Annotated in this window: 54 protein-coding genes (2 of these 54 cut by a window edge); 23 read left to right on the top strand and 31 right to left on the bottom strand. The window is 57.1% G+C overall.

Annotated features, from left to right (window positions below):
• The 5 genes in view from BLU64_RS13060 to BLU64_RS13040 are tightly spaced (at most 2 nt apart) and all read right to left on the bottom strand, a layout consistent with a single transcriptional unit that may run on beyond the window.
• Positions 1 to 864 carry the 5' portion of a class I adenylate-forming enzyme family protein gene (locus BLU64_RS13060; protein ID WP_051625446.1) on the bottom strand. The gene continues 693 nt to the left of window position 1, outside the view, so 864 of the gene's 1557 nt are visible here — the first part of the coding sequence; its start codon is at positions 862 to 864; its stop codon lies beyond the left edge, outside the window.
• Positions 861 to 1826 carry a beta-ketoacyl-[acyl-carrier-protein] synthase family protein gene (locus BLU64_RS13055; RefSeq protein WP_026741858.1) on the bottom strand — a complete coding sequence of 322 codons (966 nt, stop codon included), beginning with the start codon at positions 1824 to 1826 and terminating at the stop codon, positions 861 to 863. Before BLU64_RS13055 ends, BLU64_RS13060 begins: the two co-directional genes overlap by 4 nt.
• Positions 1823 to 2668, bottom strand: coding sequence for a hypothetical protein (locus tag BLU64_RS13050; RefSeq protein WP_074728959.1), 846 nt, complete (start codon positions 2666 to 2668; stop codon positions 1823 to 1825). The genes BLU64_RS13055 and BLU64_RS13050 overlap by 4 nt, the downstream gene beginning before the upstream one ends.
• A gap of 2 nt (positions 2669 to 2670) precedes the next feature.
• A complete protein-coding gene (locus BLU64_RS13045; RefSeq protein WP_074728957.1) occupies positions 2671 to 3999 on the bottom strand; it encodes a type III PLP-dependent enzyme domain-containing protein in 1329 nt (442 codons plus the stop codon).
• On the bottom strand, positions 3986 to 4285 hold the full coding sequence (locus BLU64_RS13040; RefSeq protein WP_036152478.1) for a hypothetical protein: 300 nt from the start codon (positions 4283 to 4285) through the stop codon (positions 3986 to 3988). Before BLU64_RS13040 ends, BLU64_RS13045 begins: the two co-directional genes overlap by 14 nt.
• Positions 4286 to 4542: 257 nt before the next feature.
• Here BLU64_RS13040 and BLU64_RS13035 point away from each other — a divergent pair, with 257 nt between their 5' ends.
• From BLU64_RS13035 to BLU64_RS13015, 5 genes are read left to right on the top strand one after another with little or no spacing between them, the layout of a single operon-like run.
• A complete protein-coding gene (locus tag BLU64_RS13035; protein ID WP_026741861.1) occupies positions 4543 to 5493 on the top strand; it encodes a beta-ketoacyl-[acyl-carrier-protein] synthase family protein in 951 nt (316 codons plus the stop codon).
• A complete protein-coding gene (locus BLU64_RS13030) occupies positions 5471 to 5725 on the top strand; it encodes an acyl carrier protein (RefSeq protein ID WP_074728955.1) in 255 nt (84 codons plus the stop codon). Before BLU64_RS13035 ends, BLU64_RS13030 begins: the two co-directional genes overlap by 23 nt.
• Positions 5722 to 6411, top strand: a complete 690-nt coding sequence (locus BLU64_RS13025; protein ID WP_051625447.1) for an acyl-CoA dehydrogenase family protein — start codon at positions 5722 to 5724, stop codon at positions 6409 to 6411. Before BLU64_RS13030 ends, BLU64_RS13025 begins: the two co-directional genes overlap by 4 nt.
• Positions 6393 to 7745, top strand: a complete 1353-nt coding sequence (locus BLU64_RS13020) for an MATE family efflux transporter (RefSeq protein ID WP_036152479.1) — start codon at positions 6393 to 6395, stop codon at positions 7743 to 7745. The genes BLU64_RS13025 and BLU64_RS13020 overlap by 19 nt, the downstream gene beginning before the upstream one ends.
• Positions 7735 to 8703: an alpha/beta fold hydrolase gene (locus tag BLU64_RS13015; RefSeq protein WP_026741864.1), complete on the top strand. Its 969-nt coding sequence runs from the start codon at positions 7735 to 7737 to the stop codon at positions 8701 to 8703. Before BLU64_RS13020 ends, BLU64_RS13015 begins: the two co-directional genes overlap by 11 nt.
• 129 nt (positions 8704 to 8832) lie before the next feature.
• Here the strand turns inward: BLU64_RS13015 and BLU64_RS13010 are convergent, their stop codons facing one another.
• The 12 genes from BLU64_RS13010 to BLU64_RS12955 all read right to left on the bottom strand — a co-directional run bounded on the left by BLU64_RS13010 (position 8833) and on the right by BLU64_RS12955 (position 22559).
• Positions 8833 to 10143 carry a sensor histidine kinase gene (locus tag BLU64_RS13010; protein ID WP_074728953.1) on the bottom strand — a complete coding sequence of 437 codons (1311 nt, stop codon included), beginning with the start codon at positions 10141 to 10143 and terminating at the stop codon, positions 8833 to 8835.
• Between the two features lie 5 nt (positions 10144 to 10148).
• On the bottom strand, positions 10149 to 11567 hold the full coding sequence (locus tag BLU64_RS13005) for a sigma-54-dependent transcriptional regulator (protein WP_074728951.1): 1419 nt from the start codon (positions 11565 to 11567) through the stop codon (positions 10149 to 10151).
• 25 nt (positions 11568 to 11592) lie between these two features.
• Complete coding sequence (locus BLU64_RS13000; RefSeq protein WP_074728949.1) at positions 11593 to 14025, bottom strand: ADOP family duplicated permease; 2433 nt, start codon at positions 14023 to 14025, stop codon at positions 11593 to 11595.
• 10 nt (positions 14026 to 14035) lie between these two features.
• The gene (locus BLU64_RS12995) at positions 14036 to 14743 is read right to left on the bottom strand and encodes an ABC transporter ATP-binding protein (protein ID WP_026741867.1); all 708 of its coding nucleotides are present in this window, start codon (positions 14741 to 14743) and stop codon (positions 14036 to 14038) included.
• A gap of 13 nt (positions 14744 to 14756) precedes the next feature.
• Entirely contained in the window at positions 14757 to 16010 is a 1254-nt protein-coding gene (locus tag BLU64_RS12990) for an efflux RND transporter periplasmic adaptor subunit (RefSeq protein ID WP_074728947.1), read from the bottom strand.
• A gap of 430 nt (positions 16011 to 16440) precedes the next feature.
• Positions 16441 to 17403, bottom strand: a complete 963-nt coding sequence (nrdF, locus tag BLU64_RS12985) for a class 1b ribonucleoside-diphosphate reductase subunit beta (RefSeq protein ID WP_074728946.1) — start codon at positions 17401 to 17403, stop codon at positions 16441 to 16443.
• A gap of 22 nt (positions 17404 to 17425) precedes the next feature.
• On the bottom strand, positions 17426 to 19555 hold the full coding sequence (gene nrdE / locus BLU64_RS12980) for a class 1b ribonucleoside-diphosphate reductase subunit alpha (protein ID WP_099049231.1): 2130 nt from the start codon (positions 19553 to 19555) through the stop codon (positions 17426 to 17428).
• Positions 19555 to 19962: a class Ib ribonucleoside-diphosphate reductase assembly flavoprotein NrdI gene (gene nrdI / locus BLU64_RS12975; protein WP_026741217.1), complete on the bottom strand. Its 408-nt coding sequence runs from the start codon at positions 19960 to 19962 to the stop codon at positions 19555 to 19557. Before nrdI ends, nrdE begins: the two co-directional genes overlap by 1 nt.
• Before the next feature lie 9 nt (positions 19963 to 19971).
• Positions 19972 to 20205, bottom strand: a complete 234-nt coding sequence (nrdH, locus tag BLU64_RS12970) for a glutaredoxin-like protein NrdH (RefSeq protein WP_026741216.1) — start codon at positions 20203 to 20205, stop codon at positions 19972 to 19974.
• 210 nt (positions 20206 to 20415) lie between these two features.
• Complete coding sequence (gene speD / locus BLU64_RS12965; RefSeq protein ID WP_026741872.1) at positions 20416 to 21210, bottom strand: adenosylmethionine decarboxylase; 795 nt, start codon at positions 21208 to 21210, stop codon at positions 20416 to 20418.
• Positions 21211 to 21239: 29 nt separating this feature from the next.
• On the bottom strand, positions 21240 to 22103 hold the full coding sequence (gene speE / locus BLU64_RS12960; RefSeq protein WP_026741873.1) for a polyamine aminopropyltransferase: 864 nt from the start codon (positions 22101 to 22103) through the stop codon (positions 21240 to 21242).
• 108 nt (positions 22104 to 22211) lie between these two features.
• On the bottom strand, positions 22212 to 22559 hold the full coding sequence (locus BLU64_RS12955) for a YacC family pilotin-like protein (protein ID WP_026741874.1): 348 nt from the start codon (positions 22557 to 22559) through the stop codon (positions 22212 to 22214).
• A 255-nt stretch (positions 22560 to 22814) separates the two neighbouring features.
• Here BLU64_RS12955 and BLU64_RS12950 point away from each other — a divergent pair, with 255 nt between their 5' ends.
• Together BLU64_RS12950 and BLU64_RS12945 are read left to right on the top strand one after the other, a co-directional pair.
• Positions 22815 to 24413, top strand: a complete 1599-nt coding sequence (locus BLU64_RS12950) for an ABC transporter permease (protein ID WP_074728944.1) — start codon at positions 22815 to 22817, stop codon at positions 24411 to 24413.
• A gap of 7 nt (positions 24414 to 24420) precedes the next feature.
• Entirely contained in the window at positions 24421 to 25485 is a 1065-nt protein-coding gene (locus BLU64_RS12945) for an ABC transporter ATP-binding protein (RefSeq protein ID WP_051625451.1), read from the top strand.
• On the opposite strand, the gene BLU64_RS12940 is transcribed toward BLU64_RS12945, so the two are convergent.
• Together BLU64_RS12940 and BLU64_RS12935 are read right to left on the bottom strand one after the other, a co-directional pair.
• Positions 25466 to 25858, bottom strand: coding sequence for a DUF6515 family protein (locus BLU64_RS12940; RefSeq protein ID WP_026741876.1), 393 nt, complete (start codon positions 25856 to 25858; stop codon positions 25466 to 25468). The two genes, BLU64_RS12945 and BLU64_RS12940, sit on opposite strands and share 20 nt — an antisense overlap.
• 48 nt (positions 25859 to 25906) lie before the next feature.
• Positions 25907 to 26245, bottom strand: a complete 339-nt coding sequence (locus tag BLU64_RS12935) for a hypothetical protein (RefSeq protein WP_026741877.1) — start codon at positions 26243 to 26245, stop codon at positions 25907 to 25909.
• A 333-nt stretch (positions 26246 to 26578) separates the two neighbouring features.
• Between BLU64_RS12935 and hpt the strand changes: the two genes are divergently transcribed.
• A complete protein-coding gene (gene hpt, locus BLU64_RS12930; protein ID WP_026741878.1) occupies positions 26579 to 27109 on the top strand; it encodes a hypoxanthine phosphoribosyltransferase in 531 nt (176 codons plus the stop codon).
• 77 nt (positions 27110 to 27186) lie between these two features.
• Here the strand turns inward: hpt and can are convergent, their stop codons facing one another.
• Complete coding sequence (gene can / locus BLU64_RS12925; RefSeq protein ID WP_074728942.1) at positions 27187 to 27846, bottom strand: carbonate dehydratase; 660 nt, start codon at positions 27844 to 27846, stop codon at positions 27187 to 27189.
• 112 nt (positions 27847 to 27958) lie between these two features.
• Here can and BLU64_RS12920 point away from each other — a divergent pair, with 112 nt between their 5' ends.
• Genes BLU64_RS12920 through BLU64_RS12910 form a run of 3 tightly spaced genes read left to right on the top strand, consistent with a single transcriptional unit; the run spans position 27959 to position 30954 of the window.
• Positions 27959 to 28897 (top strand): ABC transporter ATP-binding protein, encoded by a 939-nt coding sequence (locus tag BLU64_RS12920; RefSeq protein ID WP_026741880.1) that lies wholly within the window; start codon positions 27959 to 27961, stop codon positions 28895 to 28897.
• Positions 28894 to 29664 (top strand): ABC transporter permease, encoded by a 771-nt coding sequence (locus BLU64_RS12915; protein WP_026741881.1) that lies wholly within the window; start codon positions 28894 to 28896, stop codon positions 29662 to 29664. Before BLU64_RS12920 ends, BLU64_RS12915 begins: the two co-directional genes overlap by 4 nt.
• Before the next feature lie 57 nt (positions 29665 to 29721).
• Entirely contained in the window at positions 29722 to 30954 is a 1233-nt protein-coding gene (locus tag BLU64_RS12910) for a polysaccharide deacetylase family protein (RefSeq protein WP_074728940.1), read from the top strand.
• Between the two features lie 48 nt (positions 30955 to 31002).
• Here the strand turns inward: BLU64_RS12910 and panD are convergent, their stop codons facing one another.
• The 9 genes from panD to thpR all read right to left on the bottom strand — a co-directional run bounded on the left by panD (position 31003) and on the right by thpR (position 38005).
• Positions 31003 to 31383: an aspartate 1-decarboxylase gene (gene panD, locus BLU64_RS12905; RefSeq protein ID WP_074728938.1), complete on the bottom strand. Its 381-nt coding sequence runs from the start codon at positions 31381 to 31383 to the stop codon at positions 31003 to 31005.
• Positions 31384 to 31403: 20 nt separating this feature from the next.
• Positions 31404 to 32258 carry a pantoate--beta-alanine ligase gene (gene panC / locus BLU64_RS12900; RefSeq protein WP_026741884.1) on the bottom strand — a complete coding sequence of 285 codons (855 nt, stop codon included), beginning with the start codon at positions 32256 to 32258 and terminating at the stop codon, positions 31404 to 31406.
• A gap of 15 nt (positions 32259 to 32273) precedes the next feature.
• Entirely contained in the window at positions 32274 to 33068 is a 795-nt protein-coding gene (gene panB / locus BLU64_RS12895; RefSeq protein WP_026741885.1) for a 3-methyl-2-oxobutanoate hydroxymethyltransferase, read from the bottom strand.
• A gap of 91 nt (positions 33069 to 33159) precedes the next feature.
• Positions 33160 to 33654, bottom strand: coding sequence for a 2-amino-4-hydroxy-6-hydroxymethyldihydropteridine diphosphokinase (folK, locus tag BLU64_RS12890; protein ID WP_026741886.1), 495 nt, complete (start codon positions 33652 to 33654; stop codon positions 33160 to 33162).
• Entirely contained in the window at positions 33654 to 35060 is a 1407-nt protein-coding gene (gene pcnB / locus BLU64_RS12885) for a polynucleotide adenylyltransferase PcnB (protein WP_217630046.1), read from the bottom strand. The genes folK and pcnB overlap by 1 nt, the downstream gene beginning before the upstream one ends.
• Before the next feature lie 68 nt (positions 35061 to 35128).
• The gene (gene gluQRS, locus BLU64_RS12880; RefSeq protein ID WP_026741888.1) at positions 35129 to 36046 is read right to left on the bottom strand and encodes a tRNA glutamyl-Q(34) synthetase GluQRS; all 918 of its coding nucleotides are present in this window, start codon (positions 36044 to 36046) and stop codon (positions 35129 to 35131) included.
• Between the two features lie 77 nt (positions 36047 to 36123).
• A complete protein-coding gene (dksA, locus tag BLU64_RS12875; RefSeq protein WP_026741198.1) occupies positions 36124 to 36579 on the bottom strand; it encodes an RNA polymerase-binding protein DksA in 456 nt (151 codons plus the stop codon).
• Positions 36580 to 36740: 161 nt separating this feature from the next.
• A complete protein-coding gene (gene sfsA / locus BLU64_RS12870) occupies positions 36741 to 37463 on the bottom strand; it encodes a DNA/RNA nuclease SfsA (RefSeq protein ID WP_026741889.1) in 723 nt (240 codons plus the stop codon).
• Between the two features lie 5 nt (positions 37464 to 37468).
• Positions 37469 to 38005 carry an RNA 2',3'-cyclic phosphodiesterase gene (gene thpR / locus BLU64_RS12865; protein WP_026741890.1) on the bottom strand — a complete coding sequence of 179 codons (537 nt, stop codon included), beginning with the start codon at positions 38003 to 38005 and terminating at the stop codon, positions 37469 to 37471.
• A gap of 74 nt (positions 38006 to 38079) precedes the next feature.
• Here thpR and hrpB point away from each other — a divergent pair, with 74 nt between their 5' ends.
• The 5 genes from hrpB (at position 38080) to fhuB (ending at position 47287) form a co-directional block, all read left to right on the top strand.
• Positions 38080 to 40524: an ATP-dependent helicase HrpB gene (gene hrpB, locus BLU64_RS12860; RefSeq protein ID WP_026741891.1), complete on the top strand. Its 2445-nt coding sequence runs from the start codon at positions 38080 to 38082 to the stop codon at positions 40522 to 40524.
• A 101-nt stretch (positions 40525 to 40625) separates the two neighbouring features.
• Positions 40626 to 43109: a bifunctional glycosyl transferase/transpeptidase gene (gene mrcB, locus BLU64_RS12855; RefSeq protein ID WP_074728934.1), complete on the top strand. Its 2484-nt coding sequence runs from the start codon at positions 40626 to 40628 to the stop codon at positions 43107 to 43109.
• 481 nt (positions 43110 to 43590) lie between these two features.
• Entirely contained in the window at positions 43591 to 44391 is an 801-nt protein-coding gene (gene fhuC / locus BLU64_RS12845; protein WP_026741894.1) for a Fe3+-hydroxamate ABC transporter ATP-binding protein FhuC, read from the top strand.
• Positions 44385 to 45302 (top strand): Fe(3+)-hydroxamate ABC transporter substrate-binding protein FhuD, encoded by a 918-nt coding sequence (gene fhuD, locus BLU64_RS12840; protein ID WP_410418151.1) that lies wholly within the window; start codon positions 44385 to 44387, stop codon positions 45300 to 45302. The genes fhuC and fhuD overlap by 7 nt, the downstream gene beginning before the upstream one ends.
• The gene (fhuB, locus tag BLU64_RS12835; RefSeq protein WP_410418152.1) at positions 45299 to 47287 is read left to right on the top strand and encodes a Fe(3+)-hydroxamate ABC transporter permease FhuB; all 1989 of its coding nucleotides are present in this window, start codon (positions 45299 to 45301) and stop codon (positions 47285 to 47287) included. The genes fhuD and fhuB overlap by 4 nt, the downstream gene beginning before the upstream one ends.
• Before the next feature lie 37 nt (positions 47288 to 47324).
• Here fhuB and hemL read toward each other — a convergent pair whose 3' ends face one another.
• On the bottom strand, positions 47325 to 48605 hold the full coding sequence (hemL, locus tag BLU64_RS12830) for a glutamate-1-semialdehyde 2,1-aminomutase (protein WP_026741897.1): 1281 nt from the start codon (positions 48603 to 48605) through the stop codon (positions 47325 to 47327).
• A gap of 308 nt (positions 48606 to 48913) precedes the next feature.
• Between hemL and erpA the strand changes: the two genes are divergently transcribed.
• Complete coding sequence (gene erpA / locus BLU64_RS12825) at positions 48914 to 49258, top strand: iron-sulfur cluster insertion protein ErpA (protein ID WP_026741189.1); 345 nt, start codon at positions 48914 to 48916, stop codon at positions 49256 to 49258.
• 127 nt (positions 49259 to 49385) lie between these two features.
• On the opposite strand, the gene mtnN is transcribed toward erpA, so the two are convergent.
• Positions 49386 to 50087 carry a 5'-methylthioadenosine/S-adenosylhomocysteine nucleosidase gene (gene mtnN / locus BLU64_RS12820; protein ID WP_074728932.1) on the bottom strand — a complete coding sequence of 234 codons (702 nt, stop codon included), beginning with the start codon at positions 50085 to 50087 and terminating at the stop codon, positions 49386 to 49388.
• Between the two features lie 159 nt (positions 50088 to 50246).
• On the opposite strand from mtnN, the gene dgt reads away from it, so the two are divergent.
• From dgt to BLU64_RS12790, 6 genes are all read left to right on the top strand, one after another.
• Entirely contained in the window at positions 50247 to 51761 is a 1515-nt protein-coding gene (gene dgt / locus BLU64_RS12815) for a dGTPase (protein WP_074728931.1), read from the top strand.
• A gap of 169 nt (positions 51762 to 51930) precedes the next feature.
• Positions 51931 to 53382 (top strand): serine endoprotease DegP, encoded by a 1452-nt coding sequence (gene degP / locus BLU64_RS12810; RefSeq protein ID WP_026741900.1) that lies wholly within the window; start codon positions 51931 to 51933, stop codon positions 53380 to 53382.
• A gap of 327 nt (positions 53383 to 53709) precedes the next feature.
• Positions 53710 to 54720 (top strand): sulfate ABC transporter substrate-binding protein, encoded by a 1011-nt coding sequence (locus BLU64_RS12805; RefSeq protein ID WP_026741901.1) that lies wholly within the window; start codon positions 53710 to 53712, stop codon positions 54718 to 54720.
• Between the two features lie 97 nt (positions 54721 to 54817).
• A complete protein-coding gene (gene cysT / locus BLU64_RS12800) occupies positions 54818 to 55630 on the top strand; it encodes a sulfate ABC transporter permease subunit CysT (protein WP_026741902.1) in 813 nt (270 codons plus the stop codon).
• Positions 55631 to 55639: 9 nt separating this feature from the next.
• On the top strand, positions 55640 to 56521 hold the full coding sequence (gene cysW, locus BLU64_RS12795; RefSeq protein WP_099049232.1) for a sulfate ABC transporter permease subunit CysW: 882 nt from the start codon (positions 55640 to 55642) through the stop codon (positions 56519 to 56521).
• On the top strand, positions 56511 to 56871 hold the start of the coding sequence (locus BLU64_RS12790) for a sulfate/molybdate ABC transporter ATP-binding protein (protein WP_026741904.1). 632 nt of this gene lie beyond the right edge of the window; the window shows 361 of its 993 coding nt (coding positions 1-361); it begins with the start codon at positions 56511 to 56513; the stop codon falls past the right edge of the window. The genes cysW and BLU64_RS12790 overlap by 11 nt, the downstream gene beginning before the upstream one ends.

The following is a 56871-nucleotide window of genomic DNA, read 5'->3' as shown; positions in this document are numbered from 1 at the left end:
CGTCAGCGTGGCGATATCGTTCGCATGTAGCGCCGCCGACGTGCTGGTCACCGTTTTGACCGAGGTGAAGTCGAAACGCCGCCCCAAACGCGCGATCAGGCTGACCATTGTCGGCACCAGCGGAAAGACGGTCGCGCCTTGTTGGACTAAACGGTTGAGCGCGAACAGCGGTCGGCTGAAGTTTTTTTCGATGATGACCGTCGCGCCGGTCAGTGCCGCCATCGTGATTTGATGCAGGCCATAGTCGAAGCTGAGCGGCAAGGCGCAGTAAATGCGATCGCGCGCGTCCAGCTGCAAATAGTGAGCGACGGACTGCGAGGCGGCGATCATGTTGCGCTGGGTGAGCATGACGCCCTTGGGATGCCCCGTGGAGCCGGAGGTATAAATCAGGCTGGCCAGATCGAGGCTTAACGGTGGCGGCAGCGTGCACGCGTACGCGGCGCGGGCGATCTCCGCGAACGCGGCGTCCCCCGCGACCAGCCGCTGTGGGCGCCCCTTCATCAGGGGTGCCGCGCGGAGGGCTTCTTCCTCACGCTCCGCATCGACGATCATCAGGCTGGCCGCGCAGTCGTCGGCGATCCATGCCAGTTTTTCCGCTTTGGTTTCGGGATGGAGCGGCACATAGACGGCGCCGCAGCGCTGCGTCGCCCAAAAGCAGGCGACCAGATCGATGCTGTTGCTCATCAGCACGATCACCCGATCGCCGCGGGAAAGCGCGTGATGCTGCATCCAGCCCGCGATCTGTTCCGCCCGCTGATGTAATGCGGCGAAGGTTATGGCGGCGCGTTCGTCGATGAGCGCCACGTTGTCTGGATCCTGCTGACGGCGATCGTCCAGATATTGAATAAGAGCCTGAACATTCATCTCGGTGATCGATCCTCTTTACGATGAAATACCCGTGCGCCAAAGCTGCCGGCGACGCCTGCCGCCACCGCCAGAAAGTAGCCCGAGCGAGGGACGGAAGGGGAGAAACAGCATTCGTGCAGGTTGATAAAACCATCGCCGCAAAAACAGTGGCCCAGTCGGTAGAGATGGGTGCGGAAAACCCGAGAGCGCGGCACATTCAGCTGGTCGGCGATGCGATCGAAGGTGATCGGGCTCATGTGATAGGGCAGGATGGCGTCCAGCCGATCGGCGCCGATCCCGGCGTCGGCCAGCGCCCGATGGATCGCGCGCATCATCGTCGGCATAAAATCATGGTCGTAACGATTTTCGAGCGATGCACTGCTTTGATAAGTTCGGCTGCCGATGCCGCCGATCATCGCCTGCCCGACGCCTTGCACCGTACAGCCCGGCTGCGTGTCATCATCCGTCAACAGGAGTGCGGTACAGCCCTCGCCAAAGATCCCGTTTTGATTGGCGTATTGAACCGTTTGATGGAAACACTTTTCTCCCGTCAACAGGACCGCATACTGCGGGCCGTCTTCCGCCTCGCCCGGTAACAAGTGCGTCAGCAGCGAAAGCGCGTTAAACGACGAGGCGCAGGAGTTTTGCGTCGCGGACAGCACTTCCGTCTGTGCGGGCAGGAGAGTGGCCGCCATTTTTCTCAGACCGTCGGCGCCAAAGGGAAACGTAGCGTTCAGCGAGTGCGCATAGGCCAGATAGCGTATCCGACTGCGCTTGTCGGGATGCCGGGAGAGCAGCTTTTCAAGACAGCCTTTCAACAACTGCGGCAACGGCTCCTCGGGGAATAGACAGGCCGACTCCAGCTTTAGAAAGCGGGAGAAGATCTTGTGGTTGCGCTCACCCCACTGATAACGCGCCTGAAGCGCATTCAAGGGCGTGAGATCCGGGTTGATGACGGTCGCGACATCAATGATGTTCATGCCGTTTCCCTCCTAGCCAGGTAAATCATGGGGGGCGTTTCGCCATCGGCGGTGGAGAGCAGCGCCGTCGGCCCATCGAGGCTCGCTTGCAGGTACTCCGCCAAGGCATAAAACGGGGCCGCGCTCAGGCGCGACGGGTCGGGCGTGAGGGTTGAGATCACCGCCTCCGGCGGAAATCCGAGCGGCGGCGTGCCAATCACCACAACCGGTTCTTGTGGGGCGTTGGCCGGGGCCGCGCACTTTGGCTTCTCCGTGTTCGCCCCTGCATAGGGCGATAGCGCCACGCGTCCCTCGCCGGGCTGTCGGTCGAGCCACAGCGCCGCGCCGCTGGCTCTGACGGTTTCCTGACTGAAGCAGGCGGTGGGATGGAGCAGCAGCGGCTGGTCGAGACTCACCAGCAGGGCTTTCCCCTGATGGGGAGGAAGGTAACGGTCGATGAGCGACAGCGCCTGAAACGGCGCGGTTAACCCGCAATCGCTGACGGCAAAGGCGTAGGCGTGGCGAGCCTCTATACGATGCAGAATAGCGTTGGTGACCGATCCGCCCATCACACAATCCGGGGTCCAGTGGGCGACGACGACCACATCGACCGCTCTCAGGTCGTGGTACGTCGCCAACTGCGCGATCAAGTGCGACGCTATTTGCTCAAAGCTCACTCTGACCGGAGCCTGCAACCAGGTCTGCGCTTCCGTCATTGCGCCGTGCGCTTTCCCATTTGAGGCGTAGAAGCCTTTCAGCCAGTCGGTCACGATGTCGGGCGCATCGGCAACCGCATCGCGCCTAAGGTGAACGCGATCGGCATGAAAACACTGAATGCCGTGTCGATCGAAATACAAAGGCATGGCTACGCTCGCTGCTTCGCGCGTATCGGGGACAGCGAGACGGGTTCGGCCTGCTGCTGACGCAGCAGATGAGCCATGTCGTCAGGTCGTCGGATCATGACGGCGCGATCGCCATCGACCAACACTTCGGCGGGGTAGCCAAAACTCAGAAAATAGACGGGAGACGCGGTGGGACCGTACGCGCCCGAATTGAACAAACCGATAAGATCCCCCGCTGCAAGCGTAGGCAACAGCATATTTTCGCCGATGATGTCGGTGGGCGTGCACAAAGGGCCGGTCAGATCATAATGCTGTTGCGGTGCGCCCGGTGATTCCGCCCCGAGCCGCTCCGTGCGAAAGTTCCTTCGGATGACCGCGCCCAAACCGGCGGCGGCGCCATGACAGTTCGAGCCGCCGTCGCAGATGGCAAAGTGTTTGCCCCGCGACGATTTGACGTAGCGGACGCGGGTCATAAACACGCCGCTGCGGGCGACGATGAATCGCCCTAACTCCATGATCAGCCGGGCGCGCGGATGACGTTGCTGAAACTGCCTGATGGGGTCCTGCAACAATCGGCCCAGCAAGGCGAGGTCCAGCGGCGTCTCTTTGTCGTGATAGGCGATCCCCAGCCCGCCGCCGATATCGACAAACTCCAGTTCATTGCCGGTTGCCAGCTGGAATTTTTCGGCGGTGCGCAGGATGTTGAGGGTGTTGCGGGCGATCGCTTCCGCGTCCAGAATCCGCGTGCCCAAATAGATATGAATGCCGCAAAAATGCAGGTGAGAGTAGGCGTCTCGCTGCGCTATCAGGCTGAGTGCCTGCGACTCATCCATACCGAACTGCCGCGGTTTGCCCGTCATGACGAGACGCGCTTTGGCGGGAACGAAGTCCGGGTTGATGCGCAGTGCAAAACGCGGGCGCTTGTCCTGTTCAGCGGCAATCCGATCGAGCATCGCCAGTTCATCTGCGGACTCCACGACCACCGCGTGAATGCCGAGTTCGACGCTCCGCCGGAGGTCCTCATACGATTTCGCCGGTCCGACGAAGATAATGTCGTCGGGCTGAACGCCCGCCATCAGGGCGGTTTCCAGTTCAGGAAGCGAACAAACTTCACAACCTACCTGCTGTTGATGCAGTAGGCGCACTATTGACAGGTTGGGGTTGGCTTTGAGCGAAAAGAACACATGAAGCTCGGGCGGCAGGGCGGCTTTGAGTTGTTGCAGGTCGTCCTTTATTTGACCGGCGCTATAAATATAACAGGGCGTGCCTACGGCATCGGCGAGGTTATTATATTCGACCCCTTCAATATTAATTTTATTAATGTATTTACTGTCGTATTTAGAGTGGCGCATGTTGAATGCTCTCTGCCAGGTAATGGCTCAATGCATTAATGTTTAAAAAATTACCAAAAAATTCATTATCCATTCGCTCAAAAAGATCGATATTCTTTCCCGTGATTTTCTCAATGCGGTCATTGAGTCCGGCAATAAGCTCAACTAATTTGACGGAATCTAGGACGCCTGAAAAACCATATAATTCTTGTCCGGACAGGACCAGGTTAATTCGGTGCTCATCCAGACCCAGACTCTCAAGCTCACTGGTTATGATGGTTATTAATTCATTAATGATGTCAGCCATCGCTTCTCCCTGAAGAATAAAAGTATTCTATATTTTAATACTGCTATTTAGGCAGAAGACTACGCCGTCACTTTTGTGTGAATTTGACTGAAATTGTCATTGAATGAAAGGGGTGAAATTATTTTCGGGCAATCTCAGTCAAAATTTTTCTATAAAAGATGATACTTTCGCCATCACTAATCTAATAGTCTTTCCCGCGAAGAAGACTATTTTTGCAGAGCTGTTTATCGGCTGGAATTAAACAAGGATGATGATGGATGACGCTCTACATAAAGGATATTCAATGTAGCAATATGCGTTATCAGCAATGCTGCAATCTGGGTGATCTTGGCGAGACTCATCAACTTAAAGCTAAGGATATCATCATGTTAAATCGGGTCTTCTCGCTCGATGGTGTGGTGATGAATAGGCTTTGCCATCAGCAAATGCATTTAGAAACGATGGTTTCATTATTGGAGAAATATCCAGATCTGCGTCACCGTGGCGGAATGATTATTTATACCAAAACACAAACCCATAATACCTTTTTCGATGATAACTGGCTGAGTGAAATTGCCGTTGAATGCGGTCTCTCGCACTGGCGGTATTTTACGCTCAGCATGAATCATTGTGCATCAGGCCTGAGCGCCGTTAATCTGGCATGTCATATGGACGATAATGGTTATCAATTTCCTGTTATTATTTTGAGCGGGGAAAAAAGCTTCAGTGCGTCGTTTAATCGCATGCCGGTGGGATTGCTGGGCGAAATGTCGACAGCCTGCTTATTAAGTCAGGAAGAGGGCGATTGGGAAATTAGAGATACAAAAATAGAACATATCCATCGCTTTTATAAAAACCAAGACGAGATGACGCAACAGGAGCGGAGTGAGTTACGCACCCTATTTTTTGAGGAGTTAAATCGTTTTTTAGCGCGTTTTTCCGACGCGAATAAGGAACCCGATATTGTTATCCCTTATAACCTGAATATTCCTTTGTTAAAAAGAGTGGCGCAAGCGCGAGGATGGACGTCGGTTATCGACCTTTCTCAGATCCCCCGCATCGGTCATCTGTGGTGCTCAGATATATTTCACCATCTTTCTCTCATAAAAAATGAACCTTCCCATCAAACGGTGATGGCCTTTTCCGCCGGAATGGGAATCACTTTATCCGCTATTAGTCTCGTCAAATCTCATCAAGGTCATATAAATGGAAACTTTAAGCGTTATTAAGCAAGCCCTTCAGGACGTTCTCGAAACGCCATCGCTGGCGGTGACGGAAGCGACGCGTTTCGAAGACGATCTGGATTTGGATTCCGTTAACTTCGTCCAATTCCTGTTGACGCTAGAGGACAGCATCGAGGGGCTGATGTTCGACCCCGATCACATCAGTCAGCACTCTTTTTCCAGCGTAGGCTCGCTGGTCGAGTGGCTGGACGCCTGGCAGGGCGCGCAGTCGGTATGATGGCGTTAAGCGCGGAAAAACTTACCCAGGCTGCATCCTATGGCCGTCGCCTTGACCCTGTTGATGCGTTGTTCCATTTCACCGGGCTGGTGACGGGAACGCCCGGGGGATTGACCTGTCACGGAATAGGGCTTCTGCCCGGAGACGCATCTGCACGTCTCTATGATCCTGATGGGGCAGATATTCCGCTCAATGATTGCACGGAACTGCCCGCCGACCGCGTTTTGTCGTTTATGCATCTCCGCAAGGTCGCCGTCACAGGGTCTCGCCCTGCGCCTCACTGGCTTTCTCTGATGACCGCCGCGCTGCGGCTGGGCGTGGTCGCCCGCATGCTGGATATCTCCTACGCGCATTTGAATCAACGTATCAGCTTTGGTCAGAAAACGACGCGGCATCCGCTGATCAAGGCCAGCTTCGCCAGCATCTACGGAGAGATCACTCAGCTACAGGAACAATTGAATGTACGTGTGGAGCAGGCGGACTTTGAGGATCTGGAGCAAGAGCATCTCGCGATCACCCAGCTCGGCGGGCAGGCCGAAAAATTGATGGGGGGACACGGTTACCTGCTCGGCAACACCCATACCCTCAGTCATTTTTCCATGATGGTGTACTGCGTGTTCGGCAAAACCGGCTCGGCGCACTCCACGGTCAATCAGGTGAATGAAGCATGGCAAAGCCTTGGTTAATCCGCGCTGCGGCTTATGCGCCCGGTGGAGAGATCCGTCAGATCCTTACTTTGGCGTGGCCGATGATCCTGACGGCCGTGGTGGTCTCCTTGTCGCAGAATGGACCGATCTGGATCCTGGGTACGCAGAGCGGAGGGCAGCGGGCGCTGTATACGTTGTCCATGCTTCAGCCTTTCTACTTCATCTTCATTGCGTTGTTGGAAGGGCTGACGATCACGAATCAGATTTTCAGCGCTCGCTCGGTATCGCACTGGGCGCCTGGCCGGGTGCTGCACAGCAGCGCGATTTTTTCGGTCGTCGGCGGCCTGCTGCTTGTCGTGCTGGCGACGGGGAGCCGCTTAGGCGACGCCGGGTTGCAGGTGATTTATCCGAACGATGAGCCGGCGCTGTTCTCCCATTTTCTTCCCGCTTATCTGCTTTCGGTGATCCCCCTATTGGTGCTGGAGCTGTGTAACGCCGGCCTGAGGGGGCAGGGGAAAACCGCTGTCAGTATGCTGTGCGTCTGTCTCTTTATCGTCATCAATCTGACCGTCTGTTTTGTCAGCCTGCATTGTTACCAGAACGGCTTCATGGCGGTCATCTACGCCAACCTGATTGCCGCCCTTGCCGTATTACCGTTTTCGGCGTGGTGGTTGTTTAACACGGTGACGGGAAAAACGGACCCGCAGCCGCAGGCGTTCTTGCCCAGGCTGCTGGCGATGACTGCCGACGCCGGCGTGCCCATTTTCCTGACCATGCTGTTCGCGTTTGCCAGTTCCGCCGTGCTGTTTCCGCTGCTCAGTCAGCTTGGCGCGGCCTATGCCAGCGGGTTCCTCATTGTGGTGAAGCTACGCGCCTTTTTTATTATTCCGGCGGTAGCGCTGGGGTCGGCCATCGCGATTGGGATCAATCAACGGCTATCCACCGACTCCCCGCAGCAGCTCAATCGGTGGCTGGGTCAGGGGCTGGGGGGCATTGCGCTGACGTATATCGGTCTGACGGCGGCTGCGTATCTCGCCCAAACCGGCATGGTGAATATGATGTCCGTTGACAGCGAGGTGCGCGTAAGCGCCCATGCGATCATGCGTTGGCTGCTGCCGACGTTTTTCATCACTTCGCTGATTGCCAGTATCCAGACGATGCTTGAACAGCTCGGCAGGGGAAAGCGGGTGTTGCTGATTACGTTCATCATGGAAAGCCTGATGGCGGCTATTGTGCTGTATGTAGCGACGCAACCTGGGGCGCTGGTGGGGTTGATGAAGAGTATCTTGATTTTTAATGTCTTGTATTTATTGGTTTTTACGTATGAGTACGGGAAGTTGTGCCACGGGATAGGTCAGCAACATGCTCTATGATTTTTTTCTGCCTGCGCTGAAGATAACGGCGATGTTGCACCGTCGTTATCATGTTTTTCTGGTCCGTCGTCGGCGGCGGCCCGCGCTGTTGCTCAAAAATCCGATCGTTCCTGAAAACCACTACGCGCCGACCTGCCGCCGACTACGCTGGCTGGACTTGCAGCTGCTGCGCTGGCTTGCGCCCGGCAAAGCGGCCGCTTACGCCCTGGACCTGTTCGAGCATCCCCACCGGATGCCCTGCAAGAAAACCGATGCGCGGTGGCTGAGTTCGCTGCGACGGGAGGTGGTGATCTGGGCCGGGCGGCGCGTCGTTGTGTACAGTTCCGGGGCGTCTTCTCCGGCCCGACGGGTTTTACTGATCCACGGTTGGGAAGCGCGGGCCGTCATGTTGCGTCCGCTTATCGAGTCGCTCACGCAGGCCGGATATGAAGTGATTGCCCCGGATTTGCCCGCTCACGGGGAGTCCGAGGGGGAGCGCTGTGCTTTCAGCGATCTGGTGAACGTCATACGTCTGCTGGGCGATCGATACGGCGTCTTTTGCGCGGCGTTAGGCCATTCGTTTGGCGGTACGGCGTTGCTGCATGCCGCCACGCAGCGGTTGCACTGCCGACGGCTTGTCATCCTTAGTAGCCCGGAGTCTCTGCCCTGTGTGTTTGACGCTTACATCGCTTTTCATCGGGTGCCGGCGGCGCTTACCGAGCGGATAAAAAAGGTGTATCTCGAACGCTATGGCCATCATCCGGACACCATTTCCTATGCGAGCTGGCCCCAGATCGCCGTTCCCACGCTGGTGTGCCACGACCAGGATGACCGCAATATCGCGTTGACGCAGGCCTTTCATTTGCTGAGCGCGACAGCGGCAGGTCAACTTTATATGACTCAGCGCCGCGGACATCGCGGGATTGTCCGGGATCGGCAGTTAATTCAACGCGTGGCCGAGTTTATTCAGACTTCGTGAGCGCATCAGAAAACAGCATTGAGCGTTTTGAACCAAGACGCAGGCGGTAGTGATGGCTTCATCGTCTCATCGCCAGCTCGATAGGTTGTTGCGTAGCAGGGGAGATCGCCACACCTGTGTCTTAAAGACTTACTCCGTCGGGAATTTGATGGTGACCTTACAGCCCGGTCGATCTTCCCGATTTGTCAGGCTGAAATAACCGCCGTGGGATTCCACAATCTGGCGCGAGAGCATCAACCCAATGCCGCTGCCATTCTTCTTCACGCTATAAAACGGCACGAAAATATTTTCCGTGTTGCCGATGCCACAGCCTTCATCAAGGATCTTGAGGCAGAACTCGTTGTCAATGACTCTCCAGCTCAGATAAATGGCGCCTTCGGGAGAGGACATCGCCTCATCGGCGTTTTTCAGGATGTTGATCAACATCTGTTCTATCTGAACGGCATCGATACTAACGACGACATCTTCACTGAAAATGATGTGCGTTTGGCGATGTTCGAATAAGGTGAGAATTTTTCTGATGAGTGAATCGATATTATGCGGCGCTTTCTGGGGAAGGGGGAGCGATGTGAGCTTCCGGTAGCTGTCCACAAAGCTTTTCAGATTCAAGGCCCGCTCATTAATGATATCCAGGCCATCGCGTAAATCCTGATTTTCCTCCTTGCCGTCGTCAGGCACGGCCGACAATAACATCTGGCTCAGCGAGGCGATGGGCGTCAGCGTATTGTTGATTTCATGGCTCATGACGCGCAGCAGGTTACGCCATGCGCGATACTCTTCCTCACGAAGAAGCTGGCTCACATCCGTGATGAACAATAGTTGCTGCTTCTTCCCATCTTCGAAATATTTTTCCAGGATGATTTTGTAGCGGCCTCGGCGCTTAGGAAACTGGTACTCGACCACGCTATTGGCCGGCAGTTCGAAGAGCGAGCGGAATGACAGCTCGTTCAGCGCGAGGCCCTTGAGCGCTTTTGCCGGCTGGCCGAGCAAGGAGACGGCAGTTTCGTTCACAAACGCGATTTCCTGATCGCTGTTCAGCGCCACGATGGCCACGTCGATATTGTTGAGTACCTTCCTTACCAGGTACTGCTGCTGTTTGACGTGCAGACGCTGCTTTTGCATCGAGGAAGCGAGCTTGTTGATCATATCAATCAGGCCATTCAGCTCACTGTCGGTTTTCTGGCGCTTTCCTCTCAGGCTGAAGTCGTTATGCGTGATGGCCTCGATCAGATTGGTCAGCGTCGTCAGCTGAAAATTCAGCACCTGCCGGGTCATTAGCGAACAATAGCCGATGAGCGTCAGACAAATCAGCGCCACCAGGGCGATCAGGTATCCGGAGTAATCGTTCCAGATCATCAGCACGATAATCGTCAGCGACGAAGGAAGCGAGGCGATGATCAGCAGCCGTTGCTGTAATGACTCCAGTGAGTGCCGGAACATAGAATTCAGCCAGTTCTTTTAAGACGACGATAAAAGGCGCTGCGGCTCAGCCCCAAGGACTCGGCCGCTTCGGAAGCATTGCCGTTGTAAACCGCGAGGCGTTTTTGCAGGGTCTCCTGCTCGATATCCTCCAGCGTCAGTAAGTCGCCCTGCTGAGCGCCCGGCGTTTCAGCCTGCGCGCTTTCCCCCGCTTTTGGCGACGCTCTTTCCGGGTCGGCAGGCAGCGCCAGCCGGAGGAGATGCGGGTCCAGCACGTGATTATTGCTGAGTAACACCGTGCGCTCCAGCGTGTGATTCAGCTCTCGAATATTGCCCGGCCAGGCGTAGTTTTGCAGGCTTTGCATCGCCTCGTCGGTGATACTGAAGGTGGGTTTGCGGTAGCGCTCCGTGAGGGTTTTCAACTCCCGTTTGACCAGGTCGGGGATATCCTCTTTCCGTTCACGCAACGCCGGAATGCGCACTTCGAACGTGTTGAGACGATAGTAGAGATCTTTGCGGAACTCGCCGGCCTCGATCATCGTCGCAAGATCGGCATTGGTCGCCGAGATCACCCGAACATCGGCCGACTGGGTTTTACTTGCGCCGACTTTCTCGAACTGGCGCTCTTCCAACATCCGCAGCAGTTTCGCCTGCTGGTTGATGGGCACATTGCCGACTTCATCGAGGAACAAGGTGCCGCCATCCGCCAGTTCGAAGCGGCCGATACGCTGCGTTTTGGCATCGGTAAACGCGCCTTTGACGTGACCGAACATTTCGCTTTCGAACAGGCTGTCAGGAATACAGCCCATATTGACGGAGACGAAGCTGGCGTCGCTGCGGGTAGAGTGCTGATGAATGTAGTTGGCCAGCATGCTTTTGCCCGTTCCGTTTTCACCGGTGAGCAGGATGCTGGCGTTGCTCGGGATGACCTGCTGCAAAATCGCCATCACCTGCTTCATCGCCGGAGACTGCGCCACCAGTTCACCTTGTAAACAGGGGTGGAGCTGCTGTTGCAGCAGGACGTTTTGTTGTTGCAAGGAGCGCTGCTTTTTCAGGACTTCCACGAGTTGCAGCTGCACGTTCAGCGCCTGAATCAAACGCTCGTTGTCCCAGGGTTTTTGTATGAAATCGGCGGCCCCTTTCTTCATCGCTTCCACGGCGATATCGATCGACCCCCAGCCGGTCATAACGATAATCGGCATATCCGGCTCAAGCCGTTTGATCTCCGCGATAAGCTCCAGGCCCTCGTTGCCTGAGGTGGTATCACGTTGATAATTAAGGTCAAGTAACGCGATATCGGGCTTGCCTTCCCGGACTTGCATGAGCGCCTCATCCATCTGGGTGGCGGTGATGACATCGAACTGATGCAGCTTCAGCATCAGTTTTAATGTCTTGATGATGCTGATGTCATCATCCGCCACCAGTACCTTGTAACTCGACTTCATGAGGCCCTCACTCTTTCCTGCTTCGTTATTGATGTCTCAGCGCATCGATAGGCTGTATCTGGATAGCCCGTCTTGCCGGCACCAGCGTAGCTACGGTGACGACGGCGGCAATCAACAAGGCCATAGCGACAAACAGCGCCGTCAATGCTATGCCCTGACTGCCGAAGATGCGCAATATCATCGGCGTGACGACGCCGATCACCGGCAGGCTAATCACGAGTCCTATCGCCAGTTGCCACCATCCCTGGATTAAAATTAACGAGATGATATTGGCAGGCGTTGCGCCCAACGCGCGCCGTGTCCCTAATTCGGCATAGCGTTGATGTATCGTCTTCGCCATTACCCCATAGATACCGCTGCCGGCAAGCAATACCGCCATAATGCCAAACAGGTTGAATAATATAGATATGTAACTCAAGCCGACAGTATTTCTTCCCACCACTTCCTGTAGCGTTTTCTCCTGATAGGCCGGAAGCTGGCTATCAATTCGGCTGAGGCTGGACTGGATTGTATGGCTGAGGTCTTCGTGATTCATCCCTTTGACGATAATCGACATCTGATCTTGCGGCGCTTGCAGCATCGAACGGTAGGCCGTGGGCATGCCTTTGCTGTGTCCGAAAGGCCGGCCCTGAATGATATGGGGAATGACGCCAACCAGGGTATACCAGTCTCGATCGTCGCCCTCGACCCAGCGAATTTTCTTGCCGATCGGCATCGACTCCCCAGGCAGGTAGCGATCGATGAACGAACGGGTAACGACAACGACTTTCTGCGAGCGGTTGTCATCATGCAGATTCAGTAAACGACCGAGCTGGGCGTTGACGCCGAGGGCTTCCAGCGTGCCGGGATAGGCAATCACATCGTTTACGCGCGGATACTGATTGCGGTTAGAACGCAGATAGCTGGCTCCTTCGATTTCGACATTGCTCGTCGGTGTGAATTCACCGGGCAAGCGGCTGATTAGCCCGGCCTGTTCTACCGCCGGTTGGGCGTTCAGTTCAGCGACGATGCGGTTGTCGAAATTATAGCTGTCCAGCGCGGTGGGATAGGTTCTGTCCGGCAGGCTGACTTTGGCCGACCAGACGTTCTGTTGTTGCACGCCGTAGTCGATTTTAGACGCCTGCGCGACTACCAGTGAAAGCAGCGCGCCGATACACAGCACCGCGCAGGAGAGGGCGACTTCAAAAATCACCAGGGCGCGACTGATACGACTACTGCTGCGGCTTTGCGCCCCGCGGGTGCCATCGCGCAGTACGTCGTTAACGTTGCTGTGGACCATTTTCCAGGCGGGCAGCGCGCCGGTCATCAGGCTGGCCAGCGCAACCAGAGCAAGCGTTTTCATCACCGTGGCGGCATCGATGCCGAGGTGCCACCAAAAGGGCGGTTGGTCCGGAACCACTCTGACGATCAGTGTATTGGTGAGAGACAGTCCCCAGCCGGCCAGCAATAGCCCAATCACGCCTCCCATGCAGCAGATGATCGCGCTTTCCCACATCATTTGCAGGACCACGCGCAGGGGAGGCGCGCCATGCGCGATGCGAATTGCGGTTTCTTTGCTGCGCTCAATGGCGCGGACCAACAGCATATTGCCGACATTACAGCAGGCCAGAAGCAGGACGAGTCCCACCGCCAGCAGCATGATCAGGAAGATAGGTTTTGAATCTTCCCCCATGAAACTGTCCATGAAGGTGATGACGAAGGCTGAGCGGCCGCGATTGATCTCCGGGAACTGCTGGGCTCTCGCGTCCATGATATTTTTCAGTTCGGCGTCGACGTCTTCCGCTGAAAAACCGGGTTTAATCTTGCCGAAGGTCTGAATCGACGGCGCATTCTCAACGGTAATGTGCCGTGGATTCAGCGTCGAAGGCAGCCAAATCTGGTTATTCATCGGGAAGGCGAACCCTTCGGGCATGACGCCGATGATCCGGGTACTGATGCCGTTCACCATGAAGGATCGGTTCAGGATGTCCTGACGTCCGCCAAAATAGTTCTGCCACATCTCATGGCTGATGACGGCGACGGGATTGGCGCCTTCCCCGGTGTCCTGCTGATTATAAATGCGCCCCAGTTCGGGCTGCACGCCCGTGAAGCTAAAGAGATCGGGCTCTGAGCGAATGGCGATATAGCGCGACGCTTGTCCATCCAGGCTGATGTTGGCGACGTCGCCATAATAGTAGCCGAGCTGCTCCAGACGCTGGCTTTTCGCCTTCAGATCCATAAAGTCCATGTAGCTGATAGGGGAGTCGCCTAACCGGACGCCATTAATGCTTGGGCTGACGACGACCATCCGTTCCGCATCGTGAAAAGGCAGCGGTTTGAGCACTAGCCCGTTGATGACCGAATACATGTATATGCACATACCCAGACCGATCGCCATAATCAGCATGGTAAACACGGAAAAACCGGGGCGCTTCAGCAGGAGACGGCATGCATAGCGCAAATCAAAAATCATCGACATCGGTTTCTCCTTAAACCACGCGTGCGAGGTGCTTCAGCTGGTGGTCGTCAATCACCATACCGTCAAAAATTTCTATTTGTCGCAAGGCGCGGGCCGCTGAACGAGGGTCATGGGTCACGATGCAAATGGTGGAACCGGTTTGATGAAGCTGATCGAACAACGACATCACGGCGTCGGCATTGCGTGAATCCAGGTTGCCGGTAGGTTCATCCGCCAACAGCAGGGAAGGGTTGCCGACAATGGCGCGCGCGACCGCGACGCGCTGCTGCTGTCCGCCCGAAAGCTGGGAAGGGTAGTGTCTGCCCCGGTGTTTCATGTCCACCTTTTCCAGCGCGGCATCCGCCATGGCTTTCATTTGCTTGTTGCTGATGCCCTTGCGGTAGGTGAGCGGCAGCATGACGTTTTCATCAACGGTAAGATCGCTGATCAGGTTAAAGGACTGGAAGACGAAGCCTATCTCAAGATTACGAATTTCCGCCTGCTGTTTAGCGTTCAGGGTATTGACGTTATGACCGTTGATCACATATTCGCCCTCTGTTGCCTTGTCCAGTAATCCGAGGATAGACAGGAGCGTGGATTTTCCACATCCCGAGGGGCCGGAAATAGAAACGTAATCCCCTTGGTTGATAGTGAAACTCACATCACTCAGAGCATGGGTTTCCATTTCCTCAGTAAAAAACACTTTTTTGATGTTTTTAAGCTCGACAACTGCTGACATACAAGAATCCTTTTTAGCGAGTGATGCTGATTTGGTCGACGTGTTCCCAGGGTTGATAGCTCGATAAGATAATGTGATCCGTGGCTACCAGCCCTGATGAGATCGCAATTTCATTGGCCGATCCCATCCCAAAATTCACGGGTACTTTTACCGCACTTTTACCGTCCGCCGCGAGCTTATATACGATCCCAGGGGTATTGCTCTGGGCGTACATAGGCCGCGGCGCGTAAATGACATTTTTCAGGTTCGCTACCTGCACGCGACCTTCGATGCTCAAATCCGGTCGAGCTTCATTCGGCAGCGGTTCCGTGAACTCGACGTCAACCTGCACCGTGCCATTGATGACGGCGGGATCGATTCGGGAAACTCTGCCGTGGATCTGATTGGTGTGAGTATTGATCAGCACGGATTGGTCGATCGCAACGTCTCGGATCTGGCGCTCAGGCACTTTTAATTCGGCAATGAGCTGATCCTTACGCGCGACGCGAGCGAGGCTAAATCCATTGGTGATGTGTTGTCCCACTTCAATATTGGTGACCTGAATAATACCGGCTTCGCTCGCTTTTACCGTCAAAGAGCGTATCTGCGTTTCCGCTCTGGCCAACATATTTTTCAGTTTACTGAGTCGCGCGTCGTCCGCTTCTCTATTTTCCTTCTGCACGATCGCCAGCTTTTCAAGCTGCTCTTTGGTGTACATCAGGCTTTGCTTGGTTTGCTCGGTGGCGAGCTTTGAGCGGTGCAGGACCAGAAGGGGAACTGAGCCGTCGTTACGCTTATTCAGCATTTCCGCGACATCATATTCGAGTTTGGCGTGACGGTACTCCTGTTCGGCTTTGACGATGGCGATCTTGGCGGCCAGATAAGCGCTTTCCTGTTGGCCTCGCAGCGCCTTATTTTCGGCCTCTTTCGCCCCCAGCTCCCAACGCAGTTCTTCCGTGGTTTGAATCAGCTCCGGATTGACTAATACGGCGATGATGTCTCCTGGCTCTACGGCAGCGCCGGGTTTAACCTTCACGGATTCGACGATGCCGTCGATATTGGAGGCTATCCAGGTCGCATTGCGCGGAGCAAGAATGCCATTGCCCTGAACCTCGATGACCATGTCGCCCTGTTTAACCTGACCAATTAAAATATTGGAGGCCCTGACTTCGAAGCCTCCTGGGTCAAAGCTGATCAATAAATACCCGGCAATGAGCACGAACAACGCGCTCCCTGCGATTAAAAAGGGTTTGAGACGCCCCTTCTTTATTGTTCTTTTAATATCCATCTCGACATACTCGTTCCATTAAACTCGGGCTGATAAAGCATGTTTTATGCCAACTGTTAACCATATGATTAGTCTATTCTTTTATTTTATTGTTTTTTAATAATTCTCACTTTTGGGATTAAGGTAGCGCTTCAAGTTAAAAATGGGACAGTGAGATAGGTGATTGAAAAATGGGATTAAGTTTATGAGTGGTTAAAAAGTCGCCGTCAAGCGGACCATCGACATCCCCTCGTTGTTTGCTTCTGGCCTGATCAAGGGGGATCGCGATGTCGTCAGGCGCGCAATATTCAGCGTCGTCCGTTTCAGAAGGGGGCGTCAGGAAACGATCGGTGTGGGTAGTCGCTCTGCCGTCGCTGAGTTCGGCGCGCGGCGAGCGAGCACGAAGATGCCTTCACCCCATCGCGGAATGAAGGCGTCATGGCTTGGGCGACTAAAAATCCCAGTCTTCGTCTTCCGTTTCGACGGCTTTGCCGATGACATACGACGATCCGGAGCCGGAGAAGAAGTCGTGGTTCTCGTCGGCGTTCGGCGACAACGCGGCCAATATCGCCGGATTGACGTCCGTCATACTGGCGGGGAACAGTGCCTCATAGCCGAGATTCATCAGCGATTTATTGGCGTTGTAGTGCAGGAACTTCTTCACGTCTTCCGTCAGACCCACCTCGTCATACAACGCTGCGGTATAGTCCACCTCGTTGTCGTAAAGGTCCTGCAACAGCTCGTAGGTGAAGGTTTTGATCTGCGCCTGACGGGTGGCATCCACCCGCTTGAGTCCCTGCTGGAACTTGTAGCCGATGTAATAGCCGTGGACCGCTTCATCGCGAATGATCAAACGGATAAGATCCGCCGTGTTGGTCAGACGTGCGCGGCTGGCCCAATACATGGGGAGATAGAAGCCGGAGTAGAACAGGAACGACTCCAGAAACACGCTGGCGACTTTCTTCATCAGCGGATCGTCATGCTCATAATGCTTGAGGATCAGGGCGGCTTTATTTTGCAGCGCTTCGTTCTGTTCGCTCCACAGATAGGCGTCGTCCACTTCGCGGGTTTGGCACAGCGTGGAGAAAATCGCGCTGTATGAACGGGCGTGTACGGCTTCCATGAAGCAGACGTTAGACAGCACCGCCTCTTCATGCGGCGTAATCGCATCCTGCATCAGCGACGGCGCGCCGCGCGTGTTTTGCAGGGTGTCCAGCAACGTCAGGCCGGTAAACACTCGAATGGTCAGCTGTCGCTCCTGAGCGGTGAATTGCGCCCAGGAAGGAATGTCGTTCGACAGCGGAATTTTTTCCGGCAGCCAGAAGTTGGCGGTCAGGCGATTCCAGACCTCCAGATCTTTGTCATCCTGCGGCCGGTTCCAGTTAATGGCCCGTAGCGGGGGGAGTTTGCTCATAGCGTTAGTTCCGTCAATAAAATCACAATGCGCAGGATACGCAGCCTTCAATCTCTGTGCCTTCCAGCGCCATCTGACGCACCCGGATGTAGTAGAGAGTTTTAATCCCCTGTTTCCAGGCATAAATCTGCGCCTTGTTGATGTCGCGGGTAGTGGCGGTATCCGGGAAGAACAGCGTTAACGACAGCCCTTGATCCACATGCTGGGTGGCTACCGCATAGGTATCGATAATTTTCTGCGGGCCGATGTCGTAGGCGTCCTGATACAGCGCCAGGTTTTCATTGGTCATGAACGGCGCCGGATAGTACACCCGCCCGATTTTGCCTTCTTTACGGATTTCAATGCGCGACACGATGGGATGAATGCTGGCCGTGGCGTGATTGATGTAAGAGATGGAGCCGGTGGGCGGGATCGCCTGCAGGTTCTGGTTATACAGACCTTTCGCGATCACGCTGTCCCGCAGCTGCTGCCAGTCGTCACGGTTCGGCAGGTGAATGCCGTTGTCAGCGAACAGCGCGCGAACTTTCGCCGTGGCGGGCTGCCAGTCCTGCTGGAGGTATTTGTCAAAGAACGCGCCGCTGGCGTAAGTGGACAGTTCGAAGCCCTTGAAGGTTTCGCCCCGTTCGATAGCCAGTTGGTTAGAGGCGCGCAGCGCATGGTAGGCCACGGTGTAGAAGTACATATTGGTGAAGTCCAACGCCTCTTCCGAGCCGTAATACATGCCTTCCCGCGCCAGATAGCCGTGCAGGTTCATTTGCCCGAGGCCAATGGCGTGGGACTCCGCGTTGCCTTTCGCAATCGAAGGCACCGCGTTAAGCTGGCTCATATCCGAGACGGCGGTCAGCCCGCGCACGGCGAACTCCACCGCGCGGCCGATGTCCTTGCCATCCATCACATTCGCGATGTTGAGCGAGCCAAGGTTGCAGGAGATGTCCTTCCCGATCTTCCGGTAGGTGAGATCTTCCTCATATTCGCTCGCCTGGTTGACCTGCAAAATTTCCGAACACAGGTTGCTCATGTTGATGCGACCGTGGATCGGGTTGGCTCGGTTGACCGTGTCTTCGAACATCATGTACGGATAGCCGGATTCGAATTGGATCTCGGCCAGCGTCTGGAAGAATTGACGCGCGCTGATGGTCCACTTGCGGATCGCCGGGTTATCGATCATCTCCTGATATTTTTCGCTGATGGCGATTTCCGACAGAGGCTGACCGTAAACCTGCTGAACGTCATAGGGTGAAAACAGGTGCATGTCTTTGTTTTCACGCGCCAGATGCAGCGTGATATCCGGGATCACCACGCCGAGCGACAGGGTTTTGATTCGAATTTTCTCGTCCGCGTTTTCACGCTTGGTATCAAGGAACTGTAAAATATCGGGGTGGTGAGCGCTCAGATAGACCGCGCCCGCGCCCTGACGCGCACCGAGCTGATTGGCGTAGGAAAACGCGTCCTCCAGCATTTTCATCACGGGGATGATGCCCGATGACTGATTCTCAATCCGTTTGATGGGGGCGCCGGTTTCGCGGATATTGCTGAGCGTGAACGCCACGCCGCCGCCGCGCTTGGACAGTTGCAACGCGGAGTTGACGGCCCGGCCGATGGACTCCATGTTATCTTCGATGCGCAGCAGGAAGCAGGAGACCAGCTCGCCGCGCTGCTGCTTGCCGCAGTTGAGGAAGGTCGGCGTGGCGGGCTGGAAACGCCCGGTCATCATCTCATCGACCAACGCGCGCGCCAGCGTCTCATCGCCGCGCGCCAGCGTCAGCGCAACCATACAGACCCGGTCCTCAAACCCTTCCAGATAACGTTTGCCATCAAAACTTTTCAGCGCATAGCTGGTGTAAAACTTGAACGCGCCGACGAAGGTTTTGAAACGAAATTGATGGCCGTAAGCCTGTTGGAACAGCGCTTTGATAAACGCGGCGTCGTACTGGGCCAGCACGTTGGCCTCGTAGTAATTCTCCTCCTGGAGATAGGCCAGCTTGTCTTCCAGCGTGGCGAAGCGCTGTGTTTTGGGCGCGACATGCTGCGCGAGATACTGAGTGATGGCCTGCTGATCCTGTTCCAGCTGAATCCGGCCGTCGGCATCGTAAATGTTAAGCATGGCGTTAAGCGCATGGTAGTCGAGCCCGCTGTCGAGGGGCCGTGTCATCACTGATTCTGCTGTAGCCAAAGGTTGACTCCTTTACGCACGTTTTCCACATCTTCAGGCGTACCGGATAGCTCGAAACGGTACAGGCAGGGGACCTGGCACTTGCGCGCGATGATGTCGCCCGCGATACCGTAGGCTTCACCGAAGTTACGGTTGCCTGCGGCGATGACGCCCCGAAGAAGATGCCGATGGGAAGGGTTGTTAAGAAAGTGGATCACCTGACGGGGCACCGCGCCAATCACGGTGCCGCCGCCATAGCTGGGAACCACCAAAATATAGGGTTGCGTGACCTCTTCCATCACCGCGCTCGGCCGGATAGGGATGCGGATGGCAGGGAGTCCCACTCGGTCGATGAAACGGCTTGTGTTCTCCGACTGACTGGAGAAATAGATCAACAACGGATTCATGAGTGGGCCTCAGACGGCAATCGCACGCAGCGCGTGAATTTTGTCGGGACGAAAGCCGCTCCAGTGTTCCTGCCCGGTCACGACTACCGGCGCCTGCTGGTAACCCAGCGACCGCACATAGGCCAGCGCCTGAGCGTCCTGAGTCAAATCGATTTTATTATAGCCAATCTGGTGCTTGTCGAGCGCTCGACAGGTGGCATCGCACTGCGGGCAGTTGGATTTGCTGTAAACAGTAATGCTCATGATTCGTATTCACCTCTGGGCGCAAAAAAAGGGGGGCGATATGCCCGATCGAGAAGCGATGGCGGTCTGCCGCCGTGGCACACGTCGTGTCGTCTTCTGATAGATAATACTAGATATAGTGGTGAAAAATATCAACCACGCAATATATGGGATTTATAGGGAGGTTAAGCACAAGAAAAGCCTAAGGGCGCGCGCCCTTAGGCTTGGCGGTCACATGGCGGGGATGTTTCTGCCGTAATAAATTTCCTGCATTTCGTGATACAGCAGATCGGTAATCCGCTGATGCTCTTCTGAACTCAGTGCATCCGGGCTGGCGTTGAACAGGTAATGCTTCAGATCGAAATCTTTCAGCATCATTTTGGTGTGGAAAATATTTTCCTGGTAAACGTTCACATCCATCAGGTGATACAGCGACTTCATATCATCCGACATAAAGTTTTGTATGGAATTGATTTTATGGTCGATGAAGTGTTTAACGCCGTTCACATCACGAGTAAACCCGCGCACGCGGTAGTCGATAGTCACAATATCTGATTCCAGCTGGTGGATCAGATAGTTAAGCGCCTTAAGCGGGGAAATGACGCCGCAGGTGGACACTTCGATATCGGCACGGAACGTACACAACCCGCCTTCCGGGTGGCTTTCCGGATAGGTATGCACGCAGATATGGCTCTTGTCCAAATGGGCGACGACCGAATTCGGCAACGGGCCGGGATGTTCGGACGTATCCACGTCGCGCGGATCGACGGGTTCTTCGCTGACCAGAATGGTCACGCTCGCACCCTGCGGCTCATAATCCTGACGGGCTATATTCAGGACGTTGGCGCCAATAATAGAACAGGTTTCGGTCAGGATTTCTGTCAAACGGTTCGCATTATATTGCTCGTCGATATAGGCAATATATCCATCGCGATCGGCTGGCGTTTTGGCATAACAGATATCGTAGATACAAAAACTCAGGCTCTTGGTCAGGTTGTTAAAGCCATGTAGTTTCAGCTTTTGCAATTTAATTCACCCCCTTATGGATGCGATGATCAGCGCGCGGCCGACAGAGCATTCAGTAGATACTGCGGCAGGGCAAAGCTGCCGACGTGGATGGCCGGATTATAGTAGCGGCAATCAATACCCGTTGCGGCAAAGCGTTCTTGCAGACTTTCCGGGCTAAGTTGGCGTAAAGCCGGGTTGTTGCTCGCCCAGGCGAAGGTCATGATCCCGCCGTAATAGGTTGGGATCGCAGCCTGATAGAAGCTGACGTCGCTAAAGTAGTGGCTCAGCTTGTTGTGGCTGGTGACCGCTTCATCCTGCTGGAGGAAACAAACGCCGTTTTGCGCCACAAAAATACCGCCGTCGTTCAGGCAGCGTGCGCAACCCTCGTAGAAGTCGGAGGTAAACAGGCTTTCTCCGGGACCAATCGGGTCGGTGCAGTCGGAGATAATGACGTCGAATTTTTCCTGACAAGCTTTGACGAAGTTTACGCCGTCGTCGATGACCAGACGGAAACGGGGATCGTCATAGGCGCCCGCGCTGTGATTCGGCAGGTACTGCTCGCAGAACTCCACCACGCCGGCGTCGATTTCAACCATCGTGATCTGTTCTACGCCGCGATGACGACAGACTTCGCGCAGCATGCCGCCGTCGCCGCCGCCGATAATCAAGACGCGTTTGGCATTGCCATGCGCCAACAGGGGCACGTGAGTCAGCATCTCGTGATAGATAAACTCGTCACGTTCGGTGGTCTGCACCACGCCATCGAGCGCCATCACTCGTCCCAGTGCGGCGTTTTCGAAAATAATCAGGTCCTGATGGTCGGTCTTTTCGTGATAGAGCACATTGTCTACAGCAAAATACTGACCGAAGTTGGCATGGAGTGTTTCATACCAAATTTCTTTCTGGGACATGTTAGTGCTTCCTCCGCGATAACAGCCATGAAAATTGGCGCGCTATGATAGCTAACTCTTATTAGGCTTGCACGGTCAAATTTCACGCAGTGCGGGGGATTTAGACAATTACTGAGTATTCGCCAGCAGACTGAGCGAATTTCGGGCCAGTGACTGGCATTTTTTGGGCGTGGGGATGGCGATGCCGCTTAAATCGCGATAGCTGGATTCGCCTAGGGTGATCATGTCGTAAGTGTTGTAGTTGCTCAAATCCCAGCGGTTCTGCTGTGCAAATCCCACCAGCGCGCGGCGAATTTGCTCGTTGGGCAGATCCTGGTAGCCACAGTTATTTTTCAGATACACGAAGATAGCCGTCAGATCGGCGAGATCTTCGGCTTCGAATTCGTTCAGTGCTTGACTGGCGGAGGAGACGCTTAACAGACTCAGCAAGAGTAGCGCCAGCGCGGATTTTTTCATGGTTTGACCTGTTTCATACTGCCGTTGGTGAGACGTTACCACAGTTATTATCGCGGATTCCAAGTTTTATTAAGCGGTTAAGATGCCCCTCGCCTGCCACGATCAACGCCAGCGCGCAGGCTTTGACCGACCATCAGGGCTAAGTATCGACCAATAGCCGGATTAGTGCCTTTTTCTTGCAGATTGATTTTATGACGACCGAGTTATGCTCTGTTATTAATCGTGTTATCTGAAACTTTTTCTATGCTTTTACCTATGAATCTCAGTATCTGGCGCGTCAGTAGCGGGTGGTTGGCGGGGATGCTGCTGTTTCCTGTATGGGCAGTGGCTGTGCTGGCCGTGGTTGAACCCGGCATGGGCATGGCTTCCCTGTGGGCGATGTTGCCGCGCTATGGGGGAAATACCCTGACGATCATGGCGGAGAGCGCGGCAATCAGTTTATTGCTGGCGCTTCCGTTCGCCCTGATCATGGCCCGATATCGTTTCCGGGGACAGCGTTGGCTACACTTGGCGCTCCTGCTGCCTCTGGCCATGCCCGCCTATCTGCTGGCGGCCGTGTACGGCGAACTGCTGGAGTTCGGCGGTCCGGTCCGGCAAACCTTCTATGCGCTCTCGTTCGCCAGCCTGTCCGGATGGGGGAGAGACTGGAGCCTATCGCTGCGGCAGGTCAGCTGTAGCGCGTGCCTTGCGCTGTCTTTGTTCCCTTATCTTTATCTGCTGTTGCGCGCTACGTTAATGAGTCTGCCGGAGAGCGTGATGCAATCCGGGCGGCTGTACTGTCCCTCTGCGCTACGGCTGTTTTTTCGCGTGCGATTTCCCCTCATTCGTCCGACGCTATGGCTGGGGCTTGCTGTGGTGGCACTGGAGTCCGTGTCGGACTACGGCGCGGCGAGCTATTTTTCTGTGCCGACGCTGACGACCGCCAGCCTGGATTTCTGGCGCGACAAGGCCCAATTCGGGACTGCGGCGCGCATGGCGCTGCTCCTGTTGCCGCTGATCGTGCTGCTCGGGGCGATCGCGCGTCACGGTCGCCTCTGGCAGGTGCGTTACCAGCGTCCCGCATCGCCTTACCCGATTGAACGACCTGAGGCGCCGGTCTGGCTCCGCCGCGTCACGCTGTGGGCCGGATGCGGACTGATGCTGCTGGCGTTCGGCGTACCGCTTCTTTGGCTGGCCCGCCACTGGCTGACGACGACGGTCACGCTTTGGACGCTGCCGCTGCTGCTGGCGATAATCAACAGTGTACTGGCGGCGTCGTGCGCGACGCTGATTTCGCTGGGACTGGCGATGATGTATCTGTTCGACAAGCGGACCGCCGACAATCCCGCGTTTCGGCATCCACTGCGCTGGCTGGGTTTCAATCGTGTGTTGCCGGGCAGTCTGGCTGGGATGGGCGTGCTGGTAGCGCTCATGCTGATTGATTCGCGCGGCATGCCGCTCGCAATGGGCGTCTTGTCCGGCTCGGTATTGATGTTGATCCTGGTCTATAGTGTGCGGGGCGCCAGCCTCATCATCGCCCCTCTGCACCAGCAGCTGCGCCAACTTCCGGCGGGAATGAACGCCATGAGTCGAACGCTGGGCTATTCAACGGCGCAAAACGTGTGGCTGAACGTGTTTCCATCCGTCCGCGGCACGCTGCTCGTGGGGGCGCTGCTGGTCTGGAGCGAGGGTCTGCGAGAGCTGAATGCTTCGCTGCTGTTGCAGCGCGTCAACGTCGACACTCTGTCGACCTATGTGTTCGGCTTTGTTGAATCCGATCAGCTGGCATGGGCCGCCGCGCCGGCGTTTCTGCTGGTCTTGCTCGGCGTGCCGCCGTTATTCGGACTTCATCGTTTGCTACAGAGGGAAGGATAAATTCCGCATGACCCAACCTGATATCTTGTCGGTGCGCGAACTGCACTGCGGTTACCCATCTCATCCCGTCCTGGACGGCGTCACCTTTTCCATTCATGAAAGCGAACTGGTCTGCCTGCTCGCGGAAAGCGGGGAGGGCAAGAGCACCTTACTCAAGGCGATTACCGGGCTGATCGCACCGACGCAGGGCCAAGTTGTACTGGCGGGAACGCCCGTCAACGGCCAGCCTCCATATTCCCAGTCCGTTGGGATGGTGTTTCAGGATGACGCGCTGTTCCCGCATCTGACCGTGATGGAGAACGTCCGCTTCGGGATGCAGCATATCCCCGGTAACGAGTCGCGCCGCGTGCTGGAGGAGTCTCTGGCGCTGATGGGCGTCACGGACGTGGCGCAGCGTTACCCGCACGAATTGTCGAAAGAGCAGTGTCTGCGGGGCGCGCTGGCCCGTACGCTGGCCTGTCGCCCCTCGCTTTTGCTGCTTGATTCGCCGTTCACCGGCATAGACAGCCAGCATCGCTACCCGTTGCTGACGCAGCTGCGCCGATTACTGAAGCAGCGCCATATCGCGGCGCTGTACGTGACCACCGAAAGAGAAGACGCCTTTGCTTTCGCCGACCATCTGATGCTGATGCGCAAAGGCCATTTGGTCCAGCAAGGCGTTTCCGCGGACTTATATTACCGACCGGTGAATCGTTACACCGCGGACTTCATGGGCTACGGCAATTATCTGCCGGTGAAGATTACCGGCGACAAGGACTGGAAGAGCTTTCTGGGCCAGCACCATTCGGCGCGATCGCTGGGGCTGGAGCCGGGGATGATGCGAGACTGGCTGGTGCGTCCGCAGGAAATCGCACTGGCGTTAGATCCTGAAGGCACGGCGGTGATAGAGGATCGTTTGTTTCTGGGGACGAATAACCTATATCAGGTGAGAATTGGGGATGATGTGCTGCAGGTGCAGACCAATAACTGGTTTGAGCCAGACCAGCCGGTCCGGCTCAGTATTCGTACAGAGCAACCGGTCTTTTTCCCTCCGCAGGAGGGAAAAACCGTGATTACAGGCCCGGCGGCCTAGGGACTTCGATGTAATCGCCTTCAATGGTGTGCCGGTAGTAGCGTCCGTTTTTAACGTAGAAACGTTCGCCGTTGACGTCCAGCACCGTCATCGTATTCGTGGTCTCGACATTTTCCGGGTTGTTGACCACGACATACCCCTCCTGATCCGGACGATAAAATATCCCGTTCAGTACGTAGTAGGTCAGCCCGGCTACCAGCACGGTTTCGACTCCAGGCGGTAGATGGTCGTAGTGAAAGCCGGGGCCGGGGCCGGGGCCAGGGCCATGATCGTGACCATGTCCATGCCCATGCCACATATCCGGGCCGCCAGGCGCGGCAAAGGCCGAAGGCATGAGGCTCAGCACGGCGAAAGCTGTCACTAATCTTTTCATACGAAATTCCTGTGTTGCCATGAGACGATTAAGTAAACCTTAGCAGGTTCACTTATCCGCAGCGCCTTTTTGGGGTGCGGGCGGCACTTCACGTACGCTGACGCTGACTTCATAGGTTTTGCCGATGCCGGCAGGCACGTTGGAAACCAGTTTGTTCACCCCCGCGACCGGATCGTTGGTCTGTAGAGAGGCCTGATACAACGCTGGCGGCATCGGAGGGAACGGCGGATGGTGCGGCATACGGTCATGGTCTTTTTCGCCGTGGCCATGCCCCTCCATCTGCGGCGCGCCCTGTTCCGGATGCGCAAAGGCGCTGGGCAGGGTCGCGAAAAGAGAGCAAGCGGCGATGGCGGCAGCGATGCCATAACGTTGGGTCAATGTTTTCATAAATGCACCTCTTCAGTAGGAATAGCCCTATATAAGAGCATTCATCGTCCAAGGGGCAACCGGCTTTACCCAGCTTTATCCAGGCATAACACAATCCTGATTATTTTGTTCAAACGTTGCGGTCAACGCGTTTTTTTTAGCGATATTCCTACGATCAAACAGGAAATACGCCGCACGCATTTAGGCTCAAGCATGAAAGCGCCTGTTAGTGGAAAGGGGCTTTTGCTATACTCCGCGGCCATATCTTCTGGTGCGCACAGGTCGCGTATTCAGCATCGGGGTATGGCCTGCGAGGCGATACAGAACACTTCCTTTCAATGAGTTTTCAATATGATGAAACACACCGTCGACGTCATGATCTCCGAACAGGACATCAAAGCGCGTGTAGCCGAACTCGGTCGCCAAATCAGCGCGCATTACCAGAACAGCCAGAGCGACATGGTGCTAGTGGGATTATTGCGAGGCTCGTTCATCTTCATGGCAGACCTGTGCCGGACGTTGGAAGTGTCTCACGAAGTCGATTTCATGACGGCATCAAGCTACGGCAACAGCATGAATTCGACCCGTGACGTGAAGATTCTGAAGGATTTGGACGAGGACATTCGTGGCAAAGACGTGCTGATCGTGGAAGACATCATCGACTCCGGCAACACGCTCAGCCGTGTGCGGGAAATACTGCAACTGCGCGAACCGCAGTCCCTTGCCATCTGCACGTTATTGGATAAACCGTCACGCCGTGAAGTCGACGTGCCCGTCGAGTGGGTCGGGTTCTCCATTGAGGACGAATTCGTGGTGGGTTATGGCATCGACTACGCGCAGCATTATCGTCACCTGCCGTATATTGGCAAGGTTGTGCCGGAGTAAGCTTCCTGGGCTTGCCTGTTGGAGAGAATGAAAAAGCCGCGCTCAACAATCGCCGTTGGCGCGGCTTTTGATTTCGATTAGTCTGGCCGGGAAGATGACAGCAGTGAGGACATCGTCCGGCGATAGCGCTGTTCCAGCGATTCGCGGCTGGTGGCGGTCACTTCCAGATCGCTCAGCCGACCGTCCTGAATGCCGTAAACCCAGCCGTGGATCATTACCTTCTGGCCCCGTTTCCAGGCGGACTGCATGATCGTGGAGTGGCCGAGGTTATATACCTGCTCTACCACGTTGAGTTCACACAGTTTGTTGAAGCGCTCTTCGGGAGGCAATTCTCCCAGCAGAGAGCTATGCTTGTACCACAGATCGCGGATATGCAGCAGCCAGTTATTAATCAGCCCCAGCTCGGGGTTTTCCACCGCGGCCTGCACGCCGCCGCAGCCATAGTGACCGCAGATGATGATGTGTTCGACTTCTAACACTTCGACCGCATATTGCACGACCGACAGGCAGTTTAGATCGGTATGGATCACCAGGTTGGCGACGTTACGGTGAACAAATAGCTCTCCCGGCTCCAGGCTGGTCAGGCTCTCAGCGGGAACCCGACTGTCCGAACATCCAATCCATAGAAAACGCGGGCGCTGCGCCTGAGCTAATCGTTCAAAATAACCCGGATCTTCCTTCACCATCTTTTCGGACCAATTCTGGTTATTAGCGATGAGCGTTTCGATTGTTTTCATGAAAGTAAATGACCTGTAACAACAAATGGCAGTGGAGTTAATATAGAGCAATCACTGGGTTTTTAACATTGAAAACTGACGTACACACTGACAATAAGGCATCCATTTTCTTATGACGTATGCATTGGAACTAGCAAAATTAAGCAAGACTTATCCAGGAGGAGTCAACGCGCTGCGAGGGATCGATTTACAAGTGGAGGCCGGCGACTTTTATGCGCTGCTCGGCCCGAACGGCGCCGGGAAATCTACCACTATCGGCATCATCAGCTCACTGGTGAACAAGACCTCAGGTAAAGTTAACGTCTTCGGTTACGACATTGATCAGGACATCGTTAACGCCAAACGCCAGCTGGGGCTGGTGCCGCAGGAATTCAATTTCAACCCATTTGAAACCGTTTATCAGATTGTGACGCATCAGGCGGGTTACTACGGCGTCGATCGCAAAACGGCTCAGCAACGCGCCGAAAAATACCTCAATCAGCTCGATCTATGGGGAAAACGCAATGAACGGGCGCGCATGTTGTCCGGCGGCATGAAGCGACGTTTGATGATCGCCCGCGCCCTGATGCACCAGCCCAAACTGCTGATCCTCGATGAACCAACGGCTGGGGTGGATATCGAGCTGCGCCGGTCCATGTGGGGATTTCTGAAGGAGCTGAACGCGCAAGGCACCACCATTATTCTCACCACGCACTACCTCGAAGAAGCGGAAATGCTGTGCCGCAACATCGGCATCATCCAGAACGGCTTGCTGGTGGAAAATACCTCGATGAAGCAGTTGCTCTCCAAAGTGCAGTCGGAAACGTTCATTCTCGATCTGGCGTCCAAAAGCGCATTGCCGCGCCTGGATGGCTACCCGCACCGGCTGGTGGATACAACGACGCTGGAGGTCGACGTGAAACGGGATCAGGGCCTGAACGGCGTGTTCAGCCAGCTGAGCGCGCAGGGCGTCCAAATTTTGAGTATGCGCAACAAGGCTAACCGGCTGGAAGAGCTGTTCGTCAATCTGGTTAACCAACATGGAGAATATGCCACCGAGGAGAAAGCATGAGCAGGTTGTATTGGATCGCGTTGCAGAGCATCTGGACCAAAGAAGTGAATCGTTTCGCCCGTATTTGGGTGCAAACGCTGGTGCCGCCGGTTATTACTATGACGCTTTATTTCATCATTTTCGGCAACCTGATCGGTTCGCGCATCGGTGAAATGCATGGTTTTACCTATATGCAGTTCATCGTGCCCGGCCTCATTATGATGTCTGTCATTACGAACGCCTATGCCAACGTCGCTTCGTCATTTTTCAGCGCCAAATTCCAGCGCAACATCGAAGAACTGCTGGTTGCGCCAGTGCCGACGCATATCATCATCGCCGGGTATATCGGCGGCGGGATGACGCGCGGGATCTGCGTGGGGATTTTGGTGACCGCCGTGTCGCTGTTCTTCGTGCCGCTGCATGTGCATGCCTGGTGGATGATTGTGGTGACGCTCTTACTGACCGCGATGCTGTTTTCGCTGGCCGGTCTGTTAAACGCGGTGTTTGCCAGAACCTTTGACGACATCAGCCTTATCCCTACCTTCGTGCTGACGCCGTTAACCTACCTGGGCGGGGTCTTTTACTCGCTCACGCTGTTGCCGCCAATTTGGCAGTCGGTCTCCCAGCTGAATCCCATCGTGTACATGATCAGTGGTTTTCGCTACGGCTTCCTGGGGATCAATGATGTCTCGCTGACGTTGACGCTGGGCGTGCTGGTGAGCTTCATCATCGTCTTTTACGTGCTGGCGTGGTGGCTTATCCAACGGGGACGCGGCCTGCGCGGCTAATGTGTTCGCCTCCTTCGGGGGGCGTTTTAATTATCGGCATCAATAAGTCAATTCTCAATGCACGTTCAATCCACGGCGGCTATTGGCATCGCACTCCTGACGTTGCTGACCGGGGTCAATGCCTTATCTCGCCACGACGAACCGTTTTCCGAATACCGAACGCTCATCCGCGACAGCGACGTCTACGCGTCGATTGGCGATAGCGTGAAAATCGTCGCCGCCATCAAACGCGGCGAGATAGTCCGGGTTTATCCCGGAACCGAGGAACGCGATGCGCTGACCTTCGGGTTCGGCAGCGGATTCGTTGATAAGCACGCGCTGGGCGAGCCTGTCGACGCTCCCCCGGCACAGGTCAGTCTAATGACGCCGTGTCCTCGGCGTAATCTCATCACGTCGCGACCGGTGACGCTCTATACGGCGCCGGATGACGATAGCCCGACGATGGGGATGATGGCAGGAAATCTGCGCTATCCCGTTGCAGGGCAAATTCACGATCGATTTAATCACCTCTGGTATGAAATCTTCCTGGGCGATAGGCCTGTGTTTGTCAGGGAGCAAGACAGCGAACTGGATCACGGTATTCCGGTGCTGACATATCACTACCTGCTGACCGACGTCGAAAACACCCATTTTCTGCACACGTCGACGACGACGTCCGATGACGCGTTCAATCGCCAGATGGCCTACCTGAAAGAGGCGGGCTACACGACGCTTTCGCTATATCAGTTGGAAGATTACCTGCACAATCGTATCAACCTGCCGGGCAGGGCGGTGGTGCTGACATTTGACGACGGGCTCAAGTCCGTGTGTCGCTACGCCTATCCGCGGCTCAAGCAGTATGGCTTTCACGCCACCGCGTTCATTATCACCTCGCGCATCAAACGGCATCCGCAGCCGTGGGATCCGGACTCGCTCCAGTTTATGAGTATCGACGAGCTACAGCAGATCGCTGATGTATTCGATCTCCAGTCACATACCCATTTTTTGCATCGCCTCGGTCCCGCCCATCGGCCGGTCTTGTTGAGTCGCACGCTGCGTAATATCGAGCTGGATTTCGAGCATACGCGGCGCGCATTGTCGCCGTTTAACGCTCAGGTGTGGTATCTGTCCTATCCTTTTGGCGGTTACTCCCCGACGGCGGTTCAGGCGGCGAAGGCTGCGGGTTTTCATATGGCGTTGACGACGCAACAGGGAAAAGTGCTGCCGGGGGATAATCCGTTTACGCTGAAAAGACTGTTTCTGCTGCGTACAGACTCTATTGAGACAATGGCGGCGCGGCTGGCCAACTAGCGAAGGATCTTGAGGAGAAACGGCGCCGCAGATACGACGCCGTGGAGATCAGGCTAACTGCACCGGAATGGCTTTGGCAGTGCGCTGGAGTTGGTTGTTGTCGTTGAAATAGGCGACTTTCGGGTGGTGAGTGCGGGCCTGTTCGTCTGACATTTGCACGTAGGAGCAGATGATCATACGGTCACCGACGCAGGCGCAGCGTGCGGCCGCGCCGTTGACGGAAATAATGCGCGATCCGCGTTCGGCGGCGATAGCATAGGTGGAAAACCGCTGGCCGTTATCCACGTTGTACAGATCGATGGCCTCGTATTCCAAAATGCCGGCGGCATCCATGAAGTCGAGGTCGATGGCGCAAGATCCTTCGTAGTGTAGGTCCGCCTGGGTCACTTTGACCCGGTGTAGTTTGCCTTGCAGCATAGTTCTTATCATAAGCGAATACCGGGTGTTGATTATGCGGTGAGATCCACCTGCAGGTTGTCGATAAGCCGCGCTTTTCCGAGCCACGCAGCCATGAGAATGACGCCGCGCGCGCTTTCTGTCGTCAGCGGTTCCAGCGAGTCCGCATCGCGGATAAACAGTTCATCCGGCGTAAAGCCCGCATTGCGTAGCGCCTCTTCCGCTCGCCCCAGAATTTCGTCAATCTGCCGATTGCCGGTGGCCAGTTCTTCCGCGATGGTATGCATAATTCGCGGCAGCTGAGGCGCCAGTTTGCGCTCTTCAGGCGTGAGGTAGCCGTTACGGGAGCTGAGCGCCAGGCCGTCTTTCGCCCGGACAATCGGGACGCCCACGATGCTGATGTCGTATCCCATATCCGCCACCATCCGACGGATCAGCGCCAACTGCTGGTAATCCTTTTCGCCAAAGCAGGCGACATCCGGCTGCACCAGATTAAACAGTTTGCTGACTACCGTGGCGACGCCGCGGAAATGGCCGGGACGGCTGGCGCCCTCCAGCATCTGCGACAGACCGGGGACTTCGACAAAAGTCTGCTGATCCAGTCCGGCGGGATAGATGTCCTGCGCGGCCGGCGCGAAGACCAGATCGGCTCCGCGTTGGGTCAGGCGCTCGCAGTCTTCTTGCAGCGTGCGCGGATAGCGATCCAGGTCGTCCGCGCGTTCAAACTGCATCGGATTGACGAAGATGCTCACGATGACGATATCGGCGCTCGCTTTGGCGGCGTCAACCAGCGCCATATGGCCGTCATGCAGATTCCCCATTGTGGGGACCAACGCCACTCTCTTCCCTTCTTGCTGCCAGCGCCGGACTTCGCGCCTTAGCAAAAGGGGCGTTTCAATAATTAACACTCCGCTTCTCCTGCGTTAGTGAAAGGCGTGCTGGTCGTCAGGGTACAGTCCCTGCTCTACTTCCTGCACGTAAAGACGAATGGCCGAGGGGATGTCTTCCGCCAGGGCCAAAAAGTTTTTGGCAAAGCTTGGCGTTTGCTCGCCGCTGATACCCAATGCGTCGTGCATCACCAGAATTTGTCCGTCGGTCACGTTACCTGCGCCGATGCCGATCACCGGGATCGTCAGCGCGTCGGTGATGCGCTGGGCCAGCTCGACCGGTACGCACTCCAGCACCATCATTTGCGCGCCGGCGCGCTCCAGCGTGATCGCGTCTTCCAACAGCTGCTCCGCGGCGGTATCACCACGGCCCTGCACCTTGTAGCCGCCGAAAATATTGACCGACTGCGGCGTCAGGCCCAGATGGCCGCACACCGGTACGGCACGTTCTGTCAGCATCTGTACGGTAGGCACCAGCCAGCTGCCGCCCTCGATTTTCACCATGTTGGCGCCTGCTCGCATTAATTCGGCCGCTTGCTGACAGGCTTGCTCCGGCGTGGCGCAGCCCATAAACGGGATGTCGGAAAGCAGCAGACACCGCGGCGCGCCGCGTCGGACACAACGGGTATGATAGACCATATCTTCGAGCGTCACGGGGATCGTAGAGTCGTTCCCCTGCACGGTCATTCCTAAGGAGTCGCCCACCAGCATGACTTTGATGCCTTGTTCATAGAACTGACGGGCAAAGCTGGCGTCATAGGCGGTGATAGTGGCGAACTTTTTACGGGCTTGCTTCCACTGGCGCAGATGGGTGAGGGTCGTTGGTTTCATGGCTGCCTTCCTGAATAAAAATGAGGACGTGAAAAGGGGCGGCGATATTCTACTGGAAATGGCAAGGCAGTGGGCCGCTTTACGGCTGCGGTTATCGCGCTAAGTGATCCCACAGGGTCAGCCCGTTGGGCGGTACGAGCGTCAGGCGATCGGCCAAGGCTTCACCGTCGGGGAAAATCAGCATCGGGGCAATATCGGCCAGCGGATAAAGCATGAATTCGCGATTTTTCATATCGTAGTGGGGGACAATGAGGCGCTCGGTGTTGATGACCTTATCGCCGAACAGCAGGATGTCCAGATCCAGCGTGCGAGGCCCCCATCGGTGCGCCTTACGCACGCGCCCCTGCTCTCGCTCGATGCGCTGCGTGTGGTCCAGCAGCGCTTCCGGCTCAAGCTCGGTGTGAAGCTCCGCCACCGCGTTAAGGTAATCCGGTTGATCTTGCGGACCCAGCGGGCGGCTGCGGTAGAAGGGCGAGCAGCGAACCCGCCGGGTAAGCGGAATCGCGTCCAGCGCTGTCAGCGCGGCATGTACCTGTTGTAACGGCTGCGACAAATTGCTGCCGAGCGCCAGATACACGCACGTCATTATTGTTGACCTCGGCGCGGCGCTGCCGGGCGCTTGCGCGGACGACGAGAGCGGCGGTGCGGCGTAGGGCCGTCATCCAGCGAATTCAGTAAGACCTGCTGCCGCGGCGGCGCAGCCACCTGGAATTCGCCCCACCACTGCGCCAGACGCTGCAGCTCCGGCTGATGTTCGATTTCAGCGCGCAGGCACAGCAGGTCGTAAGCCGCTCGGAATTTGGGGTGCTCCATCAGCTTGAAGGCGCGTTTTCCCTGACGGCGAGACAGGCGCAGCTGCAATTGCCAAATATCGCGGATCAGCGAGGTAATGCGTTTGGGGATGGAGAGTGAACGGCATTGCTCGTCGAGGATATCGTTCATCGCCAGCGCGAAGGCTTCGAAATAGGCCAGACCGCTTTCCTGCGCCAGCTTCTGGGCGTGCTCGATCAGCGGATACCAGAGCATGGCGGCAAACAGGAATGCCGGGTTCACGCGCATGTTATTCTGGATACGCTGGTCGGTGTTCTTCAGCACCTGCACGATCATCCGCTCCATCGCGGTTTCGCCGGTGTCGGTGAAGTTGCGGCTGATCAGCGGGAACAGCGGTTGGAACAGCTGGTATTCGCACAGCAGTTCATACGTCGGATGGCCGTAGCCTGCCTGTAGCAGCTTAAGCGACTCTTCAAACAGGCGAGCCGGCGGAATATCGTGCAGCAACGAGGCCAGACGCGGGATCGGCTCGGCGGTTTCCGGGCTGATGGTCATATCCAGCTTGGCGGCGAAACGCACGGCGCGCAGCATTCTCACCGGGTCTTCGCGGTAACGTTTTTCCGGCTCGCCGATCAGGCGGATGATGCGCTGATTCAGGTCGCTCAGCCCATTGGTGTAGTCGCGCACGGTGAAGTCCGCGCTGCTGTAATAGAGGCTGTTAATGGAAAAGTCGCGACGTTGGGCGTCTTCTTCGATCGTGCCGAAAATGTTATCGCGCAACAGCATGCCGTTCTGCCCCTGCTGGGACGTGTTTTTCAGCAGCTGTTCCTGATGCTGTTCGTGATGACCGCGGAACGTCGCGACCTCGATCACTTCAGGACCGAACATGACGTGAGCCAGGCGGAAACGGCGTCCGACCAGACGGCAGTTGCGGAAGAGTTTGCGAACCTGTTCCGGCGTTGCGTTGGTCGTGATATCGAAATCTTTGGGCTTTTTGCCTAGCAGCAGATCACGTACGCCGCCGCCGACAAGGTAAGCCTCATAGCCTGACTTGTTCAGGCGGTAAAGTACTTTCAGGGCATTATCGCTAATGTCACTGCGTGAAATAGTATGTTGGTCACGCGGAATGACCGTCATGGACTCGCGCGGTGCTGAGGAAGCGCCGGACTCGTTCTCACGGTTCAGTACCTTACGACAAAAATTAGCTACTCGGGTAAAGATAATACACCTCGATAATGATGAAAAATGAACGGCCCAACCAAAAAATAGCGGCTAATCATAGCTCACCCTCAGCGCTTTGAGAATGCTGATGTGATTTTGGGCAAAGGAATCGCCGCTTCCGTTGGTATGGTCGCGAGAGACCAGTGGGTCTCGGCCCACGTCAAAAGCGCCGCAAGCGTCAGGTCCTGCCAGCTTTCCGGCAAGGGTTGGCGTAGAAACGCAAGCGCCTGCGCCAATGTCGGCCGCGGATCGCTCTGGGGCAGCGGCGGGGCATGATTTTGTTTGGATAACTTTTTGCCTGCCGCGTCCAGCGCCAGCGGCAGATGTATATAGTCCGGCGCGTCCCACTCGAGTTGACGAAACAGCGACAGCTGGCGCACGGTGGGTTCGATCAGATCCGCCCCGCGGACGATTTCCGTCACGCCCTGATCGCGATCGTCCACCACCACCGCTAAATTATAGGCGAACAGGCCATCGCGGCGATGAATGATGAAGTCTTCGCGCGCCAGCGCCGGGTCCGCGTCCAACCAGCCGCGCAGACGGTCGTGGAAGCGCATGACCGGGCGGGTCTGCGTCAGCCGCAGCGCGGCGTTATCCGGTCCGTGCGCCAGCGTGCGACAGTGGCCGTCGTAACGGCCGCCGAGACGCTGTATTCGCCGACGTGTGCAGGTGCAATAGTAGCAGCGTCCCTGTTGTTTGAGGCTGTCGAGGATCTGGCGGTAGCGGTCGTGGCGCTGAGACTGGTAAACGATGTCGCCATCCCAGTGGAGACCGTAGTGCTCCAACTGGCGCAGAATGCGCGAGGCGGCGCCGGTGACTTCTCGAGGGGGATCGATATCTTCGATGCGGACCAGCCAACGTCCCCCGCAGGCGCGAGCCTGCAGGTAGCTGCCGAGAGCGGCTATCAGGGAACCGAAATGCAGATCGCCGGACGGAGAAGGGGCAAAGCGTCCGACGTAATGATTTTCTCGATGTAATGCGGACATACTACTGCGGGAGCGTCATGTCGAAGAAGGTCATATAAAGAAACGGGAAGGCCGAAGCCTTCCCGTTCAGGAATAGATCATCCTGCCATTTGTTTTTCGCGTATTTCCGCCAGCGTTTTGCAGTCGATGCAAAGGTCGGCGGTCGGACGGGCTTCCAGTCGGCGGATACCAATCTCGACACCACAAGAGTCGCAGAAGCCGAAGTCTTCGTCTTCGATTTTTTGCAGCGTCTTGGAGATCTTCTTAATCAGCTTGCGCTCGCGATCGCGGTTACGCAGTTCCAGGCTGAATTCTTCTTCCTGGGCCGCGCGGTCAACGGGGTCTGGGAAGTTAGCAGCTTCGTCCTGCATGTGTGATACGGTGCGATCAACTTCGCCACGCAGCTGGTTGCGCCATGCATCCAGGATGCGCTTGAAATGCGCCAGCTGAGCGTCGTTCATGTATTCTTCGCCCGGCTTTTCCTGGTATGGCTCCACTCCGGCAATCGCGAGGATGCTCAGAGAGGATGTCTTACGGTTTTGCCCTTCTTGCATGTTGCTTCTCCTACATAACACGACACGCAGTATCGATCCCCGAGGGGAAAAAACAGGCCGCTATAAATAACAGATGGACGTTGGGTTGGCAATCATTCCTGACACCGGCCTGATAAAGTGTGAGGAAGCGTTTAATTCATCCGTAAACATAACCTATCACGCTATTCGCGTATCGCCGCCATGTTATCGAATGGTAACGGGCCATTGACTGTCATCCCTGTCGCAGCAAGATGGGTCCCGTAACAGAGGATTTCAACCCCTAGTTGCTGTGCCTGCCATAATAATTCTGCATAACGTCTGTCTATGTGGCCGGCGGGAGAGACCCGCGTGATGCCGGAATGCATCACGGCGAAAAAGAGAACAGCGCGCGCTCCGCTGGCCGCCATGTACTGTAGTTCACGGAGATGTTTTTGTCCTCTCAGCGTCACCGCATCAGGAAAATAACCCTGTGCTTGTTGCAATAATGTGACTGATTTGACCTCGACATAGCAGTCCGCTTTTCCCGGCGTCTTGAGCAGAAAGTCGATGCGGCTGCCCTCTTCGCCATAGCGCACTTCGCTTTTCAGCGAGTCGTAGCCGTTCAAGGGCGGAATCTCTTGCGCCAGAATCGCCTCACGGACCACCTGATTGGCGCGTAACGTATTGACGCACAGTAGATCGCCGGCCTGCGTCTCGGTGAGTTCCCAGGTGCAGGGATAGCGGCGCTTGGGATTCTCGGAGGTGGCGTACCAGACGGTATCGCCCGGCGTGGCGCAGCCGGTCATCGCGCCGGTGTTCGGGCAGTGGATCGTCATGACGTCGCCGGCGGGCGTGACCACATCAGCCAGAAAGCGTTTGTAGCGTTTAATCAGCGTCGCGGGCTGCAACGGGGGCGAAAACTGCATAGTGATTACTCTTTGGCGATAAGCGGCCAGCTTGCCAACGACCGATAACGGGTTCTGCCGTGTTCAAACTGCGATTCATACAGGGAGAAGCTGTCGACCTGCGTCGACCAGCCGAAGGTGGCGGGCGGCAAGGCCACAGGGTGGGTCGCCCCGCGCAGCAGGGTGACGTGCGGATGAAACGGCTGCAGACTTTGGCGGCAGCCGTGACGCGCCGCCTGCGCCCGCAACAGTTCCGCCAGCTGCAACAGACCGCGCGGCGCGCGGCGACATCCCAACCAGACCACGCCTGGACGCGGCCAGTGACCCGCGTCGTCAAGCGTCAGGGTGAACCCCGGCTGACGAATACGCCCTGCCAGTGATTGCAGCGCGCGCTGCTGACCGTCGCCGACCTCGCCCAGAAACGCCAGCGTGAGATGGAGATTGGCCGCCGCTATCGGACGCCCCGCCTGCATCGGGAAATGCGCTGCGCGCCAGCGGATAATCTGGCGGCGGGTGTTTTCCGGCAGCGGCAGGGCAAAAAACAGGCGGCGGGTGGCAGTCATGACGCTCTCTCTATAATAGGGTGCTCCGATGCTACAATGCGAGCCGCTTAAAGTTAATCATTACGGAGAATTCTGTGAGTTTACCGCCCGTCAGCGAGGTGCTGGATGACGTCATCCACGCGTTGCGCCAGTCGCCTCAGGTGTTGCTGCATGCGCCGACCGGCGCCGGAAAATCCACCTGGCTGCCATTACAGCTGTTGCAGGCTGCCGAACTGCCCGGTCGTATCATTCTACTGGAGCCGCGCCGTCTGGCGGCCAAAAGCGTCGCGTTCCGGCTGGCGGAACAGCTGGGAGAAACGCCCGGACAGACGGTGGGCTATCGGATGCGCGCCGAAACCTGCTGTAGTACGCAGACGCGGTTGGAGGTGGTGACCGAAGGTATTCTGACGCGGATGCTGCAACAGGACGCCGAGCTGGAAGGCGTCTCTCTGGTGATCCTCGATGAATTTCACGAGCGTAGCCTGCAGGCCGACCTCGCGCTGGCGCTGCTGCTTGATGTGCAGGCGGGACTGCGCGACGACCTCAAACTGCTGATTATGTCGGCCACGCTCGACAACGATCGTCTTTCTTCTTTATTACCGGATGCGCGCACGGTCAGTTCCGAGGGGCGCGCCTACCCGGTGACGCGATACTTCCAGTCGCCGGGCGCGCATGAGCGTTTGGAGATTTCGCTGGCCCGACTGATTGCGCAGGTGCTACAGCAGGAAAGCGGTTCGATGCTGGTCTTCCTGCCGGGCGCGGCGGAAATCAAGCGGTTGCAGCTTCTGCTGAACGAACGCATCGCGGCGGATATCGACCTGTGTCCGCTGTATGGCGCGCTGGCGCTGGCGGAGCAGCAGCAGGCTATTCGTCCGGCGGCGGCGGGGCGGCGCAAAGTGGTGCTGGCGACCAACATCGCCGAAACCAGCCTGACGATTGAAGGGATCCGCGTGGTGGTCGATAGTGGTCTGGAGCGCGTTGCGCTGTTCGACGTCAAAAGCGGCCTGACGCGGCTGACGACCCAACGAATCAGTCAGGCGTCCATGACGCAGCGCGCGGGCCGGGCGGGACGTCTGGAGCCGGGCGTGTGTTGGCATCTGTGCACGAAAGAGCAGGCGGAGCGCGCGGCGGCGCAGAGCGAGCCGGAGATACTGCATAGCGACCTGTCGGGCCTCTGGCTGGATTTATTGCAGTGGGGGTGTCGCGACGTCGGCCAGCTCACCTGGCTGGATACTCCGCCCGCGCCGGCCCTGTCCGCTGCTCAGCGTCTTTTGCTGCAACTGGGCATTGTCGACGATCGGCAGCAGTTGACGACCACCGGCAGGCAGATTGCGGGTATCGGCAGCGATCCGCGTCTGGCGGTGATGCTGCATGCCGCCGCGCGGGAGGGCGGCGACGCGCTGTCCACGGCGGCGCTGCTGGCGGCCATCATTGAAGAGCCGCCCCGCAGCGGTTCGCCGAATCTGTTCGATGGTCTGCGCCGTCCGGCCGGTCATTGGCAGCGTCGGGCCTCGCAGCTGGCGCGGCGGCTGGGCGGGGCCAAAGGCCGTTTTGACGACGGGTTGGCGGCGGCGTTGCTGGCGCAGGGCTTCGCTGACCGCCTCGCCCGACGGCGGGGTCAGGACGGTCGCTACCAGTTGGCGAACGGCGTCGGCGCCCAGTTGGCGGTGGACGATCCGCTGACGTCCTACGAGTGGCTGATCGTCCCCGCGCTGATGCACAGTCCACAGCATGCCGATGCGCGAATTCAGCTGGCGCTACCGGTGGATATCGACCGCTTGCTGCAACATTTGCCGGGGTTGTTAAGCGAGCGGAATATCGTGCACTGGGATGAAGAAAAAGGTACGCTGCGCGCCAGTCGGCGTAGCCAAATCGGCTGTCTGACGCTACGTACTCAGCCATTGGCGAAACCCTCCGACGACGACCTGCAGCAGGCAATGCTGAACTGGCTGCGCGAGCAGGGGTTGTCCGTTTTGAATTGGGACACGGCGGCTTTGCAGCTGCGCGCTCGTATTCAGTGCGCCCGTCAATGGTTGCCTGAGGTCGAGTGGCCCGCCGTGGATGACGACGCGTTGCTGACAACGCTGGAACAGTGGCTCTTGCCTTCGTTGACGGGCGTGCGCGATCGCCGAGGGCTGAATCAGCTCAACCTGGCGGAAGCCCTTCACCGCTGCCTGGACTGGCGACAGAAACAGCGTCTGGATAGCGCGTTGCCAAGCCATTACACGGTGCCCGGCGGCAGCCGTTTGCCTATCCGCTATGCTGAAGGTACCGCGCCGGCGCTGGCGGTGCGGTTGCAGGAAATGTTCGGCGAGCGGGAAAGCCCACGCGTGGCGGAGGGCCGGGTAGCGCTGGTGCTGGAACTGTTGTCACCGGCTCAGCGTCCGCTGCAGATCACCCGCGATCTGGCCGCCTTCTGGCAGGGCGCCTATCGCGATGTGCAGAAAGAGATGAAAGGGCGTTATCCCAAACACGTCTGGCCTGACGACCCGGCTAACGCCGTGCCGACCCGGCGCACTAGAAAGTATCAGAATCAGTAATTTCGGACGTTTCCCCCTTTCTTGAGGAAGGCGGGAGACACAGAGTAGACGGCCAGGTACTGCACGGGTGCCGTTAGCAACCTGATGGAGATGTCACAGCAATGGCTCGGGACGATCGCGAACCTATCGGGCGCAAGGGAAAAGCGCCGCGAAAACCTACACGTAAACAGGTGGTAAGGCGTCGCAGGGATGACGATGACTATGATGATGATTACGAAGAGTATGATGATTATGATGACGAGGACGACGAAGAAATGAGCCGCAAGCCTGGCAAAAAGCGCCGCTGGCTGGGGCTGGCGCTAAAACTGCTGCTGGTGTTCGTGGTCGTCATGGCGGTCTACGGCATCTATCTTGACAGCGAAATTCGCAGCCGCATCGACGGCAAGGTTTGGCAACTCCCGGCGACGGTTTACGGCCGGATGGTGAACCTTGAACCCGGCATGTCCTACAGCAAGCAGGAAATGGTGCATCTGCTGGAAGGGATGCAGTATCGCGAAGTCACCCGCATGACCCGCCCCGGCGAGTTTACGGTGCAGGCCAACAGCATCGAAATGCTGCGTCGTCCGTTCGATTTCCCGGATGGCAAAGAGGGTCAGATCCGCGCCCGTCTGGTGTTCAACAACGATCGTCTGTCGCAGATCCAGAATCTGGATAACCAGCGCAGCTTCGGTTTCTTCAGGCTCGATCCTAAACTGATCACCATGCTGCAATCGCCGAACGGCGAACAGCGTCTGTTCGTTCCTCGGGCAGGGTTCCCCGATCTGCTGGTGGATACGTTGATCGCGACCGAAGACCGTCACTTCTACGAGCATGACGGCATCAGTCTGTTTTCCATCGGCCGAGCTGTGCTGGCCAACCTGACCGCAGGACGCGCGGTGCAGGGCGGTAGTACGCTGACGCAGCAGTTGGTGAAAAACATGTTCCTCACCAACGAGCGTTCGCTGTGGCGTAAGCTCAATGAAGCCTATATGGCGCTGATCGTGGACGCGCGCTACAGCAAGGATCGGATTCTGGAGCTGTATCTGAACGAGGTGTATCTCGGTCAGAGCGGCAGCGATCAGATCCGCGGTTTCCCGCTGGCCAGCCTCTACTACTTCGGGCGTCCGGTCAATGAGCTGAGCCTCGATCAGCAGGCGATGCTGGTCGGTATGGTCAAAGGGGCCTCGCTGTACAACCCGTGGCGTAACCCGAAACTGACGCTGGAGCGCCGCAATCTGGTGCTGCGTCTGCTGCAAAATCAGCAGGTAATCGACGAAGATCTCTATAACATGCTGAGCGCGCGTCCGCTGGGCGTCCAGCCGAAAGGCGGCGTGATCAGCCCGCAACCCGCATTTATGCAGATGGTGCGTCAGGAGCTTCAGCAGCGGCTTGGCGACAAGGTCAACGACCTGTCCGGCGTGAAGATCTTCACCACGCTGGACCCGGTATCGCAGGATGCCGCCGAACGCGCGGTGGAAACAGGCGTTCCTGCGCTGCGTGCCGCGCGTAACGTGGGCGATCTGGAAGCGGCGATGGTGATCGTCGACCGTTTCAGCGGAGAAATCCGTGCGATGGTGGGCGGCGCCGATACCCAATTCGCCGGTTTCAACCGCGCGCTACAGGCGCGTCGCTCGGTCGGCTCGCTGGCGAAACCCGCAACCTATCTGACGGCGCTTAGCGACCCCGATCACTATCGCCTCAATACCATGCTGGCGGATGCACCGCTGTCGCTGAAACAGCCGAACGGCGCGATATGGGAGCCTAAGAACTACGATCGTCAGTTCCGCGGTCAGGTGCTATTGGTGGATGCGCTCGCCAACTCGCTGAATGTCCCAACGGTGAATCTGGGGATGGCGGTTGGGCTGGATCAGGTCAGCGCCACGCTGCAGCGATTGGGGATCCCCAAAGAGGTGATTCAGCCAGTGCCGTCCATGCTGCTGGGGGCGATCAGCCTGACGCCGATGGAAGTCGCGCAGGAGTACCAGACGATTGCCAGCGGCGGCAACCGTGCCCCGCTGTCGGCGGTACGCTCTGTGATCGCGGAAGACAATACGGTGCTGTATCAGAGCTTTCCACAGGCGGAACGCGCCGTACCGGCTCAGGCAGCCTATCTGACGCTGTACGGTATGCAACAGGTGGTTGAACGCGGGACGTCCCGCTCGCTGACGGCGAAATTCGGGCGCTATCATCTGGCGGCGAAAACCGGGACGACCAACGACCTGCGCGACAGCTGGTTCGCCGGCGTGGACGGCAAGGAAGTGGCGATCGCCTGGGTGGGGCGAGACAATAACGGCCCTGCCAAGCTGACCGGCGCCAACGGCGCGCTGACCCTCTACCGCCGCTATCTGGAAAACCAGACGCCGCTGGCGTTAACGCTGACGCCGCCGGAAGGCATCAGCACGATGACGGTCGATGGCAACGGCAATGTCATCTGCAACGGCAGCGCGGGCCGCGTGCTGCCGGTCTGGAGCGATAACCCGCAGTCCCTGTGCCAATCTGCGCCTCAGACGGTGCAACCGCAGGAAGGCCAGCAGGGTGGACAGCAAGATGAGCAGAAAGACGGACAGGGCGTCGCCGGCTGGATCAAAGAGATGTTCGGGCAGTAATGCCGCCTAAGGCGTGACTATCGCCCTGACCTTCAAAGCCCGCAACTTGGTTGCGGGCTTTTTGTTATCAGGCTCAACCGCCAGAGAGAACGCGTAATGGTTTCTGGATGAGAGAGTCTGAATTCCCCTCCCATGAACAAACCCTGTCACCGAGGCTTCTCGTCCTGTGGAGAGTGAAAGCACAGCAGCGGGACGCATCGCTCAGATTTATGAGGCGTGATGCCGACGGCGTCGCCTCTTTGTCGGGTGCTAATGGAATGAATCAGCCTGGCTTGGCGCTGACTGTGTCGCAGGGACTTAAGGCGCTTGCGGTAGCCGTTCCCTTTTGCAAAAATGCGATGCTTATAATAACTATTCTCGTTTGCATTCATTGATACTTCATTAGAGATGCGACCCATGCCGACGCCCGCTTGCCTGTTATGTCCTACCGCACGACCTTTCGCGACGGCGAATACCTCTGCTTTCGCTCAGGGCCTGTCTGATGCCAAGTAATTTTCCGGTCGATGACGAGATGACATTTACCCTTGAGGAAGCCAGCTTCAGCGTTGGCGACCGTACGTTACTGCATCCGCTGTCGGTCGCGTTTCCCGCCGGGAAAGTCTACGGGCTTATTGGCCATAACGGATCGGGTAAGTCCACCCTGCTCAAGATGTTGGGCCGTCACCAACCCGCCAGCGCCGGTCAACTTTCGCTGGCGGGACGCCCGTTGGCGCTTTGGCGCAACACGCCCTTCGCCCGTCAGGTGGCCTATCTGCCACAGCAACTGCCCGCCGCCGAGGGCATGACGGTGCGCGAGCTGGTGGCGGTGGGGCGTTATCCATGGCACGGCGCGCTCGGGCGTTTCGGTCATGCAGACCGGGAGCAGGTGGATCAAGCCATTGCGCTGGTCGGTTTGACGCCATTTGCACCGCGGCTGGTGGACAGCCTGTCCGGCGGCGAACGTCAACGGGCCTGGCTGGCGATGACGCTGGCGCAGGGCAGCCGCTGTCTGTTGCTGGATGAGCCGACCTCCGCGCTGGACATCGCGCATCAGGTCGACGTACTGGCGTTAATCCGACAGCTCAGCCGTGAGCGCGGGCTGACCGTGATCGCGGTTCTGCACGATGTGAACATGGCCGCTCGCTACTGTGACCGCCTGCTGGCGCTGCGTCAGGGAAAACTGATTGCGCAGGGAACGCCCGCAGCGCTGATGCAGCCATCGGTGTTACAGGAAATTTATGGGATCCCTATGGGGATTCTGACGCATCCGGCGGATGGTTCGCCGATAAGTTTTGTATGCTGACGATGACACCTTCCACCGGACTTTTTTCCAGCGGACTTTCTCGCCGCCGACTGCTGACCGCTTTGCTGCTGTCGCCCTGCGCATATGCGCTACGGGGCCGGGCCGCGGTCAGCGATGTGCGGCGCATCGTGGCGCTGGAGTGGCAGCCGTTGGAACTGCTGATGGCGCTGGGCGTCACTCCGCTGGGCATCGCAGATAAACATAACTACCAACGATGGGTAAAATCGCCGACGTTACCGGACAGTGTGGTGGACGTGGGGCTTCGCACCGAACCCAATCTGGAGCTGTTGACGCAACTGCGGCCGTCCCTGTTGCTGTATGCCGATGGCTTTGGTCCCGCGCCAGCGCAGATGGCCCGCATCGCGCCGTGCATGGGCTTTTCATTTATTCACGGTGACGACGGCCCGCTGGAAAGCGCCCGGCGTTCGCTGCGGGCGCTGGGCGATCGCCTGGATCTGCGCCCGGCGGCGGAGCAGCATCTGGCGTTGTTCAGTCGTTTCATGGCGCAGGCGCGGATTAACTTGCATGCTTATACCCGTCGGCCTTTACTGCTGTTTACCGTGATGGATGCGCGCCATGTTCTGATCCTTGGCCGTAACAGCCTGTTTCAGTCGATAATGGATGAACTCGGTATCGACAATGCCTGGGAGGGGGAAACCAATGCCTGGGGCAGCATTATCGTGGGCATGGAACGGCTGGCGACGTTGAGCGCTGAAACGGAAGCGATGTGTTTTGATCACGGCAATAGCGCGTTAATGGAAGAGGTTGAAGCCAATCCGCTGTGGCAAGCGCTGCCGTTCGTGCGTCACCATCGCTGGCGGCGGGTGGAGCCGGTCTGGTTTTACGGCGGCACGCTTTCCGCCATGCGTTTTTGCGAGACGCTGGCTGACGCGCGGGAGGCGTCGCGATGATGTCGACATTTTCCCGGCGTTTTACCGTCTTGGTGGTCGGTGCGCTGACGTTGCTGATGTTGGCGATCACGCTGAGCCAACTGAATCGACAACTGCCGTTCGCCCTCTGGCGACAAGGCATTGCCGCTCCCTCGCAGGACGATATCCGACAACTGCTATTTCACTACAGTCAGCTGCCGCGTTTGGTGTTGTCTCTGCTGATTGGCGCGGGATTAGGGCTGGTCGGCGTGCTGTTTCAACAAGTGCTGCGCAATCCATTGGCGGAGCCTGCCACGTTGGGCGTCGCCAGCGGCGCGCAGCTCGGTATTACCGTCGCGACGCTGTGGGCGCTGCCGGGCGGGGCCATGACTTCGCAACTGGCGGCGATGTTGGGCGCATTGCTGGTGGGAGCGCTGGTGTTCGGCGTCGCCTGGGGACGGCGCTTATCGCCGGTGACGCTGATCCTCGCAGGTCTGGTGCTGAGCCTGTACTGCGGCGCGGTCAATCACCTGCTGGCCTTGCTGCATTTTGACCAACTGACCAACCTGTTTTTGTGGAGCAGCGGCTCGTTGAACCAGCAGGACTGGCGCAACGTGTCGTTCGTACTGCCGCGTCTCATCCTGGGCTTTATCGCCGCCGGGCTGCTGGTGCGGCCGTTGACGCTGTTGGGGCTGGACGACGGCGTGGCGCGCAATTTAGGTCTTGGGCTGGGACTGGCGCGTTTCGGTACGCTGACGCTGGCGATCTTTCTGAGCGCCCAGTGGGTCAACGCCGCCGGCATGATCGGCTTCGTCGGCCTGTTCGCGCCGCTGCTGGCGAAAATGTTGGGCGCGCGTCGTCTCGGGCAGCGGCTGTGGCTGGCGCCGCTGCTGGGGGCGCTGCTGTTGTGCCTCACCGATCGGCTGACGCTCTGGCTGGCGGACGTCTGGCGCGAGGTGCCGACGGGGGCCGCGACGGCGCTGGTCGGCGCGCCGATGCTGCTGTGGCTGTTGCCGCGTTTGCGCAATAGCGTAACCGCTCCGGTCAATGACACGCCTGTCGCCGTGCGGCAACGTCGCCTTAGCCCGCTTTGGCTAACGGGCGGCGGCGTAGTGTTGGCGGCGGTGATCATCATAGCACTATGTCTCGGGCGGGACGCTCAGGGCTGGCAATGGGCCAGCGGCAATGTCTTTTCCGAACTCTTGCCGTGGCGATGGCCGCGTCTGGCGGCGGCGCTCTGTGCGGGCGTCATGCTGGCGGTTGCGGGATGCTTGATTCAGCGGTTAACGGGCAATCCGATGGCGAGTCCCGAAGTGCTGGGGATCAGCTCGGGCGCGGCGTTTGGCGTCGTTATTTTGATGTTGCTGTGGCCGAGCAATGCGCTGGCATGGCGTCTACCCGCAGGCAGTATCGGCGCCGCCCTGACGCTGACCGTGATGATGGCGGCGGCGGGCCGGGGCGGTTTTTCCACACAAAGATTATTACCGACCGGGATTGCGGTCGGCACGGCGCTGACCACACTGGTCACGTTACTGTTGGCAAGCGGCGATCCGCGCATGGGCGCCGTACTGACGTGGATCACTGGCTCCACATATGGCGTGGATGGCAAGCAGGTCATCTATACCGGCGCGTTGGCGTTAGCGGCGCTATTGTTGACGCCGCTCTGCCAACGTTGGTTACAGATCCTGCCGTTGGGCGGCGTGACCGCGAGGACGCTCGGCGTACCGGTCTCATTGGCCCGTCTGGCTATTCTGCTGCTGGCGGCGATGCTCACCGCTGGCGCGACATTGATCGTCGGACCCATGAGCTTCGTCGGGCTGATGGCGCCGCATCTCGCGCGTATGCTGGGATTCAATCGGGTGATGTCGCATATTGTCTGTGCGGCGGCGATAGGGGGCGGGCTGATGGCGGCGGCCGACTGGGCCGGGCGGATGTTGCTGTTTCCGTACCAGATCCCCGCCGGGCTGTTAGCGACGTTCATCGGCGCGCCGTACTTTATTTACCTGCTGAGGACGCAGGCGCGTTGAGCCTCAGAGCCGGATGCGTTCTGAGGCAGTAAACGTGTTACAGCAGTGAGAAGCACCGACGCGCGGCGGCGACGGTGCGATCGATATCCTGCTCGCTGTGCGCTATGGACATAAAGCCCGCTTCGAACGCGGACGGCGCCAGATAAACGCCCTCATCCAGCATCAGGTGGAAGAAGCGCTTGAAGCGTTCCACATCGCATTTCAGCACGTCCTGATAGCGGGTTACCGTTTCATCATCGGTGAAGAACAGACCAAACATGCCCCCGGCGCGGTTGATGACCAGCGGCACGTTTTCTGCCCGAGCCGCCTCCAGCAGCCCTTCCGCCAGCCGGTTCGTCAGCGCGGTTAACCGCGGATGGACGTCCGGTTTGGCGACTTCGGTCAGGCAGGCGACGCCCGCAGCCATGGCGATCGGGTTGCCGGACAGCGTACCCGCCTGATAGACCGGCCCGGTCGGAGCCAGCGCTTCCATCACGTCGCGGCGCCCACCGAATGCGCCGACAGGCATACCGCCGCCGATGATTTTCCCCAGGCAAGTCAGGTCCGGCTGCACGTCATAAAAAGCCTGCGCGCCGCCCAGCGCGACGCGGAAGCCGGTCATCACTTCGTCGATGATGAGCAGTGCGCCGAATTCGTCGCACAGATCGCGTAGTCCCGGCAGGAACGCCGGCAGCGGCGGAATGCAGTTCATGTTGCCTGCGACCGGTTCAACGATAATGGCGGCGATGTCTTCGGGGTATTGTTCGAAAGCGGCGCGTACCGAGTCCAGATCGTTATACGTGCAGGTCAGGGTATGGCGGGCGAAATCGGCGGGGACGCCGGGGGAGTTCGGCTGTCCCAGGGTCAGCGCGCCGGAGCCGGCTTTCACCAGCAGGCAGTCCGCATGGCCGTGATAACAGCCCTCGAACTTGATGATTTTATCGCGGCCGGTAAAACCGCGGGCCAGACGAATGGCGCTCATCGTGGCTTCCGTTCCGGAGTTGACCATGCGCACCATGTCCATGCCTTTCATTAGCGAGGTCACGAGATTCGCCATCGTCACTTCCATTTCGGTGGGCGCGCCAAAGCTCAGTCCGCGCTCCGCGGCGGCGATCACCGCATCGCGAATAGCCGGATGGTTGTGGCCCAGCACCATCGGTCCCCAGGAACCGACGTAGTCGATATACGCCTTGCCATCCGCATCATAGATATAGGCGCCCTCGGCGCGTTCGATAAACAGCGGCGTGCCGCCGACGCCGTTAAATGCCCGTACCGGCGAGTTCACGCCGCCCGGTATGACCTGCTGCGCGGCCGCGTACAGACTTTCAGATTTATTCATTACAGATTCCTGACTGGGGATTGATGTCACAGAGTATGCCCTCATTCTAATGAAGAGAGGGCGGTTGTGAAATCCTTGTGACCAAGATGGGAGGGCAATGTAGGCGAACGACGTTGTTTTGGCGCGGTAAAAGGCCGATAATCGTCGCCACTACCTGCCGAATCACATGCCTGCCTGAGCGCGGCGTCATTCACTGCCGCCCCGCCGCGAACCGATCGTCTCTTGAACGTTGTCGGGGGCTATTAGATAATCGAAGCATCACCGGGTTGGATAACCACCGCCCGATACTGAGTTTGGGAGTACGAAAGATGAGCGACGTAACAGCACTGCCGCTGCAATTCACTGATGCCGCGGCCAATAAGGTGAAATTCCTGATTGCTGACGAAGAAAATCCCGATCTGAAACTGCGGGTGTACATCACCGGCGGCGGCTGCAGCGGTTTCCAATACGGCTTTACGTTTGACGACAAGGTCAACGAGGGCGATATGATGATTGAGAAGCAGGGCGTGTCGCTGGTGGTGGACCCGATGAGCCTGCAATATCTGGTCGGCGGTTCGGTGGACTATACCGAAGGGCTGGAAGGCTCGCGCTTCGTGGTCACCAACCCGAATGCCAAAACTACCTGCGGCTGCGGTTCTTCTTTCAGCATCTGATCCTCAAGCTCAGCCACGCCTGGTGGCGTTTATTAATAAACCCGTGCTCAGCGTGGCTGCCGCACGGGTTTTTTTGTTTATGCGCGCTGCATACACTCGTCAGCGAATGCAGCGGCGAGCAGGCGAATCAGCCCTGTTGGCCCAGCGACTGTACGAGGGCTTCCACCATCAGCGTAGACTGCTTGGCCGCCACGCTCAGGAATTCATCGAAGCTCAGGTGAGAGGCCTGATCCGCCACGTCGGAAATGGCGCGCACGACGACGAAAGGCACGCCGAACTGGTGGCACACGTGGCCGATAGCCGTGGCTTCCATCTCTACGGCCACAGCCTGCGGGAAGGTATTACGGATGCGGGCCAGCGGTTCCGCGCCGTTGATAAATGCATCGCCGCTGACGACCAGACCGCGTACCGCATTAAGCGCCAGCTTGGCGATAGCCTGTTCAGCCTGAACGATCAGGTTTTCGTCCGCGACAAAAGCGGCGGGGCAGCCCGCCATTTGGCCGGCTTCATAACCGAACGCGGTGACGTCGGCGTCGTGGTAGCGAACTTCGCTGGATACCACGATATCGCCCACTTTCAGGCTGGAAGCCAAACCACCGGCCGAACCGGTATTGATCACAACGTCTGGACGGCAGTGTTCCAGCAGCAGCGTCGTACCCAGCGCCGCCGCGACTTTACCGATCCCAGACTTCAGCAGCGCCACGTCCACGCCGTGCAGCTGTCCGGTGTAAATTTCACAGCCCGCGCGCTGTATGGTTTGGCGATTCTGGATCTGATCCCGCAGCAGGATAACTTCTTGCTCCATTGCGCCGATGATGCCAACTTTCATAGGATTCCCCACAAGTTTTGCTCGAATTAACAGGTGTATCGTGGCCGGTAGTCTATCATGGCCGGTATGATAGCGAGAGCACGCGAACAAAACGCCTTAACCGTTGTATCGCCCGGTCGGGCATGCTATCACCGGTCAGGGCCAGAAACGGAGAACAGCATGTCCGACATCGATTTTGCCAAGAAAATCAGCTATCAACGGGCGTTGAGCAAGCCTAAAGACAAGAAGGATGAGTATGGCGTCATCCGGGAGTTTGAGAGCGATCGCGGCCGTATTATTAACTCCGCCGCCATTCGTCGGCTGCAACAGAAGACGCAGGTGTTTCCGCTGGAGAGAAATGCGGCCGTGCGCTCCCGTCTGACGCACTCGATGGAAGTGCAGCAGATTGGCCGCTACATCGCTAAAAACATTATTGATAGCCTGAGGCGCCAGGGGAAGCTGGATACCTGCGGGCTAAGCCACTATGAAATCCCATTTGAAAGCATGGTGGAAATGGCCTGCCTGATGCATGACATCGGCAATCCGCCGTTCGGCCATTTCGGCGAGTCTGCGCTGAAAAACTGGTTTTCCACGCAGATGGATGCCGAGTTCTGCACGCAATCGAACAAGCGGGAAGACGCTTGTCAGGTTGCCTGTTTGACGCTGAAGGAGGGGGAGGGCGCGCTGAACGAACTCCGCTGCCGTATTCGTCAGGATCTGAGTCAGTTTGAGGGCAATGCCCAGGCGGTGCGGATGGTGCATACGCTGTTGAAACTGAATCTGACCTATTCGCAAGTTGCCTGCATCCTCAAATACACCAAGCCCGCCTACTGGGTCGCTGAGCTGCCAGCTGACTATGACTACCTGATGAAAAAACCGGGGTTTTATCTGTCAGAAGAGGCATTCGTGAGTCAGCTCCGACGTGAGCTGGACATGCAAGAGTTCCATCGTTTTCCGCTGACCTACATTATGGAAGCGGCGGACGATATCTCGTATTGCATTGCCGATCTGGAAGATGCCGTGGAGAAAAAACTGTTCTCTATCGAGCGCCTCTATCAACTGCTTGAAGAGGCCTGGGGCGAGATTGAACCGGGCGACTTATTTACGGAAACGGTTGGGAAGGCGTTCGAGTCCCGTGAGTATCATCGTTGGCGCAGCAGCGACGACCAATTCTTCATGAATTTGCGGGTCAACACCGTTGGGCGCCTGGTGCCCCATGCGTCGAAACGTTTTATCAAACATCTGCCCGACATTTTCAACGGCGCATTCAATCAGGCCCTGCTGGAAGATGACAGTCCGCAGAACCGCCTCTTGAAAAGCTTTAAGCGCGTGGCGTTCAAACACGTCTTTAATCATCACGAAGTCGAACAGCTGGAATTACAGGGAAGCCGGGTGATGCGCGGTTTGCTCGATATCTATCATCCACTGCTGAAAATGCCGTCGGCCGATTTCAGAACGCTGGTGGAGGAGGAGTTTCATCGCGACTATCCTATTGAGACTCGCCTTTATCATAAGCTGTCGCGCAAGCACTGTCTGGCTTATCGAGAGGCTGTGGCGTCCTTGGAGAAGAAACCGGCAGAGCAGCAGGAGTGCCTGGAGTTTTACTATCGCGGTCGCCTGATTCAAGACTATATCAGCGGCATGACCGACCTTTACGCCTACGACGAATATCGCAGGCTGATGGCGGCCGAGTAAACGAGGGGCCATACGCCCTAGGCGTCCATTTTGTAAACAAAGACAATATTTCCTTACGTTTCACAGGATTGCGCAGAGGAACTTCCCCTGCGCTTCGTTATCTTATCTTCACGACCACAGCAAAAAGGCCGTAAAATTTGCGTGTTGATTGACTATGAGACCTATTCCTATGAAAAGAAAATTATTGGTTCTGAGTGCATTGACGTTAAGCCTGGCAATGGCAACAGGGACGGTTCCGGCAATAGCGGCGGAATCGGTCTCTTCCTCTAGCCAACAGCTTCCCAGTCTGGCGCCGATGCTTGAAAAAGTCATGCCTTCGGTCGTCAATATCTCCGTCCAGGGACATGCGCCAGTCAGCCGGACGGGCAGCACCGGTGGCATTCCTCCTCAGTTGCAACCGTTCTTTGGCGAAGATTCTCCGTTCTGTCAGGACGGTTCTCCGTTCCAGTCCTCGCCGATGTGTCAAGGCGGAGAGGATGACGGCAACGCTAATCCGCAGCAGCGCCAGCAGCAGACCTTCCAGGCGCTGGGCGCAGGCGTGATTATCAATGCGGCCAAAGGCTACGTGGTGACGAACAATCACGTGGTTGATAACGCCGACAAGATTCAGGTGCGTCTTAACGACGGCCGCAAATACGATGCGCGGGTCATCGGTAAGGATCCCCGCTCCGATATCGCGGTGGTGCAGATCAAAGACGCCCGCAATCTGACCGCGCTGAAAATGGCGGACTCCGATCAACTGCGCGTCGGCGACTATGCCGTGGCGATCGGCAATCCTTACGGTCTGGGCGAAACGGCGACCTCCGGGATCATTTCCGCGCTGGGCCGCAGCGGGCTGAATATCGAAAACTATGAAGATTTTATCCAGACGGATGCCGCCATCAACCGTGGGAACTCCGGCGGCGCGCTGGTCAATCTCAACGGCGAGCTGATCGGACTGAATACGGCGATACTGGCGCCGGACGGCGGCAACATCGGCATCGGTTTCGCCATCCCTAGCAATATGGTGAAAAATCTGGTGAATCAGATCGTTGAGTTCGGCGAAGTGAAACGCGGCGAACTAGGCATCGTCGGTACGGAGTTGAACTCTGAGCTGGCGCAGGCGATGAAGATCGACGCTCAGCGCGGGGCATTCGTCAGCCAGGTTCAGCCGAAATCGGCCGCGGCAGCCGCCGGGATCAAGGCGGGCGACGTCATTGTGTCGCTGAACGGTAAAACGGTCAGCAGCTTCGCGGCGTTGCGCGCCCAGGTGGGATCCCTGCCTGCCGGCACCAAGCTCACACTAGGCCTGCTTCGCGACGGTAAACCGGTTTCCGTGGATGTCTCGTTGCAGCAAAGCAGTCAGGCCCAGGTGGCCGCGGGTAATTTGAACTCCGGCATTGAAGGCGCTGAACTGAGCAATACGCAGTTGGACGGAAAGAAAGGCGTGAAGGTAGAGAAGGTGAAACCGGGTTCCGCCGCCGCGCGCATCGGCTTGAAACCGGGCGATGTCATCCTTGGCGTGAATCAGCAGGCCGTGGCTAATATCGGCGAATTGCGCAAGATTCTGGACAGCAAACCGCCTGTTCTGGCGTTGAATATCCGCCGTGGCGACAGCAGTTTGTATCTGCTACTGCAGTAATCTAACCTGGCCGGCGTCGTTATCGGCGCCGGTTTTCACCCCGTAAATTTTCGCGCGCGGCCTTCAAAATCTAAAACCCCAAAAATTGTGCGAAGAATATAACGGGATAGCATAAATTATCGCGAAACAGTATTTTTGCCGCCCTCCCATATCCTCTATTGTCCAGTCTTACCACCTGCCTGATAACACATTGAGCCTATCGCTATTTACGGCTCTGGCGATGTCTTCCTCAGATTATCGCAACGATAGACACTATCAGGAAGGGCCATTATTAGCCCGGTTGCCTGCGGGTATCGAACTGAATGACTTCTTGAGGGAGTGATATCTATGTCAAAGCGTCGTCTGGGGCTGTCGTTGGCTGCCGCAACCCTGTTGTTTTCAGGCGTTGCCTCTGCTGCAACAGAACTGCTGAACGTGTCATACGACCCCACGCGGGAGTTCTATCAAGAGTACAACGCCGCTTTCAGCAAGCACTGGAAGGCGACCACGGGTGAAGATATCTCTATAAAGAATTCTCACGGCGGCTCCGGCAAGCAGGCTCGTTCGGTTATCGACGGTCTCCAGGCGGATGTCGTCACGCTGGCCTTGGCGGGCGATATCGATGCGCTCAATCTGAACAAAAAGCTGATCGACCCGAATTGGCAGGCGCGCTTGCCGGATAACAGCACGCCCTATACCTCTACCATCGTGTTCCTGGTGCGTAAAGGAAACCCCAAACAGATCAAGGATTGGGGAGACCTGATCAAACCCGGCGTGCAGGTGATTACGCCTAACCCGAAAACCTCCGGCGGCGCGCGTTGGAACTTCCTGGCCGCCTGGGCTTATGCCAGGCATTTACCGGGTGGAACCGATGAAAGCGCGCTGAAATTCGTCACTGAACTCTATCGCCATGCGCCGGTATTGGATACCGGTGCGCGTGGCTCGACCGTCAGCTTTGTACAGCGGCAACTCGGCGATGTGCTGATCGCCTGGGAAAACGAAGCCTATCTGTCTTTAAAAGAGCAGGGCGGTGAAAATCTGGAGATCGTGACTCCGTCGCTTTCCATATTGGCTGAGCCGCCGGTGGCCGTTGTCGACAATGTGGTCGAAAGAAAAGGGACGAAGAAGCAGGCTGAAGCGTATCTGAACTACCTTTATAGCGATGAAGGGCAACGTATTATCGCCAAAAACTTCTACCGTCCGCGCAACGAAAAAATCGCGGAGGAGTTCAAGAGCCAGTTCGCGCCGGTGAAACTGGTGACGATAGACGGCGACTTTGGCGGCTGGAAGCAAGCGCAACCCAAGTTCTTCGCTGATGGCGGAATATTCGACGGCATCTTTGAAAAAATTAATCAGTAAGGTATCTCATGATCTAAACCGTCCCGATGCGGGATGGTTTTGTCACGCAGGGACGCGGGAGACCTTTGTGGTCTGGTAGATAAAAGAAAGGCTTGTTATGTCGCGACGTGCTTCGCCGGTGATGCCCGGTTTTGGATTGACGTTAGGTTTTAGCCTCACCTATCTGGGGCTGATTGTTTTAATCCCGCTGGCGGCGATGTTCCTCTACGCCAGCCAACTCACACTGACCCAGTTTTGGGATTTGATCACCAGCCGACAGGTGTTGTCCTCTGTACGGCTGTCGTTTTCCACGGCGCTGTCTGCCGCCTTGATCAATGGCATTATTGGCACGCTATTGGCCTGGGTGCTGGTGCGCTATACCTTCCCAGGACGCAAAATTATCGATGCCATGATCGATATGCCGTTTGCATTGCCTACCGCCGTGGCCGGTATTGCGCTGACGTCGCTTTATGCGCCAACGGGGCTGGTGGGCAGTTTGTTTCCCTTCAAAATCGCCTATAGCCCTTTGGGGATAACGCTGGCGCTGATTTTTGTCACGCTACCGTTCGTCGTGCGAACGGTACAACCGGTGCTGGCGGACATACCGAAGGAAGTAGAAGAGGCGGCGTCTTGTCTTGGCGCCAGACCGTTGCAGATATTCCGTCACGTACTGGTGCCCGCCATTCTGCCTGCCTGGTTGACCGGCTTCGCGCTGGCTTTCGCTCGCGGTGTGGGGGAGTACGGTTCCGTGGTGTTTATCGCCGGCAATATCCCGTTCAAAACGGAGATCATGCCGCTGCTGATCGTCTCCAAGCTGGACCAGTACGATTACAGAGGGGCGACGGGCATCGGCGTGTTCATGCTGATTCTGTCGTTCATTATGCTGTTGCTGATTAACTTGTTGCAGCGCCGAATTCAACCGAATCGCTAAGGGATGATGATGGATAACACAGTCTCCGTGTCTGACTCGACACGCTCTGTTTCCCGGCGGCCTGTGACTTATTACACCTTGGTCGGGCTTGCCTGGGGGGTCTTCGTGCTGGTGTTGGTGTTGCCGCTGGTCATGGTGGTGACGCAGGGGCTACACAATGGCGTGGGCGCCTTCTGGAATGCGATTTCCGAGCCTGACGCCGTGTCGGCGCTCAAGCTGACGCTGTTTGCCACCGTGATTTCCGTGCCGTTAAATATGATTTTCGGCCTGACGACGGCATGGTGTGTGACCAAGTTCGAGTTTCGCGGCAAGACGCTATTGCTGGCCTTGATCGACTTGCCGTTCTCAGTCTCTCCAGTAGTGACCGGTCTGGTCTATGTGCTGCTGTTTGGGGCGCAGAGTAAACTTTATCCGTTCTTGATGGAGCACGATTTGCAGGTGGTCTATGCGGTGCCGGGCATCGTATTGGCGACTATCTTCGTGACGCTACCGTATGTGGCGCGCGAGTTGATCCCGCTTATGGAGCAGCAGGGTTCGCAGGAAGAAGAGGCCGCACGTCTGTTGGGCGCGAATGGCTGGCAAATGTTCTGGAACATCACGTTGCCGAACGTGAAATGGGCGCTGATTTATGGCGTGGTGCTGTGTACGGCAAGAGCGATGGGGGAGTTCGGGGCGGTTTCCGTGGTGTCGGGACACATCCGCGGCATGACTAACACGCTGCCGCTGCACATCGAGATTCTCTATAACGAATACAACATTGTCGCGGCGTTTAGCGTGGCTATTCTGCTGCTGGTGATGTCGTTAGTGATACTGCTGCTGCGCCAGTGGAGCGAGGCACGATTGACGAAACAGTTAGAGCAACAACAGGAGCTGACCAAAAATGAGCATTGAAGTCCACAACGTTAACAAGCAATTTGGTCAGTTTCGGGCGCTGAATAACATCGATCTGTCCATTCAAAGCGGCGAGCTGGTGGCGCTGTTGGGGCCGTCGGGCTGTGGCAAGACGACCCTTCTGCGGATCATCGCCGGGCTAGAGCAGCCGGACAGCGGCAATATCGTGTTCCACGGCGAGGACGTTTCCGTACACGACGTACGCGATCGCAATGTGGGCTTCGTCTTTCAGCACTACGCCCTGTTCCGCCACATGACGGTCTTTGACAACGTTGCCTTTGGCCTGCGGATGAAACCGAAAGCGATACGTCCGTCCAAACGCGACATTGAAACCAAAGTGCATGAGTTGC

This window comes from Lonsdalea quercina, assembly GCF_900107885.1.
GTDB classification, from domain to species: Bacteria; Pseudomonadota; Gammaproteobacteria; order Enterobacterales; family Enterobacteriaceae; genus Lonsdalea; species Lonsdalea quercina.
This window is presented reverse-complemented; position numbering and strand designations above follow the sequence as displayed.

Excerpts from the sequence above, each read along its gene's own strand:
- BLU64_RS12995 (WP_026741867.1), bottom strand. The coding sequence starts at position 14,743 with ATGTCAGCAGTTGTCGAGCTTAAAAACATCAAAAAAGTGTTTTTTACT.
- BLU64_RS12990 (WP_074728947.1), bottom strand. The coding sequence starts at position 16,010 with ATGGATATTAAAAGAACAATAAAGAAGGGGCGTCTCAAACCCTTTTTA.
- panD (WP_074728938.1), bottom strand. The coding sequence starts at position 31,383 with ATGATAAGAACTATGCTGCAAGGCAAACTACACCGGGTCAAAGTGACC.
- mtnN (WP_074728932.1), bottom strand. The coding sequence starts at position 50,087 with ATGAAAGTTGGCATCATCGGCGCAATGGAGCAAGAAGTTATCCTGCTG.
- dgt (WP_074728931.1), top strand. The coding sequence starts at position 50,247 with ATGTCCGACATCGATTTTGCCAAGAAAATCAGCTATCAACGGGCGTTG.
- can (WP_074728942.1), bottom strand. The coding sequence starts at position 27,846 with ATGAAAACAATCGAAACGCTCATCGCTAATAACCAGAATTGGTCCGAA.
- dksA (WP_026741198.1), bottom strand. The coding sequence starts at position 36,579 with ATGCAAGAAGGGCAAAACCGTAAGACATCCTCTCTGAGCATCCTCGCG.
- thpR (WP_026741890.1), bottom strand. The coding sequence starts at position 38,005 with ATGACTGCCACCCGCCGCCTGTTTTTTGCCCTGCCGCTGCCGGAAAAC.
- nrdH (WP_026741216.1), bottom strand. The coding sequence starts at position 20,205 with ATGAGCATTACTGTTTACAGCAAATCCAACTGCCCGCAGTGCGATGCC.
- gluQRS (WP_026741888.1), bottom strand. The coding sequence starts at position 36,046 with ATGTCCGCATTACATCGAGAAAATCATTACGTCGGACGCTTTGCCCCT.
- nrdF (WP_074728946.1), bottom strand. The coding sequence starts at position 17,403 with ATGAGCAAACTCCCCCCGCTACGGGCCATTAACTGGAACCGGCCGCAG.
- BLU64_RS13035 (WP_026741861.1), top strand. The coding sequence starts at position 4,543 with ATGACGCTCTACATAAAGGATATTCAATGTAGCAATATGCGTTATCAG.
- BLU64_RS13040 (WP_036152478.1), bottom strand. The coding sequence starts at position 4,285 with ATGGCTGACATCATTAATGAATTAATAACCATCATAACCAGTGAGCTT.
- fhuD (WP_410418151.1), top strand. The coding sequence starts at position 44,385 with ATGCTGACGATGACACCTTCCACCGGACTTTTTTCCAGCGGACTTTCT.
- speE (WP_026741873.1), bottom strand. The coding sequence starts at position 22,103 with ATGTCCCAGAAAGAAATTTGGTATGAAACACTCCATGCCAACTTCGGT.
- BLU64_RS12805 (WP_026741901.1), top strand. The coding sequence starts at position 53,710 with ATGTCAAAGCGTCGTCTGGGGCTGTCGTTGGCTGCCGCAACCCTGTTG.
- mrcB (WP_074728934.1), top strand. The coding sequence starts at position 40,626 with ATGGCTCGGGACGATCGCGAACCTATCGGGCGCAAGGGAAAAGCGCCG.
- BLU64_RS12920 (WP_026741880.1), top strand. The coding sequence starts at position 27,959 with ATGACGTATGCATTGGAACTAGCAAAATTAAGCAAGACTTATCCAGGA.
- BLU64_RS13045 (WP_074728957.1), bottom strand. The coding sequence starts at position 3,999 with ATGCGCCACTCTAAATACGACAGTAAATACATTAATAAAATTAATATT.
- BLU64_RS13000 (WP_074728949.1), bottom strand. The coding sequence starts at position 14,025 with ATGTCGATGATTTTTGATTTGCGCTATGCATGCCGTCTCCTGCTGAAG.
- cysT (WP_026741902.1), top strand. The coding sequence starts at position 54,818 with ATGTCGCGACGTGCTTCGCCGGTGATGCCCGGTTTTGGATTGACGTTA.
- BLU64_RS12910 (WP_074728940.1), top strand. The coding sequence starts at position 29,722 with ATGCACGTTCAATCCACGGCGGCTATTGGCATCGCACTCCTGACGTTG.
- BLU64_RS12915 (WP_026741881.1), top strand. The coding sequence starts at position 28,894 with ATGAGCAGGTTGTATTGGATCGCGTTGCAGAGCATCTGGACCAAAGAA.
- BLU64_RS12955 (WP_026741874.1), bottom strand. The coding sequence starts at position 22,559 with ATGAAAAAATCCGCGCTGGCGCTACTCTTGCTGAGTCTGTTAAGCGTC.
- degP (WP_026741900.1), top strand. The coding sequence starts at position 51,931 with ATGAAAAGAAAATTATTGGTTCTGAGTGCATTGACGTTAAGCCTGGCA.
- BLU64_RS13005 (WP_074728951.1), bottom strand. The coding sequence starts at position 11,567 with ATGAAGTCGAGTTACAAGGTACTGGTGGCGGATGATGACATCAGCATC.
- BLU64_RS13025 (WP_051625447.1), top strand. The coding sequence starts at position 5,722 with ATGATGGCGTTAAGCGCGGAAAAACTTACCCAGGCTGCATCCTATGGC.
- nrdE (WP_099049231.1), bottom strand. The coding sequence starts at position 19,555 with ATGACACGGCCCCTCGACAGCGGGCTCGACTACCATGCGCTTAACGCC.
- erpA (WP_026741189.1), top strand. The coding sequence starts at position 48,914 with ATGAGCGACGTAACAGCACTGCCGCTGCAATTCACTGATGCCGCGGCC.
- fhuC (WP_026741894.1), top strand. The coding sequence starts at position 43,591 with ATGCCAAGTAATTTTCCGGTCGATGACGAGATGACATTTACCCTTGAG.
- cysW (WP_099049232.1), top strand. The coding sequence starts at position 55,640 with ATGGATAACACAGTCTCCGTGTCTGACTCGACACGCTCTGTTTCCCGG.
- sfsA (WP_026741889.1), bottom strand. The coding sequence starts at position 37,463 with ATGCAGTTTTCGCCCCCGTTGCAGCCCGCGACGCTGATTAAACGCTAC.
- BLU64_RS12950 (WP_074728944.1), top strand. The coding sequence starts at position 22,815 with ATGAATCTCAGTATCTGGCGCGTCAGTAGCGGGTGGTTGGCGGGGATG.
- BLU64_RS12940 (WP_026741876.1), bottom strand. The coding sequence starts at position 25,858 with ATGAAAAGATTAGTGACAGCTTTCGCCGTGCTGAGCCTCATGCCTTCG.
- panB (WP_026741885.1), bottom strand. The coding sequence starts at position 33,068 with ATGAAACCAACGACCCTCACCCATCTGCGCCAGTGGAAGCAAGCCCGT.
- nrdI (WP_026741217.1), bottom strand. The coding sequence starts at position 19,962 with ATGAATCCGTTGTTGATCTATTTCTCCAGTCAGTCGGAGAACACAAGC.
- BLU64_RS13015 (WP_026741864.1), top strand. The coding sequence starts at position 7,735 with ATGCTCTATGATTTTTTTCTGCCTGCGCTGAAGATAACGGCGATGTTG.
- BLU64_RS12945 (WP_051625451.1), top strand. The coding sequence starts at position 24,421 with ATGACCCAACCTGATATCTTGTCGGTGCGCGAACTGCACTGCGGTTAC.
- hpt (WP_026741878.1), top strand. The coding sequence starts at position 26,579 with ATGAAACACACCGTCGACGTCATGATCTCCGAACAGGACATCAAAGCG.
- BLU64_RS13030 (WP_074728955.1), top strand. The coding sequence starts at position 5,471 with ATGGAAACTTTAAGCGTTATTAAGCAAGCCCTTCAGGACGTTCTCGAA.
- BLU64_RS12935 (WP_026741877.1), bottom strand. The coding sequence starts at position 26,245 with ATGAAAACATTGACCCAACGTTATGGCATCGCTGCCGCCATCGCCGCT.
- hemL (WP_026741897.1), bottom strand. The coding sequence starts at position 48,605 with ATGAATAAATCTGAAAGTCTGTACGCGGCCGCGCAGCAGGTCATACCG.
- fhuB (WP_410418152.1), top strand. The coding sequence starts at position 45,299 with ATGATGTCGACATTTTCCCGGCGTTTTACCGTCTTGGTGGTCGGTGCG.
- BLU64_RS13010 (WP_074728953.1), bottom strand. The coding sequence starts at position 10,143 with ATGTTCCGGCACTCACTGGAGTCATTACAGCAACGGCTGCTGATCATC.
- BLU64_RS13020 (WP_036152479.1), top strand. The coding sequence starts at position 6,393 with ATGGCAAAGCCTTGGTTAATCCGCGCTGCGGCTTATGCGCCCGGTGGA.
- BLU64_RS13055 (WP_026741858.1), bottom strand. The coding sequence starts at position 1,826 with ATGAACATCATTGATGTCGCGACCGTCATCAACCCGGATCTCACGCCC.
- folK (WP_026741886.1), bottom strand. The coding sequence starts at position 33,654 with ATGACGTGCGTGTATCTGGCGCTCGGCAGCAATTTGTCGCAGCCGTTA.
- BLU64_RS13050 (WP_074728959.1), bottom strand. The coding sequence starts at position 2,668 with ATGCCTTTGTATTTCGATCGACACGGCATTCAGTGTTTTCATGCCGAT.